At 69.8% G+C, this 47,398-nt stretch carries 54 protein-coding genes and 5 pseudogenes; 41 read left to right on the forward strand and 18 right to left on the reverse strand.

Annotated elements, in window-relative coordinates:
- Positions 1 to 70: 70 nt before the first annotated feature.
- A protein-coding gene (locus tag QFZ82_RS39080) for an IS3 family transposase (protein ID WP_307711216.1) occupies positions 71 to 1,230 on the reverse strand; the annotation gives its coding sequence in 2 pieces (ribosomal slippage) (positions 71 to 966 and positions 966 to 1,230; 1,161 coding nt in all).
- A gap of 367 nt (positions 1,231 to 1,597) precedes the next feature.
- Between QFZ82_RS39080 and QFZ82_RS39085 the strand changes: the two are divergent.
- The 3 genes and pseudogenes from QFZ82_RS39085 to QFZ82_RS39095 all read left to right on the forward strand — a co-directional run.
- Positions 1,598 to 2,280: pseudogene (locus QFZ82_RS39085) on the forward strand (IS5 family transposase); the annotation flags it as partial.
- 536 nt (positions 2,281 to 2,816) lie between these two features.
- Positions 2,817 to 4,598, forward strand: a complete 1,782-nt coding sequence (locus QFZ82_RS39090; RefSeq protein WP_307711302.1) for a reverse transcriptase/maturase family protein — start codon at positions 2,817 to 2,819, stop codon at positions 4,596 to 4,598.
- Positions 4,599 to 4,708: 110 nt separating this feature from the next.
- A pseudogene (locus tag QFZ82_RS39095) lies at positions 4,709 to 4,831 on the forward strand (IS5/IS1182 family transposase); the annotation flags it as partial.
- Positions 4,832 to 4,836: 5 nt separating this feature from the next.
- On the opposite strand, the gene QFZ82_RS39100 reads toward QFZ82_RS39095, so the two are convergent.
- From QFZ82_RS39100 to QFZ82_RS39115, 4 genes are all read right to left on the reverse strand, one after another.
- The gene (locus QFZ82_RS39100) at positions 4,837 to 5,238 is read right to left on the reverse strand and encodes a hypothetical protein (protein ID WP_307711318.1); all 402 of its coding nucleotides are present in this window, start codon (positions 5,236 to 5,238) and stop codon (positions 4,837 to 4,839) included.
- A gap of 148 nt (positions 5,239 to 5,386) precedes the next feature.
- On the reverse strand, positions 5,387 to 5,617 hold the full coding sequence (locus tag QFZ82_RS39105; RefSeq protein ID WP_307711335.1) for a DUF5988 family protein: 231 nt from the start codon (positions 5,615 to 5,617) through the stop codon (positions 5,387 to 5,389).
- 641 nt (positions 5,618 to 6,258) lie between these two features.
- Positions 6,259 to 6,522, reverse strand: a complete 264-nt coding sequence (locus QFZ82_RS39110) for a hypothetical protein (RefSeq protein WP_307711211.1) — start codon at positions 6,520 to 6,522, stop codon at positions 6,259 to 6,261.
- A 52-nt stretch (positions 6,523 to 6,574) separates the two neighbouring features.
- The gene (locus tag QFZ82_RS39115) at positions 6,575 to 6,778 is read right to left on the reverse strand and encodes a hypothetical protein (RefSeq protein ID WP_307711210.1); all 204 of its coding nucleotides are present in this window, start codon (positions 6,776 to 6,778) and stop codon (positions 6,575 to 6,577) included.
- Between the two features lie 257 nt (positions 6,779 to 7,035).
- Here QFZ82_RS39115 and QFZ82_RS39120 point away from each other — a divergent pair, with 257 nt between their 5' ends.
- Complete coding sequence (locus tag QFZ82_RS39120; RefSeq protein WP_307711334.1) at positions 7,036 to 8,010, forward strand: LuxR C-terminal-related transcriptional regulator; 975 nt, start codon at positions 7,036 to 7,038, stop codon at positions 8,008 to 8,010.
- 98 nt (positions 8,011 to 8,108) lie between these two features.
- Here QFZ82_RS39120 and QFZ82_RS39125 read toward each other — a convergent pair.
- Positions 8,109 to 8,273: pseudogene (locus QFZ82_RS39125) on the reverse strand (IS110 family transposase); the annotation flags it as partial.
- 147 nt (positions 8,274 to 8,420) lie between these two features.
- On the opposite strand from QFZ82_RS39125, the pseudogene QFZ82_RS39130 reads away from it, so the two are divergent.
- The 3 genes and pseudogenes from QFZ82_RS39130 to QFZ82_RS39140 form a co-directional block, all read left to right on the forward strand.
- Positions 8,421 to 9,050 (forward strand): annotated as a pseudogene (locus QFZ82_RS39130) (transposase); the annotation flags it as partial.
- 169 nt (positions 9,051 to 9,219) lie between these two features.
- The gene (locus QFZ82_RS39135) at positions 9,220 to 10,830 is read left to right on the forward strand and encodes an IS1182 family transposase (RefSeq protein ID WP_307711470.1); all 1,611 of its coding nucleotides are present in this window, start codon (positions 9,220 to 9,222) and stop codon (positions 10,828 to 10,830) included.
- 84 nt (positions 10,831 to 10,914) lie between these two features.
- A protein-coding gene (locus QFZ82_RS39140; protein WP_373429222.1) for an IS5 family transposase occupies positions 10,915 to 11,771 on the forward strand; the annotation gives its coding sequence in 2 pieces (ribosomal slippage) (positions 10,915 to 11,248 and positions 11,248 to 11,771; 858 coding nt in all).
- On the opposite strand, the gene QFZ82_RS39145 is transcribed toward QFZ82_RS39140, so the two are convergent.
- The 4 genes from QFZ82_RS39145 to QFZ82_RS39160 all read right to left on the reverse strand — a co-directional run bounded on the left by QFZ82_RS39145 (position 11,755) and on the right by QFZ82_RS39160 (position 15,668).
- Positions 11,755 to 13,007 (reverse strand): IS3 family transposase gene (locus QFZ82_RS39145; RefSeq protein WP_307711262.1). Its coding sequence is split into 2 segments (ribosomal slippage): positions 11,755 to 12,725 and positions 12,725 to 13,007, totalling 1,254 coding nucleotides; the frame shifts between segments, so codons are not numbered across the junction. The two genes, QFZ82_RS39140 and QFZ82_RS39145, sit on opposite strands and share 17 nt — an antisense overlap.
- Before the next feature lie 365 nt (positions 13,008 to 13,372).
- Positions 13,373 to 14,233, reverse strand: a complete 861-nt coding sequence (locus QFZ82_RS39150; protein WP_373429223.1) for an IS5 family transposase — start codon at positions 14,231 to 14,233, stop codon at positions 13,373 to 13,375.
- Positions 14,234 to 14,240: 7 nt separating this feature from the next.
- Entirely contained in the window at positions 14,241 to 14,654 is a 414-nt protein-coding gene (locus QFZ82_RS39155) for a hypothetical protein (RefSeq protein ID WP_307711471.1), read from the reverse strand.
- Between the two features lie 3 nt (positions 14,655 to 14,657).
- Positions 14,658 to 15,668 (reverse strand): DUF6192 family protein, encoded by a 1,011-nt coding sequence (locus QFZ82_RS39160; protein ID WP_307711472.1) that lies wholly within the window; start codon positions 15,666 to 15,668, stop codon positions 14,658 to 14,660.
- A gap of 573 nt (positions 15,669 to 16,241) precedes the next feature.
- Here QFZ82_RS39160 and QFZ82_RS39165 point away from each other — a divergent pair.
- The 3 genes from QFZ82_RS39165 (at position 16,242) to QFZ82_RS39175 (ending at position 17,184) form a co-directional block, all read left to right on the forward strand.
- Positions 16,242 to 16,376: a hypothetical protein gene (locus QFZ82_RS39165; protein WP_307711473.1), complete on the forward strand. Its 135-nt coding sequence runs from the start codon at positions 16,242 to 16,244 to the stop codon at positions 16,374 to 16,376.
- A 43-nt stretch (positions 16,377 to 16,419) separates the two neighbouring features.
- Positions 16,420 to 16,617 carry a hypothetical protein gene (locus QFZ82_RS39170; protein ID WP_307711474.1) on the forward strand — a complete coding sequence of 66 codons (198 nt, stop codon included), beginning with the start codon at positions 16,420 to 16,422 and terminating at the stop codon, positions 16,615 to 16,617.
- 81 nt (positions 16,618 to 16,698) lie between these two features.
- Entirely contained in the window at positions 16,699 to 17,184 is a 486-nt protein-coding gene (locus QFZ82_RS39175) for a hypothetical protein (protein WP_307718007.1), read from the forward strand.
- A gap of 81 nt (positions 17,185 to 17,265) precedes the next feature.
- On the opposite strand, the gene QFZ82_RS39180 is transcribed toward QFZ82_RS39175, so the two are convergent.
- Positions 17,266 to 17,484 (reverse strand): hypothetical protein, encoded by a 219-nt coding sequence (locus tag QFZ82_RS39180; RefSeq protein WP_217144802.1) that lies wholly within the window; start codon positions 17,482 to 17,484, stop codon positions 17,266 to 17,268.
- Positions 17,485 to 17,578: 94 nt separating this feature from the next.
- Here QFZ82_RS39180 and QFZ82_RS39185 point away from each other — a divergent pair, with 94 nt between their 5' ends.
- From QFZ82_RS39185 to QFZ82_RS39265, 17 genes are all read left to right on the forward strand, one after another.
- Positions 17,579 to 18,349 (forward strand): hypothetical protein, encoded by a 771-nt coding sequence (locus QFZ82_RS39185; protein WP_307718008.1) that lies wholly within the window; start codon positions 17,579 to 17,581, stop codon positions 18,347 to 18,349.
- A gap of 258 nt (positions 18,350 to 18,607) precedes the next feature.
- Complete coding sequence (locus tag QFZ82_RS39190) at positions 18,608 to 19,069, forward strand: RRQRL motif-containing zinc-binding protein (protein WP_307718009.1); 462 nt, start codon at positions 18,608 to 18,610, stop codon at positions 19,067 to 19,069.
- 64 nt (positions 19,070 to 19,133) lie between these two features.
- A complete protein-coding gene (locus QFZ82_RS39195) occupies positions 19,134 to 19,595 on the forward strand; it encodes a Pycsar system effector family protein (RefSeq protein ID WP_307718010.1) in 462 nt (153 codons plus the stop codon).
- Between the two features lie 11 nt (positions 19,596 to 19,606).
- Complete coding sequence (locus tag QFZ82_RS39200) at positions 19,607 to 19,945, forward strand: hypothetical protein (RefSeq protein ID WP_307718011.1); 339 nt, start codon at positions 19,607 to 19,609, stop codon at positions 19,943 to 19,945.
- A 1-nt stretch (position 19,946) separates the two neighbouring features.
- Complete coding sequence (locus tag QFZ82_RS39205; RefSeq protein WP_307718012.1) at positions 19,947 to 20,114, forward strand: pRL2-8; 168 nt, start codon at positions 19,947 to 19,949, stop codon at positions 20,112 to 20,114.
- A gap of 94 nt (positions 20,115 to 20,208) precedes the next feature.
- The gene (locus QFZ82_RS39210) at positions 20,209 to 21,165 is read left to right on the forward strand and encodes an ATP-binding protein (RefSeq protein ID WP_307718013.1); all 957 of its coding nucleotides are present in this window, start codon (positions 20,209 to 20,211) and stop codon (positions 21,163 to 21,165) included.
- Between the two features lie 95 nt (positions 21,166 to 21,260).
- Positions 21,261 to 21,566, forward strand: a complete 306-nt coding sequence (locus tag QFZ82_RS39215) for a hypothetical protein (protein WP_307718014.1) — start codon at positions 21,261 to 21,263, stop codon at positions 21,564 to 21,566.
- A 91-nt stretch (positions 21,567 to 21,657) separates the two neighbouring features.
- The gene (locus QFZ82_RS39220; RefSeq protein WP_307718015.1) at positions 21,658 to 22,335 is read left to right on the forward strand and encodes a GGDEF domain-containing protein; all 678 of its coding nucleotides are present in this window, start codon (positions 21,658 to 21,660) and stop codon (positions 22,333 to 22,335) included.
- Positions 22,332 to 22,778: a hypothetical protein gene (locus QFZ82_RS39225; RefSeq protein WP_307718016.1), complete on the forward strand. Its 447-nt coding sequence runs from the start codon at positions 22,332 to 22,334 to the stop codon at positions 22,776 to 22,778. The genes QFZ82_RS39220 and QFZ82_RS39225 overlap by 4 nt, the downstream gene beginning before the upstream one ends.
- The gene (locus tag QFZ82_RS39230; protein ID WP_307718017.1) at positions 22,775 to 23,041 is read left to right on the forward strand and encodes a hypothetical protein; all 267 of its coding nucleotides are present in this window, start codon (positions 22,775 to 22,777) and stop codon (positions 23,039 to 23,041) included. The genes QFZ82_RS39225 and QFZ82_RS39230 overlap by 4 nt, the downstream gene beginning before the upstream one ends.
- 25 nt (positions 23,042 to 23,066) lie before the next feature.
- Positions 23,067 to 23,270: a hypothetical protein gene (locus QFZ82_RS39235; RefSeq protein WP_307718018.1), complete on the forward strand. Its 204-nt coding sequence runs from the start codon at positions 23,067 to 23,069 to the stop codon at positions 23,268 to 23,270.
- Positions 23,270 to 23,752 carry a hypothetical protein gene (locus QFZ82_RS39240; RefSeq protein WP_307718019.1) on the forward strand — a complete coding sequence of 161 codons (483 nt, stop codon included), beginning with the start codon at positions 23,270 to 23,272 and terminating at the stop codon, positions 23,750 to 23,752. Before QFZ82_RS39235 ends, QFZ82_RS39240 begins: the two co-directional genes overlap by 1 nt.
- Positions 23,749 to 23,931, forward strand: coding sequence for a hypothetical protein (locus tag QFZ82_RS39245; protein WP_307718020.1), 183 nt, complete (start codon positions 23,749 to 23,751; stop codon positions 23,929 to 23,931). The genes QFZ82_RS39240 and QFZ82_RS39245 overlap by 4 nt, the downstream gene beginning before the upstream one ends.
- Positions 23,932 to 23,952: 21 nt before the next feature.
- Positions 23,953 to 24,375, forward strand: a complete 423-nt coding sequence (locus QFZ82_RS39250; RefSeq protein ID WP_307718021.1) for an NUDIX domain-containing protein — start codon at positions 23,953 to 23,955, stop codon at positions 24,373 to 24,375.
- 92 nt (positions 24,376 to 24,467) lie between these two features.
- Complete coding sequence (locus tag QFZ82_RS39255) at positions 24,468 to 24,983, forward strand: hypothetical protein (protein WP_307718022.1); 516 nt, start codon at positions 24,468 to 24,470, stop codon at positions 24,981 to 24,983.
- Entirely contained in the window at positions 24,980 to 25,189 is a 210-nt protein-coding gene (locus QFZ82_RS39260; protein WP_307718023.1) for a hypothetical protein, read from the forward strand. The genes QFZ82_RS39255 and QFZ82_RS39260 overlap by 4 nt, the downstream gene beginning before the upstream one ends.
- A complete protein-coding gene (locus tag QFZ82_RS39265) occupies positions 25,186 to 25,665 on the forward strand; it encodes a hypothetical protein (RefSeq protein ID WP_307718024.1) in 480 nt (159 codons plus the stop codon). The genes QFZ82_RS39260 and QFZ82_RS39265 overlap by 4 nt, the downstream gene beginning before the upstream one ends.
- Before the next feature lie 227 nt (positions 25,666 to 25,892).
- Here the strand turns inward: QFZ82_RS39265 and QFZ82_RS39270 are convergent, their stop codons facing one another.
- Positions 25,893 to 27,026: an IS30 family transposase gene (locus QFZ82_RS39270; RefSeq protein WP_373429430.1), complete on the reverse strand. Its 1,134-nt coding sequence runs from the start codon at positions 27,024 to 27,026 to the stop codon at positions 25,893 to 25,895.
- Between the two features lie 827 nt (positions 27,027 to 27,853).
- Between QFZ82_RS39270 and QFZ82_RS39275 the strand changes: the two genes are divergently transcribed.
- The gene (locus tag QFZ82_RS39275; protein WP_307718025.1) at positions 27,854 to 27,979 is read left to right on the forward strand and encodes a hypothetical protein; all 126 of its coding nucleotides are present in this window, start codon (positions 27,854 to 27,856) and stop codon (positions 27,977 to 27,979) included.
- A 112-nt stretch (positions 27,980 to 28,091) separates the two neighbouring features.
- The gene (locus QFZ82_RS39280) at positions 28,092 to 28,967 is read left to right on the forward strand and encodes a hypothetical protein (RefSeq protein WP_307718026.1); all 876 of its coding nucleotides are present in this window, start codon (positions 28,092 to 28,094) and stop codon (positions 28,965 to 28,967) included.
- Positions 28,968 to 29,037: 70 nt separating this feature from the next.
- Here the strand turns inward: QFZ82_RS39280 and QFZ82_RS39285 are convergent, their stop codons facing one another.
- The gene (locus tag QFZ82_RS39285) at positions 29,038 to 29,730 is read right to left on the reverse strand and encodes a hypothetical protein (RefSeq protein ID WP_307718027.1); all 693 of its coding nucleotides are present in this window, start codon (positions 29,728 to 29,730) and stop codon (positions 29,038 to 29,040) included.
- A 201-nt stretch (positions 29,731 to 29,931) separates the two neighbouring features.
- On the opposite strand from QFZ82_RS39285, the gene QFZ82_RS39290 reads away from it, so the two are divergent.
- Complete coding sequence (locus QFZ82_RS39290; RefSeq protein ID WP_307718044.1) at positions 29,932 to 30,921, forward strand: ATP-dependent DNA ligase; 990 nt, start codon at positions 29,932 to 29,934, stop codon at positions 30,919 to 30,921.
- Between the two features lie 37 nt (positions 30,922 to 30,958).
- On the opposite strand, the gene QFZ82_RS39295 is transcribed toward QFZ82_RS39290, so the two are convergent.
- A complete protein-coding gene (locus tag QFZ82_RS39295) occupies positions 30,959 to 31,255 on the reverse strand; it encodes a hypothetical protein (protein WP_307718028.1) in 297 nt (98 codons plus the stop codon).
- Between the two features lie 575 nt (positions 31,256 to 31,830).
- Between QFZ82_RS39295 and mobF the strand changes: the two genes are divergently transcribed.
- Both mobF and QFZ82_RS39305 read left to right on the forward strand, forming a co-directional pair.
- Positions 31,831 to 33,651 (forward strand): MobF family relaxase, encoded by a 1,821-nt coding sequence (gene mobF / locus QFZ82_RS39300; protein WP_307718029.1) that lies wholly within the window; start codon positions 31,831 to 31,833, stop codon positions 33,649 to 33,651.
- Positions 33,648 to 34,003, forward strand: a pseudogene (locus QFZ82_RS39305) (hypothetical protein). Before mobF ends, QFZ82_RS39305 begins: the two are co-directional and overlap by 4 nt.
- 570 nt (positions 34,004 to 34,573) lie before the next feature.
- On the opposite strand, the gene QFZ82_RS39310 reads toward QFZ82_RS39305, so the two are convergent.
- On the reverse strand, positions 34,574 to 35,017 hold the full coding sequence (locus QFZ82_RS39310; protein WP_307718031.1) for a hypothetical protein: 444 nt from the start codon (positions 35,015 to 35,017) through the stop codon (positions 34,574 to 34,576).
- Positions 35,018 to 35,295: 278 nt separating this feature from the next.
- Here QFZ82_RS39310 and QFZ82_RS39315 point away from each other — a divergent pair, with 278 nt between their 5' ends.
- The 9 genes from QFZ82_RS39315 (at position 35,296) to QFZ82_RS39355 (ending at position 42,470) form a co-directional block, all read left to right on the forward strand.
- Positions 35,296 to 36,531 (forward strand): replication-relaxation family protein, encoded by a 1,236-nt coding sequence (locus tag QFZ82_RS39315; protein WP_307718032.1) that lies wholly within the window; start codon positions 35,296 to 35,298, stop codon positions 36,529 to 36,531.
- A gap of 179 nt (positions 36,532 to 36,710) precedes the next feature.
- On the forward strand, positions 36,711 to 38,042 hold the full coding sequence (locus QFZ82_RS39320; RefSeq protein ID WP_307718033.1) for a hypothetical protein: 1,332 nt from the start codon (positions 36,711 to 36,713) through the stop codon (positions 38,040 to 38,042).
- Positions 38,043 to 38,296: 254 nt separating this feature from the next.
- Complete coding sequence (locus QFZ82_RS39325) at positions 38,297 to 38,761, forward strand: hypothetical protein (protein WP_307718034.1); 465 nt, start codon at positions 38,297 to 38,299, stop codon at positions 38,759 to 38,761.
- 254 nt (positions 38,762 to 39,015) lie between these two features.
- Positions 39,016 to 39,981 (forward strand): hypothetical protein, encoded by a 966-nt coding sequence (locus QFZ82_RS39330; protein WP_307718035.1) that lies wholly within the window; start codon positions 39,016 to 39,018, stop codon positions 39,979 to 39,981.
- A 133-nt stretch (positions 39,982 to 40,114) separates the two neighbouring features.
- Complete coding sequence (locus QFZ82_RS39335; protein ID WP_307718036.1) at positions 40,115 to 40,393, forward strand: hypothetical protein; 279 nt, start codon at positions 40,115 to 40,117, stop codon at positions 40,391 to 40,393.
- Positions 40,350 to 40,904 (forward strand): DUF6879 family protein, encoded by a 555-nt coding sequence (locus QFZ82_RS39340; RefSeq protein WP_307718037.1) that lies wholly within the window; start codon positions 40,350 to 40,352, stop codon positions 40,902 to 40,904. Before QFZ82_RS39335 ends, QFZ82_RS39340 begins: the two co-directional genes overlap by 44 nt.
- 7 nt (positions 40,905 to 40,911) lie before the next feature.
- Positions 40,912 to 41,760, forward strand: a complete 849-nt coding sequence (locus QFZ82_RS39345; protein ID WP_307718038.1) for a helix-turn-helix transcriptional regulator — start codon at positions 40,912 to 40,914, stop codon at positions 41,758 to 41,760.
- Between the two features lie 96 nt (positions 41,761 to 41,856).
- A complete protein-coding gene (locus tag QFZ82_RS39350) occupies positions 41,857 to 42,033 on the forward strand; it encodes a hypothetical protein (protein WP_307718039.1) in 177 nt (58 codons plus the stop codon).
- A gap of 44 nt (positions 42,034 to 42,077) precedes the next feature.
- Positions 42,078 to 42,470 (forward strand): DUF6415 family natural product biosynthesis protein, encoded by a 393-nt coding sequence (locus tag QFZ82_RS39355; protein WP_307718040.1) that lies wholly within the window; start codon positions 42,078 to 42,080, stop codon positions 42,468 to 42,470.
- A gap of 13 nt (positions 42,471 to 42,483) precedes the next feature.
- Here QFZ82_RS39355 and QFZ82_RS39360 read toward each other — a convergent pair whose 3' ends face one another.
- The 3 genes from QFZ82_RS39360 to QFZ82_RS39370 all read right to left on the reverse strand — a co-directional run bounded on the left by QFZ82_RS39360 (position 42,484) and on the right by QFZ82_RS39370 (position 46,878).
- Positions 42,484 to 43,206: a hypothetical protein gene (locus tag QFZ82_RS39360; protein WP_307718041.1), complete on the reverse strand. Its 723-nt coding sequence runs from the start codon at positions 43,204 to 43,206 to the stop codon at positions 42,484 to 42,486.
- Positions 43,207 to 43,494: 288 nt separating this feature from the next.
- Entirely contained in the window at positions 43,495 to 46,200 is a 2,706-nt protein-coding gene (locus tag QFZ82_RS39365) for a DEAD/DEAH box helicase (RefSeq protein ID WP_307718042.1), read from the reverse strand.
- Between the two features lie 36 nt (positions 46,201 to 46,236).
- Entirely contained in the window at positions 46,237 to 46,878 is a 642-nt protein-coding gene (locus QFZ82_RS39370; protein ID WP_307718043.1) for a hypothetical protein, read from the reverse strand.
- Between the last annotated feature and the right edge of the window lie 520 nt (positions 46,879 to 47,398).

The following is a 47,398-nucleotide window of genomic DNA, read 5'->3' on the forward strand; positions in this document are numbered from 1 at the left end:
AGCTGCCCCGAGTTTCGTAGAGTCCGGTGGTCTTGTTTCAGGCGGACTGCGGGGTGGCTTCCTGTTGTCGTCAGAAGTCGCGTTCGTACTCGGCGGGCGGTACGTAGTCGAGTGCGGAGTGCAGGCGTTCTTCGTTGTACCACGTGACCCACTGGAAGATCGCCCGTTCGACCTGGTCGACGTCCCGCCACGGCCCTTGCATCTCGATCAGCTCGGCCTTGAACGTGCCGTTCAGGGCCTCGGCCATCGCGTTATCGTACGAGTCGGCCACGGAGCCGACCGACGCGGAGGCGCCGATGTCAGCGAGCCGGTCGGTGTACCGAATTGACACGTATTGAGATCCGCGGTCGCTGTGATGAATGAGGCCGGAGCCTGCCTTGATCCGGCGTCTCCACAGACCCATCTCCAGTGCGTCCAGGGGCAGTTCGGTCCTCATGTGGTTCGCGACCTGCCAGCCGACGATCATCCGCGAGTACACGTCCAGGACAAACGCCACGTATGCCCAGCCCGACCACGTCCTCACATAAGTCATGTCGGCGACCCAGAGCTCGTCCGGGCGGGAGGCTGTGAAGTCCCGATCGACCAGGTCCGGCGGCCTCGGCGCCGACGGTTCGCAGATCGTGGTGCGGCGCCGCTGTCCGCGAATGACACCCTCCAGGTTCAGCTTGGCCATCAGGCGCTCGACGGTGCAGCGGGCGACGTCCACCCCCTTGCGCTTGAGGGCACGGGTCATCCGGCGGGCTCCATAGGTGCCGTCCGACTCGGCGTGGACCGACTCGATCACAGGCATGAGCTGTTCATCGCGGAGCCGGCGGGCCGACTTCGGCCGCTTCTTGCGGGCAAAGTACGTCGACGGCGACAGCTCCAGCACCCGGCAGACGGGATCGACCCCGAGACCCTTGTCACGCAGATGGTCGATCACCTGCTCGGCCTCGTCCGGGGACGGTCGATCTCCTGGGCAAAAAACACCGACGCGGCCTTGAGGATGTCGTTCGCCCGCCTCAACTCCGCCACCTCTTTGCGGAGTTGCCTGAGCTCGTCCTGCTCGGCGGTGGTCAGCCGGTCGTCGCGCTCGCCACGGTCGGCCTCCGCCTGGCGGACCCAGCCGCGCAGGGCCTCTTTATGGATGCCCAGGTCCTTCGCAACGTGCGCGATCGGGCGGCCGGTGGAACGGACCTCGCGGACCGCGCGCTCGCGGAGCTCGTCCGGGTATTTACGGGGTGCAGGCATAGTGTTGGTGGATCTCCTTCGCCAGGACCGTAACCCTGGCATCAGGGACTCCACAAATCTCAGTACAGCTCACCTGGACCGGTCACATCACCGCAGCCCGCGACCGGCTCAGCCAACTGCCCAACCCTGGCTGACCAGCGGATTCCCCGTCCCTTCGACAGCACCCCAACACCCGGAGCAGTGGAATCCGCCGCCACCCCGAGGCGACACTCGGGCCCTCAGCCTGCACAACCTCAGCCCACGGCACGGAAACGGTCCACCGACTCCGTCGGCGGACCGTCACGAAACTTCGAGGTTACTGGTCGTTTCAGAATGAGTTGAGCTGCGGGTCTTGTGCTCAACGATCTTGGTCGGCAGGGTGTCCGGGGTGCGCGCTGATCTTGTTCCTGACGACCTGTGGGAGCGGGTGGCCCCGCTGCTGCCGCCCGCTCCTGAGCGCCGCCGCCGCTATCCCGGGCGGCTGCGCGTTCCTGACCGGGCGGCGCTCGCCGGCGTCATGTACGTGCTGCGGACGGGTGTCGCGTGGCGCGACGTCCCCATGGAGACAGTGGGCTGCTCCGGAGTGACGGCCTGGCGTCGGCTGCGGGATTGGACTGAGGCCGGCGTGTGGCCGCGCCTGCACGCTGCCTTGTTGACCGAGCTTCGACGCGCCGACCTGCTGGACCTGGATGACTGCTCCGTGGACGGGTCGCACGTCCGGGCTCTCAAAGGGGGGATCACGTCGGCCCCTCACCTGTCGACCGCGCCCGCCCCGGCTCGAAGCACCACCTGATCGTCGACTGTCACGGAACCCCGCTCGCCGTCACCCTCGCTGGCGGCAACCGGCACGACGTCACCCAGCTCCTGCCGCTGCTGGAGGCCATCCCACCGATTGGGGGACTTCGGGGACGCCCCCGCCGCAGGCCCCGGCGTCTGTATGCGGACCGGGGCTATGACTTCGACAAGTACCGCCGCCTGCTGTGGAAGCGGGGCATCAAGCCGTTGATCGCGCGACGCGGTGTCGTCCACGGTTCCGGACTGGGCAAGGTGCGCTGGGTGGTCGAGCGTGCCTTGTGCGCCACGAGGCGCTCTGTTTGTATCCCCGGCTCAGCCGGGAGGAACTCGGAAGGAGGTTCCTGGGCCCGATGACTTACCTGGATCCGAAAGGCGAAGGGGACAAAAGCATGTCAGAAAACCAGTGACCGGGCTCAGTTGTCGGAGACGGTGTGCTGGGTGGCCCGCGCGATATGGCGAAGACTGGATTGTTTGAAGCCCAATCTCCAGAAGATGCAAGTTCCCATCCGCCGGAAAGACATCTGAAACCGGTGCCGTGCTCTGCTCTGGCTTCGATTGTGTGGCCGGAGCAACTTCCGGAGCACGGAGCGATGTTCAGCGAGGACATTCAAGGAGATGAGTGGGACGCCTGTGTCGCGCTAGAACGTACAGACAGAGACGAACGTGGGATCGCCTACGGGACGCGAGTCCTATGGCGACGGAGGCCCCGTAGTAGTCGCCGGAGTCACGCCCGGCCAGGGAGGACGGGAAAGCCGTTCACAGGGCGAAGGGGGCCAGGTGATTCGGACACTCGAATCCGGGAGGTATGCGGAATGCAAAGCGCCAAAACGGTGCTGGGTGTCCTGCGTGAACGCGGCAGGCGCGGCCTGCCGTGCAATGAACTGTATAGGCAACTGTTCAACCCGCAGTTGTATCTGCTGGCCTACGGGCGCATTTACGCCAACCACGGCGCGATGACGCCCGGGGTCACGTCGGAAACCGTGGACGGTATGTCACAGCGGAAGATCGGCCGGATCATTGAAGCGATGCGTCACGAGCGTTACCGCTTCAAGCCGGTCCGACGCATCCATATCCCGAAGAAGAACGGGAAGACGCGCCCGCTGGGGCTGCCGACCTGGTCGGACAAGCTCGTTGGAGAAGTGGTCCGCCTGTTATTAGAGGCGTACTACGAGCCAACGTTCTCCGACCGCTCACATGGATTTCGTCCCCGCCGAGGCTGCCACACCGCGTTGCGGGAGGTGGACCACACCTGGACCGGGACATCCTGGTTCATCGAAGGGGACATCGCCGACTGCTTCGGCAGCCTGGACCACCAGGTCCTGCTGTCGATCCTCGGCGAAAAGATCCATGACCAGCGGTTTCTACGGCTGGTGCGCAACATGCTGACAGCCGGATACCTGGAGGACTGGAGATGGGGCACCACGCTCTCCGGAGCGCCGCAAGGCGGAGTGGCCTCCCCAATCCTGTCCAACATCTACCTGCACAAGTTGGATGAGTTTGTAGAAACGGTTCTGATTCCGGAGTACACCCGAGGAGACCGCCGGGCCCGAAACCCGGCTTACCTGGAGTTGCAGAATCTGCTGGCGAAAGCCCGCCGGCGCGGCGATCGGGCCCAGGCCCGTGCGTTGCGTCAGCGGATGGTCAGCCTGCCGAGCGCGGATCCCAATGATCCGGCATATCGCAGGCTGCGCTACATACGCTACGCGGACGATCACCTCCTCGGTTTCACCGGACCGAAAGCCGAGGCCGAGCAGATCAAACAACGCCTGGCCCAGTTCCTGCGTGACAAACTCAAGCTGGAACTGTCCCAGGAAAAGACGCTGATCACCCATGCCCGCACCCGGGCAGCTAGGTTTCTCGGCTATGAGATCACGACCCAGCACAACGACACGAAGAAAACCGGCCGTTACCGTCGGGTCAACGGTCAGATAGCACTCCGTGTTCCACGGGACGTGATCAAAGCCAAGTGCGCCCCCTATATCGCCCGCGGGAAACCCGCGAAGAAGACGGCCCTGACCAACAGCAGCGATCACGCGATCGTGGCGACCTTCGGGACCATCTACCGGGGCGTCGTCCAGTACTACCTGCTCGCCGGAGACGTCTTCCGGCTGCACCGGCTGCAATGGGTCATGGAGACCTCCATGCTCAAAACTCTCGCAGCCAAGCACCGTTCGTCAGTGTCGAAGATGGCCGCCAAGCACAAGACCAGAATCGACACCCCCAACGGGCCCCGAGTGTGCTTCGAGGCCCGTATCGAGCGGAAGAACAGGAAACCACTGGTGGCACGGTTCGGCGGGATTCCCCTCCAACGGCAGCGGGCGGCAGAACTCGCCGATCGCGAGCCGGTACGGGTGGACTATCCGCAGAAGGAACTCATCGCGAGACTCCTCGCGGACACCTGCGAGATCTGCGGAAGCAAGGGCAACGTGCAAGTGCACCACGTCCGCGCTCTCGCCGACCTCGCACATTCCGGATGGCAGCCTTCCGACTGGGCGCGCGTCATGCTCCACCGGCGACGCAAAACCGTCGTGGCCTGCGACACCTGCCACGACCGTATCCACTCAGAACGGCCAGCCAGACCACTCACGCAGTAGTCACTGGAGAGCCGGATGACCGGGAAACCGTCATGTCCGGTTCGGCGGGAGGCCGCGCGGAACAGGACTCGCCCCCACGGCAAGCACCTCGCCGCGCGGCCGACCCAACCGCCTGGCTGCACCAGTTCAAACGGCTCCGCACCCGCTACGAGCGACGCGCCGATCTCCACCAGGGCCTGCTCGAACTGGCTTGCAGTCTCATATGCCTCCGCCGCCTACGAACCTCGCCCTGAAGCGATCAGTTGGCTACGCTGAACCACCCCGGCCGCACCTCGTTCAGAAGCGGTTGCAGCGACCGCACTGCGGACCGCATGTCCTGATCCGTGACCTCAAGAGGCTCCGGCAGGCTCAGCCCATACCCGCGTAGCCGCCAGGGGTCGAAGATTTCGCTCCCGTCGGCTGCAAAGTCCACATCGACCTCAGTGCCGTTGTCGCTCACGAAGCGGCACCCTGCCCCATGAACCTTGTACGAGTAGGTGCCGACGTGATCACTCCGGCTGATCCAGCGCGAACGGGCCAGGCCGACGATGTCCGCCAGTCGCTCAAGCGAGGGGATCGCCCCCTTCATGGCCTCATCAATCGCGTTCAGAGCGCGGACGTAACCGAGCACGAGGTCTCGCGCAGCCCCAACCCGTTCCATACGGCGTCATCTCCCCTGAGCCCGTGGCTGAAAGGATTGTTCCATGGGGCCGCCAGCGTCTCCGCAGGACGGCATTCTGAAACGATCAGTTAGTCAGCCAGTGGGTGGGTCAGACCCCGCCGGGGAACGCTCACTTACATCCTCACTGTCATTCGGCGATATGGGTGCGGTAGATCCACTCGTAGCATCGTACGACTGTCCCGTCGGCGGGATCGGCCGACTCGTCGCCGGTGTACTCGAAATGCTCCCACCCGGCCAGGAACCGGACTCTGACCCGGTCGTCCAGTTCCTCAAGACTCTCCGGTGTCACCGTCCTGTCCCGTTGTTCCTGCGGGAATGCGGCCGGGCCGCCAACCAGTCGAATGTGGATCGTGGGCATCAGGATTCCTCCATAGTCATGGCAGGCGCGCCACTTGGGCGGCGTACACGGTTCCGGAGCCGAAGCGGGTGAGCAGGGGCGATGTCGCTGCTGAGCACGGTCCGGCGAACTCAGCGCCAGCCGCTGTGCGATCGCGGGCGCCGCCTCGAGTGTCTGGGTGTAGGTGTGTCACGGTTGACCCGAGAATGACGTCGACCATGTCAGGCCACAGCTGGACGAGCTCAGTGCCGATCCCCAGCAGCGGGTTGTGCCCTTGCTCGGTGGCCGAGAAGCCGCCGAAACCGGTGCGTTCGGTGGCCTCGACCGCCTGGCTTGCGTGGGTCGCACAGTCGGTGTTCATGTCGGACGCGAGGTAGACGTCGACCGGGGTGGCGAGGCCGCGGGCGGGGGTGTTGAGAAGGGTTTGAGGACGGACGGTCGTATGTGAGTGAGAGTGCGGGGGCGGTGGGTGTCGGGCGGTGGGTCGGTACGGCGGGGGCGCCGGAAACGCCAAGCGGTCGCCCGCCGCTGCCACTACCTGCGTCGCTCTCGCACGATCGAGGGGTGGCCTCCCGAAGACCACCTCTGACCACTCCGAAGCCCGCTACACTCCAGCCGCCCAGCGAAACCCCCAGGTCAGACAGCAAAATCCTGCTGGAGTACTAGTGGTAGGTGTCGTGCATGCGCCACGCCGTCAGCTGGGGTGAGCGGTCGAGGGCCCGGCCGCAGGCGGCGTGAGCGGCGAGCAGGGCTTCGGCCTCGGATCCGGCGAGGATGAAGAGGACCATGTCGATCTGGCCTGCGCTGGTGCGTAGCCACAGGTGCTCGATCCGGTCCGCGGGGGCGAAGTGGGCCGTGAGCAGTTCTCTGAGGCGGGCCGGAGCAGCGGGGGTTCCACGGGAACCGACCAGCCGTATTGTGATCATGTACATCGGAGTTTCAGCGGGGGCTGGTGTGTGTCCCCGTCTGCCGTCGGTGTCAGAGCTGCCGGGGGGAGTTGGTGGTGTCCTTGGGGTGGCTCCAGCCGTATCCGTCGTCGAGGATCTGTCCGGTGCCCCAGCCGAATCCGTCACCCGCTACCACGCCTCGGGGCTCCGAAGCGCTGGGGGCGACGGCGCCGGAGGCGGTGACGCCGGCGATCGAAGCGGCGGACGTGAGCAGCACTGCGATGATCCGGGACATGACAGACTCCACCTTTTGAATAGCCGTCTATTGCGTCGTTTCTCTGCCTTCACCCTGTTTTGTAGGGTGTTGCGTTCGATGGGTTAAGCCTGTCCAACCGTCGAAGCGGTGTCACTAGCAGACGGCGGGCTTCAAGCTGCCTGGCACTTTGGAGCCACCTCCTCGCCGATCCAGGTTGTCTCCATTGACACTTGTTCACCTCCTGCCCCTCCGGAAGCCTGACCTTGCCGAAGGTGTAGATCTGGGGAGAGAGCGACGTGCTGCAACTGCTCGGACTGTCAGCTCATGCGGAAACCGTGTACCGGACGACGCTGCAGTACCCGGATCACGGGGTGGCCGCCTTGTCCAAGGACACGGGCCTCACCGAGGCCGAGATACGGGCCGCGTTCGACGAACTGGCGGCGTTGGCGCTGCTCAAGCCGTCCGACCAGTTCGGAGGAAGGCTCCGGCCGGTGAGTCCCGAGGTCGGGTTGTCGACGCTGCTCGCCTCGACGGAAGCCGAACTCGCCGGGCGGCAGGCCCAGGTGGAGACCACACGCGCGGCGATTGCCGCCATTGCCGCCGAGCACCGCAGCAACCGGCTGTCCGACAGCGCCATCAGACTTCAGGGGCTGGACGCCGTCCGCGCCCGGCTGGAGGAGCTGCAGCGCACGACGGAGTTCGAATGCCTGTCACTCAATCCGGGAGGCGCACACCGGCCCGACGCCCGTAGCGCCGCCACTCCGCTCAACGAGCAAGCACTGCGCCGCGGCGTCACCATCAGGGCAGTTTGCAGGGAAAGCTTCCGCAACGACCCCGACACACTCGCCTACGCCCACTGGCTCATCGAACACGGCGGCGAACTGCGCACCGTGCCGACCGTGCCCATACAGATGGTCATCGTCGACCGCCGCATCGCGATCCTGCCTCTGGACCCGTCTGCGCCCCGCTCAGGCGCGCTGGAGATCCAGAGCCCAGGCGTCATGGCCGCCCTGTGCGCGCTGTTCGAGCAGTGCTGGGCGACAGGGACCTCCTTCGGTGAGCAGCCGCCGGCGGACGACAACGGGTGCACGCCCGTGGAACGCACCCTGCTGCGCATCATCGCCTCCGGCGACACGGACGAGTCCGCGGCCCGAAAGCTCGGTGTCTCGCTGCGCACGGTCCGCCGCATGATGTCCCACCTGATGGAGAGGCTGGAGGCAGCCAGCAGATTCCAGGCAGGCGTGAACGCCGCCAGACGAGGGTGGCTGTGATCCTGGGGAGGGACTGACACGAAAATGACTCGTGGTTGAGCCGGTTACTGATTCCCAATGTGTTTGTCAACACAGCCTCGTGACTCACTGTGAGCGTGTCAGCTCAGCGGGATGGGGCTCGGCGGCGCGGTGATCTCGAAGGTGCGACCGTCGCGTATGAGGGCCCACAGGACGTTCAGACGACGTCGCGCGAGCGCGATGATTGCCTGCTTGTGGTTCTTTCCCTCGGCTCTCTTGCGTTCGTAGAAGGCTTTGGATACGGGGCAGGAGCGGGAGGGGCGACGAGCAATGCTCAGGACTTGTGGATCAGCTCCTGTGGAGGACGCGTGAAGGGCGTACCTTCCCGAGTGAGTGATCGTCAAGTCACCGAGTAGGCCCGCGCTGCGAACGCGGGTCGGGAAGGCACGCCCGTGCTCAGCGTAGTCAATGAAGACGGCACCACCGAGGCCGGTTCCCTGATCGACGAGATCGTCCGCGAGGGTGCTCGGCGGATGCTGGCCGCCGCTCTGGAGACGGAGGTGGACCAGTACATAGCCGAGCTCGCCGGGCAGCGTGACGAGGCCGGTCGCCGGCTGGTGGTCCGCAACGGCCGGCACCGGCCGCGGACGGTGACCACGGCTGCCGGCCCGGTCGAGGTGGCCGCCCCGCGCGTGAACGACAAGCGGGTCGACGAGACGACGGGTGAACGTCAGCGGTTCTCCTCGAAGATCCTGGCGCCGTGGTGCCGGAAGTCCCCGAAGATCAGCGAGGTGCTGCCGCTGCTCTGTCTCCACGGCCTGTCGTCAGGTGACTTCGTGCCTGCGATGGAGCAGTTCCTGGGCTCCTCAGCCGGGCTGCCGCCGGCCACGGTGACCCGGCTGACGCAGCAGTGGACCGCCGACCACGCCGCCTTCCAGCGCCGTGACCTGGCCGGATCGGACTACGTCTACGTCTGGGCCGACGGCGTCCATCCCAAGATCCGCTTGTCCCAGGCGCACTCCTGCCTCCTGGTCCTGATGGGCGTCCGCGTCGACGGCACTGAGCTTGACTCTGTCGGGGATCTTGGGGATCCCCGGCGGGGCAGCGTGATCAACGGGCATGCTCGGCTCTGTTCAAGGACCGATGCAGTTGTCGAGGTGCCCGTTGTCGCTCCACGCCCGCTCTGGTGAGCAAGTTCCTTCTCTGACCGTGCAGATGGCGCGGGCGAGCAACCCGGGCGGTACAACGGCGATGTGGGTCAGAGACCACCTGGGCGGGCTGTGGCGGGACGAGGACTTCGCCGACTGGTACCCGCGCGATGGCCGCCCGGGGCTTTCGCCCGCCCAGCTGGCCACCGTCTGCGTGCTGCAGTTCCTGCTCGGTCTGTCGGACCGGCAGGCGGCCGAGGCGGTCCGCTGCCGTATCGATTTCAAGTACGCGCTGGCCATGGAACTGGACGATCCCGGCTTCCACCACAGCGTGCTGGCCGACTTCCGTGAGCGTCTCACCGAGGGCGGCCGAGCCGACCGTCTCCTCGACCTCGCGCTCGAGCGCCTGAAGAAGGCCGGTCTCGTCCGCGAGCGCACCACCCAGCGCACGGACTCCACCCACGTCCTGGCCGCGGTGCGCGACCTGACCCGGCTGGAACTGGTCACCGAGGCCGTCCGCGCCGCGCTGGAAGAGCTGGCCGGCACAGCTCCGCACCTGCTGGCCGGCCTGGTGGACGAGGAGTGGGGGCGCCGCTACGGCCGTCCGGTCCGTCTGGGCAAGAACCCCACCCGCCCCAAGACCAGGATCCTTGCCACAGGCGGCGACGCCGTCCGCCTGCTGGAGCACGTCGGGGAGCATGAGGCGGATCGCCTGTCCGGTCCCCGGGTCCAGGCCCTGCGGCAGATCATGGTGCAGAACTACTACCGCGACGGGGCCGGCCGCCTGCGCTGGCGCACCGCCGAGGACGGCGGCCTGCCGCCCTCGGCCGTCGCGGTCGTCTCGCCCTGCGACCCGACGGCCCGCTACGCGCGCCGCGGACACGTCACCCGTTGGAAAGGGTTCGTCGCACATCTCACTGAGACCTGTGATCCCGACGGCGTCAACGTGATCACAGATGTGGCCACCACCGACGCCACCGGCTACGACGCGAAGGCGCTGCCCGGCATTCACACCCGGCTCAAGCACCGCGGGCTGCTGCCCGCCGAGCATCTGGTCGACGGCGGCTACACCTCCCTGGTCCATCTGGAACAGGCAGCCCGCGAACACCAGGTCACGGTCACCGGACCGCTACCGGTCAACTCCACCCGCCAGCACCGCAAGAACGACGGCTTCGGCCGCGACGACTTCCACATCGACTTCGACCGCCAGCAGGTCACCTGCCCGCAGGGCGAGACCAGCGCGGGATGGCACGGCCCCTATCCGACCTCCTCACCCACCGCGGCACCTCTGATCGTGGCACGGTTCACCAAGAGCCAGTGCCGTCCCTGCCCGGTCCGCACCCGCTGCACGACCACCACTGACAGCGCCCGAACCGTGGGCTTTCCTCCGCGAGAACTCCGTGACCTGCAACTCCGAGTCCGCGCCGAGCAACAGACACCCGAATGGCAGGCCCGCTATGCGGTCCGCTCCGGAGTGGAAGGCACGATCAACGAGCTCGCTCACGGACACGGCATGCGCCGCTGCCGCTACCGGGGACAGCAGAAAGCCCACCTACAACACGTGCTAACAGCCATCGCCGCAAACATCGAGCGCCTCAGCCGACGGCCGCCGACCGGAGAAGCACCTCCGTCCCGGCCGCCGACCGCCTTCCAGAACTTCCTGGACCAGCACGGGATCCCCCGGCCGAGGTCTTGGCGGTCCGCCAGAGACTGAGCAGACGACACCAAGATCCCCGACAGAGTCAAGCTTAGAGGGTGTCTCACGTGGCGTTAGGTGGATGCGGCATGATGCTTTGCCATGGTTGTTGGTTTGTCGCAGCGGTTGGTTCCTGACGAACTCTGGTCGCTCGTCGCACCGTTGTTGCCTTCGTTTACTTCCCGTCCGCAGGGTGGAGGCACGGCCCCGGTCGATGAGCGAGCAGCGTTCACGGCTGTGGTGTACGTGCTGACCAGCGGCTGTGCCTGGCGCCATCTGCCGGAGACTTTCGGTGTCTCGCCGGCCACCGCGCACCGCCGGTTCTCCGCTTGGACCAAGGACAGGCTGTGGCGGCGGCTGCATCGGGCCGTTCTGGACGAACTCGGGGCCCGTGGTGAGGTGGACTGGACCTCGGCGATCGTGGACGCGGCCTCGGTCCGTGCGAAAAAGGGGGATCGCTGACCGGGCGCAATCCGGTCGACCGGGGCAAGAAGGGCAGCAAGCTCCACGTACTGTCCGACGCGCAAGGCTTACCCCTCGCTCTTGGCGTCTCTGGCGCGAACGTTCATGACAGCCAGGCGCTGCTGCCGCTGGTCCTGGGCATACCCGCCATCCGCTCGAGGCGCGGTCCCCGTAGACGCCGCCCCGGCAGGCTCCGTGCCGACAAGGCGTACCACTCCGCCGAGAGGCTGAAGTGGCTGCGCGAGCGGGGCATCGTCCCGCGCATCGCCAGGCCCGGCATCGAGTCCAGCGAGCGTCTCGGCCGGCACCGCTGGAAGATCGAACGGTCGATCTCCTGGCTCTTCGGCTACCGCCGCCTGACCGTCCGATACGAGCGAAAGGGCAGCCACTTCCTGGCCTTCCTCGGACTCGCGGCGGCCCTGACCTGCTACAAGAAGCTCGCAAAACTCACCATGAACCGTTCCGGGTTCGGTAGAGATCTCAGTTGTTGGTTGTGACCTGGGGTTTTGTGGTTGCCCGGTAGTGGTTGTTCTCGTATTCAACGGGCGGGACGTGGCCTATCTCACCGTGGAGTCGTCGGTGGTTGTACCAGTCGACGTACTCGGCGGTGGCGAGCTCGACGTCGGACAGCGTCTTCCACGGCCGTCGGGGCTTGATCAGCTCGGTCTTGAACAGCCCGATCGTGCTCTCCATCAGGGCATTGTCGTAGGCGTCGCCGACCGAGCCGATCGAGGCGGCGATACCGGCGGCGTCCAGGTGCTCGGCGAGCCGGAAACTCGTGTATTGCGACCCGGCATCGGAGTGATGGATCAACTCACCTGGCTGGACTGGATGTTGATCACGGTCGCGCTGCCAGATCGCCATCTCCAGGGCGTCCAGCACGAAGACCGTCTCCTTCACGGTGGCGGCCGACCAGCCGACGATCCGGCGGGAGAAGGTGTCCACGACGAAGGCGACGTAGACGACGCCGGCCCACGTTCTGACATGGGTGAAGTCCGCGACCCAGCAGCGGTTCGGGGCGCCGGCGACGAAGTTGCGGTCCACGAGGTCGGGAGCCCGCCCGGCCTGGCCGCCGGGAAGCGTGGTGATCACGCGTTTGCCGCGGACCGCGCCGGTGATGCCGAGCTCGCGCATCAGGCGTTCGACGGTGCAGCGGGCCACGGCCTGGCCCTGCCGGTTCAGCTCCCGCCAGATCTTCCTCGCCCCGTAGACGCGGTAGTTGGCGTCGTAGACGTGCTGGATCAGTTCCTTCAGCTCGCCGTCCCGCACGGTCCTGGCGGACGGCGCGGTCCGGCGTCTGCGGTGGGCATAGTAGGTGGAGGAGGCGATCCTGCAGTCGTGCATCGTCAGCACGCGGCAGATCGGCTCGACGCCGCCGAAGCGGTCCTTGTGCTCGTCGATGAACGCTACGAGCGTGTGTGTGGCCGGTCGAGCTCGGCCGCGAAGAAAGACGCCGCGGCTTTGAGGATCTCGTTCGCCCGCTTGAGCTCGGCGTTCTCCTTCTTCAGCCGCTTCAGCTCGGCGGACTCCTCCGTCGTCGTCCCCGGCCGGGTCCCAGCGTCGATCTGGTCCTGCCGTACCCACTTCCGCAGGGTCTCGGTCGTGCCGATGCCCAGCTTCTGGGCGACCGCTTTCATAGCGGCCCACTCGGTGTCGTACTCCGGCCGCACCTCGGCGACCATCCGCACCGCCCGACGGCGCAGCTCAAGCGGGTACTGGGAAGGACGTGCCATGACTCGATCCTCTCAAATGATCGAGTCCCTACCGAACCCGGAACGGTTCACCACGTGAGACATCCTCTTAGTAGGTGTCTTTCAACCGCTGTTTGCAACTGGTCTGGGACGAGTAGCTTGTGGGCATGGTGAACGTCAGCGCGTCGGGGTCGGTGACGACGGAGGTTCGTAGGATCGTGTGGACTGTCCAGGCTGGTCACGAGGGTCAGTGGCATACCTTGGAGGCAAGGTTCCGCGAGCGGGACGCGGCTATTGAACGTCTTGAGTGGTGCCGCGTTCACGCGCCTCGTTCTGTCTCTCACCGGCTCATCCGGGAAACGACGACGGTGACGACCGAGATCGAGGACGTTTGATCGGGCTGTCTCTCAGGCTGGCTTTGTTTTCTTCGTCCAGCTGTCAGTGCGGGAGCCTTTTCGGGTCAGGCGCCGTGTCATGAGGGTGATGAATGCCCAGTTCAGGTGGGCTTCGGAGTGCTGGGGCAGTCGCTCGTAGTCCCGGCAGTTGCGGCGGGCGTTCATGATCCAGCCGAGGGACCGTTCGACCTTCCAGCGGCGGGGCAGCACGACGAATCCCTTCGCGCCCTTGGGCCGGAGGACGGGCCGCAGGGTCAACCACAGGTGGTCCGCGGTCCAGGCGGGCAGCAGGTCACGGGAGTATGCGGAGTCGGCCCAGATCTGGGTGATCTGGGGGTGCGTGAGCCTCAGGCGCCAGAGCAGGTCCCTGGCCATGACCTCGTCCCGGGCATCGCCGGGGGTCACCGTGATCATCACGGGCAGTCCGAGGGTGTCGACCACGATGTGTCTTTTGCGCCCGTTGATTTTCTTGCCGGCGTCGTAGCCGCGACTGTCCTTGCCGACGGTGGAGGCCGCTTTCACGGACTGGGAGTCGACGATCAGGGTGACCGGGAAGGGGCAGCGGCCCTTGTCCGTGCGGATCCGTCGGCGGAGCTGGTCGCGGATGAAGGTGACGACTCCGGCCCGGTTCCAGCGCCAGAAGAACCCGTAAACGGTCTGCCAGGGAGGGAAATCCGCAGGTAGAGCCCTCCATTTGGCGCCGTTGTCGACGATGAAGCGGATCGCGTCGACAACGTCCCGCCGCGGCCATTTCTCCGGATGTCCACCGGTCTTGGTCTGACAGGCCGGGGTCGGCAGCAGCGGCTCGATCAGGGCCCACTCGGCGACGGTGGTGTCGGAGGGATAGCGGTGGCGGCGGGTTGAGTCACGCATCACGGATCTATCGGGTGAGCTGGGCCAGGGTCGCGCGGACACCGGTGAGCTGGGCGGATGCCAGCTGGGCCCATTCGTCGTCGGGGTAGCGGGCTAGGTGCGGGTCCAGCGTGCCGGTGATCATCCGGGTGAGCCGGCCGAGGATGAGGCGGAACTGCTTCTTCTCGTATTCGATCCAGTCCGCCGGGTCGTCGGAGAACATGTATCCGTCCCGCCGACGCCAGATGATCGGAGTGAGGTGTTCGGCCGCCCCGACATCCCGAAGGTGCCGGATCCCTCGCTCGACCTGGTATTTCGTCAGGCGGGTGGCGGTGATGAGCTGTCGGCTCTGGAGGCCGGCGGGACGGGCTTCCATCAGGGCGACGCGCACGAGGTCGCCGTAGTGCTCCGCAAGAGGCCGGGCCTCCCGGCGTCGGGGCATGGCCTACTCGCCCTTGAGGAGTTTGGCCAGCTGCTCGTCCAGGGTGAACTCGCCGTTGTCGATCGCGGCTTCGAGCCAGTCGGCTGCGGCCCGGACCTTGGAGATGCCGCGGCGGACGGTCTCGCGCTCGTCGTCGGTGAACTCCTGGCCCCTCATCCTGGGGACGAGGCGGCCGAGGGTGGCGACGAACTGGTGGCAGGAGCCGACCAGGTCGAGGTATTCGATGGTGTGCTCGATCTTGCGGACGGCCGGGGTGCGTTCGCGGATCGTCTCGCGGGCCTTCGCGGAGTTGTCGAACTGGGCCCGGTTGACCAGAAAGCGGGCGGTGTCATCCCGCATAGTCTCCCTCGCGACGTCGGGGCGTTTCAGCATCTCGGTGGTCACCTGCTTGGCGACGTCGTCGTCCCGGGTGAGCTCGCGAACGACCCGGAGCCGTTCGTCGGGGGTGATCTGGGCCGCGGCGGCCGGCCGCGACAGAAGGTCGACGGTCACCCGGGAGGCGACTTCCTCATCGCGGGTCAGGTCGGTGACTGCCTGGATCTTCTCCTCGACCGTCACCGGCCGGTCAACCCGCTGCCCGACCAGGCGTTTCGCCGCGTCCGGTGCCCACTGCCGCTTGCCCGTGCGCGAGTTGAAAGGGGCATCCTCGATCGCTGCCCACCGCTCGTCCTCGTCCTGGATCGAGGCCAGGATCTTGTGGACGGTGAACGACACGCCGCCCTTGCGCTTGGCCTCCGGCCAGCGCGAGGCGGTCCACCGCCAGTCCTCGACCGTGGAGCGGGCCACCCCGATGTCGTCGGCGAACATCTGCAACGACTCCTCAACGGTGAACAGGTCGTCGGTGCCGTTCGGCATCGACCCGCCGACCGGCCGCATCGGCTCGATCTCCAGGGCCTTGTCACCCAGCGCGAACTGGGCCTTCGTCATCTGGTTGATCAGGTCGCGGGCCTCGGCGACGAGCTGTTCGTAACGAGTTCGAGTGACGTTGCCGATCCGGTCTGACACGATGATCACCGCCCTCGCCCCCGGCCGGATCAACCACCCGGTGGTGGTCGAATGAGTGGTTCCGGCCCAGGCCGACTTCCACCGTGACGCGGACCCGACATGACGGGGCAGAGCGTGAACCAGGGGCGCTCGAAGCACCGGTTGTCCGCCCCCGGAGATTGTGCAAAACGGCTGTGACCTGTGGTGTTTCCGTGCCGTTCGCCTACGGCGTTTCGGTAACACCGTTCCGCGACGCCTGTCTTTCGCGGCAGGCACGGACCCGGCACCGCGACGAACAGTAGACCGCCGACCGCGACCGCTCGACCCCCACCGTCCACGACCGGCCGCAAACCGGGCACTCGACCTGATCACCACGCTGCATCAACGCCACCCGCTGCCGTGCCCGCTGAAGCCTCCGCCACCGCCTCGACCTGCACCGACCCGAGCAGAACACCGCCTCCGCCGCCATCGACGACGCAAGCGGATCACCACACTCCCGGCAGTACCGCCGGCCCACCCCGCCAGACGCCACAACCCAGATCATCCAGCCGTACGCACCCCACGACCAGCCTTCAAAAACACCTACTCATCGTCTTCATCCTCGTGCGCACCGGCTACCAGCGGATCATGCCGGGCATCGCCGTCTGCCTGTTCGGCTTCTTCCTCGCCAACACCGGCATCGCCCCCACGATCACCGGCGCCGTCTCCTCCGTCGCCGGATGGATCAGCAGCTTCTGACCACCCCAGACCCCAACCGCCTAACGAAAGAGAGAACACGACGATGAATCACAGCCCCCTGACCCTCGTGGTCGACGACGCCGCCGCCGTCCTCGCGGCCAGCCCCGAGGCCCGCGCCCTGGTCGACGACCTGCTGCGCACCGGCCGCCGCAACGGCCTGGTGGTCCGCTCCGAGACCCGCCGGCCGCTCTGGCAGTACCCGACGCCGGGCGCGCTCGAGAACGCTGCCGAACAGCAGTAGCCCATCCCGCTCGCCCCCTGCGCCCTCCCCGCCACCACGGCGGGGAGGGCGCCCCCGCATCTGCCCCGAACGGAGCTCACCGTGGACTTCAACCACGTCACCCGCCCACTGTCCGACTCCGAAGCCAAGACCGAAGCCGAGCGGATCATCGCCGAAGCGATGCGCCCCGAGCGGCAGTTCCCGACGTCGTTCCGCGACGAATCCGAGGTCCCGCCGTACGGCGACACCCCGCCCGTCCATCAGGACGACAAGCGGATCGTGCCCGCCTGGGCGGCCGGGATCGCGGTGGCCTCCATCGGCGTCGGCGCCGGCATCACCGGAGTCGGCTGCGGAGCCTGGCTCGTGTTCCAGGGCCTGGCCTCCGTCACGCTCTACGGCGTCCTCATGGTCACCCTGCCGTTCGCGGGCGTCGCCATGGTCGCCACCGCGATCGGCGGCGCGATCAACAAGGCGCGCTCCACGGTCACGAAGAACGTGTACGAGGGCCCGGTCGTGCAGAACACGCAGATCAACAACACCAGCAACCAGCGCGGGATGTTCTCCCGTACCTGCAACGACGTCCGCTGAGCTCCGGGCGCCCTGCCTCGTATCCGACACCTCGCCCGCGGGCCGGGGCTCGGGTGCGGGACAGGCCGTCCGGCCTCGCGGTCAGTCGTAGTCGATCCAGATCCGGCCGTGGTCGTCGACCTCGGCACCCCGGATCTGCCCGTCGACGATCGCCCCGTTGATCGTCACCTCGACGTCGTAGTCCACGTCGATCCACAGCACACCGTCGTCGTCGGTGAACGCGGGCCAGATCTGCCCGTCCGTGTCCACGACCTCTTCGAAGACGACTTCCTCCGGCTCATCACGGGTGAACCACCCCATCCCAGCCGCCCCCCTTTCTCTTCGGTCCCGTCGCTCACAGCTTGGCCCACTCACACGCTCCGTGAACCCCGCATCGACAACAAGGAGTTGCCCCGTGCAGTCCAACAACCACACCCCCGGCCAGAACCACCAGGAGCTCACCCACCTCCCCGTGCCCTTCCCGAAGGCACCGCCCAAGGAGCCGCGGTTCGCCGCGCTGCGCACCTGGTGGCAGGAGGCGTGGGAGGAAGACGGCGTCCTGCACGCGATGTGGGAGGACGTCCTCAGCGCCCCCGAGGACGGCTTCCGGTACATGGCCCCCTGGCTCCGGGCCGTCCTGATGGTGGCCGGAGTGTCCTTCGTCGTGCTGATGGCCAAGGCCGCCGGCGAAGTCGTCCTCCAGGGGCTGCACACGCTGCTCACCGCCGTGCCCAAGGTGCAGGTCGGCGTCGACACCTCCAGCGGCGTGTTCGCCGTCGTCGACCAGCCGGTGCGCACGTACATCGCGCAGCACTCCGCCGGCCTCCCGGTCGAAGGCTCCACCGTCTACACGCTGTGGCTGCTCACCGGCATCGTCGGCCTGGTCCTCGGCTACCTCTCCCGGAACAACGGAGTGCGCGCGATGTGGTCGGGGTGGGGCGCGGCCTCCGTGTTCATGGTTTGGACGGCCACCCCGGACACCAGCCGCCCCGTCGCGGTCGGCCTCGCGGTCCTCGCCTGGACGTTCCTGTCCGCGTTCGCGATGCGCGGCCTGACCCTGCGCCGCCGCGTCGTCGCCGGGCGCCCGGCGAAGGTCTCCGTCAAGCCCGAGATCCACGTCCACGTGCCCGCCCCGGCCCCGGCCGCCGACCAGCACCCGCACAGCAGCTGCCCCTTCCGGGACTGACCTCCGGTCGCTCCGCCTGGTCCTCGCCCACCCCGACACCGGGGCGGGCGAGGGCTGGACAGGCCGACCGGCCGCCTCGCACCGCGCCCGCCAACGCACGCCGCTGGCGGGCGCGGTGCGTGCTGTCCACCGACATCAGGAGGAACCGCTCGTGCTCATCCCCCGCCCGCGTTGCCGGATCGGCCGGCCCCGCCCGCAGCGCCCCGGCCCCCGCTACCCGCAGCGCCCCGCCCGGCTCCCCGGCATCTGGAGCAGGTGATGCCCCGCCCTCGGAAGAAGCGCCGCCGCGAGATCACGAAGGTGCCGCGCAGCGACGCGATGCTGCCGGAGTTCGACCGGCGCGCTTGTCCCGAGGGCCTGGTCACCCGGCGGCAGTTACGGGAGAAGGGGCTGAGTCCCGGCGGACACGGCCCGGTCGCGGTCCTGCGCTGCAAGGCGTGCTCCTACCGGCCCGACCAGGCGTGCATCCATCCCACTCGGGCCTGGCTCTACAGCGTGGAGCTCGCCCGGCCCAAACGCACGCCGACGCTCGCGCAGGAATGGGCGCTGGACCGGGCCATGGCCGCGAGGTCCACGTGCCCGGAATGCAGGCGCCGGTACTACTTCTGCCTCCCGTTGCGCACCCAGGGCCGCTGCGACCCCTGCGACAAGGGCTACGAGCCCAGCCCTGACACCTACTTCGCTTCCACGACCCCGGTGACCCACCGGCTGGCCGCCTGACCAACGACTTTCGGCGGGCCGCGGCGTGCTGCCCGCCGGACAACGACAAGGAGAAGCACCGCCCATGACCTCCACGATCCCTGCTTCCGGCATCGACAAGAACATGGACGCCGCCTGCGCCTCGGTCGCAGGCGAGATCAGCCGCACGGACGGCAAGTCGTCCTTACTGCTCGCCTTCAACGGCGCCGTCCTCGCCGGACTCGCGTCCGTCACCGACAAGGACCTGCCCCTGCCGACCAAGGTGTTCGGCGCTGCGGCCGTCCTCGCCCTGGGCGCGGCCGCCGTGTTGCTGCTCCTGGTCGTCCGGCCCCGGCTCAGCGGCGCTGACCGGGCTTCCTTCCCGTACTGGGCGCAGCTCGACGAGGACGCGGTCCGCGACTGCATGCAGGGCGACACCCGCGCCGCCCGCATCCGGGTCCTGTCCGTCCTCGCGGTCCGCAAGTACCGGTACCTGCGACGCGCGGTCGATCTCAGCCTCGCTGCTCTGGCCCTGCTCGCACTGGCCGCCGCTGGCACCGCACTGTGACGGCGGCCGCGGTGACCCGTACGCGCCTTGACCGCGTCCGCGCCTCGGTCGGCATCGCCCAGCTCGCCCTCCAGCAGATCGAGGACGACCTCAGCGCCGACGACGTCGACCAGGAGGAGCTCGCCGCGATCCTGCGCGAGCTCATCGAGGACACCGACCCGCCCGGCGGGTTCATGGCGTCCGTCGCGCAGCTGCTCACCGTCGCCGCGCGCCGTGCCGAGCAGATCGAGCCCGACCGTGACGGCGACGCCTCGTGCCCCTTGCACGAGGCCGCCGCCCTGATCACCGACCACGCCGGGCAGTGCCTCATCTGGGCTGCCCGCGCCCTTCACCCGCAGGGAGACATCTGAGATGGCGAGCACGAAGGCGATGAATCCGCCCCGACGGGAGTGCCGACAGTGCTGGTACCACGCGTACGCCAGCCGTGAGGCCCACGCCGGGCTCGGTCCGCGCGAGGACTGCCCGCAGTGCGTGGACCACATGAAGAACGGCCACCCCGACCACATGATCGTCCGCTGACGCCGCTGCGCGAAGCCGCCGACCTGATCACCGCCCACGCCGGGCAGCGCCTCCTCTGGGCTGCCCGACGCCCTCACCCGCAAGGAGATCTCGCATGACCGAGCTGATCTACCCGCAGATGCCCGAGCACAGCCTGGTGGTCCTCATCGGCCCGTCCGGCGCCGGGAAGTCCACGATCGCGCGCACCTGGCCCGCCTCGCAGGTCCTGTCCCTGGACGCGCTGCGCGAGGTCGTCAGCGACGACGCGGGCGACCAGGACGCGACCGGTGACGCGGTCGCCGCCCTGCACCTGCTCCTGGAGGCGAGGATGCGCCGCCGGCTGTTCACTGTCGTCGACGCGACCAACGTCACCAGGTCCGCCAGGGAGCCGTTGGTCGCCGCCGCCAAGCGGCACGACATGCTGCCCATCGCGGTCATGGTCGCCACGCCCGGCAGCGTCTGCATCGAGCGGCAGGGCCCGCGGCCGGCCAACCGCACGGTGCCGGAGGACGTGGTCGTCAAGCAGCACCAGGCCATGGTCGCTTCGCACCGCACCCTCAAGGCCGAAGGGTTCCCGGAGGTCGTCTTCTCCGACAGCATCTACCGGCTGCTGCCGTTCCTGGAGCGCCTGAGCGAGACGCGGCAGGCCGACCTCGGACTGGACGGCAGCGACGGCCTCGGTGAGCTGAACCTCGTACGCCGGATGTTCGGTGAGGAGATCCTGCCGCTGTGGCGGTGGAAGCCCGGCTCCAACGTCGCTGGCGGCGACCGCGTCGCGGAGATCCGCCTAGGGCAGCAGTACCTCACCCTCGCCCTGCGCACCGACGTGGACGGCGAGGGCGACTACGGGTTCGACGTGATGGTGCCGTGCCCGCACGACGACGAATGCACCGGCCGGGCGTGGGTGCCCGCCTACAGCGTCACCTGCCTGTACCGCGCGCTGAACGGCGACCTGGACGACGACGAGGACATCGTCTGCACCGTCCACGGCCCGAACAACGACGACGTCCAGGGCGACGAGGTCGACGGCCCCGACCTCGAGGAGCAGGACCTCGAAGCGATCCACGGCTGACGGACCTCCGTGCCGCCCCGGACCCGGCTCACCGCCGGGGCCGGGGCGGTCGCGGTGGTCCCTCAACCACCGCGATCACGAGAGGAGTGGACGTCATGACCCAGCCCCCGTACTACGAGGTCGACGTCCCCATACGAAGCACCGAGACGCCCGGCCTGGAAGGCGTGCACGTCTTCACCGGCTGGGCGGACAATCCCGCCGCCGCCGTGCAGGCCGCGCACGAGGTCTACGACGCGGCCCGCGCCGCTGCGGAGGCCGGACGCGAGATCCCCCACGGAGGCCCGGACGGCTGGTGCGCCTGCGGATACCGGCCCGGCTGGGAGCTCGACTGGCCCGCCGCGAAGGCCGGCCCCTGGAGGAACCCGTACAGCTGGCTCAACTCCAAGCCCTTCGAGATGTAGCTCTGCCCCGGGACAGCCGCACGTGCTTGGCGGCTTCGACGGCTGCCCCGGGCCCACCCAACCCGTACGAGACGAGAGGGAGATCCTCAGTATGGACTCCGTTCTGCGCGTGCAGGGCCGGATCGGCCCGCGCGCCCTTCTGATCACCACCGCTGCCCTGCCGCTGACCGGTTGGACCGTGCACGCCCTGGCGCTGCACCGCAAGCTCGCGGCGACCCGGAAGGACCCGCTGACCGGTCTGCTGCGCCGCGACGCCTACACCGCCCGCGCCCGCCGGCTCCTGGCCCGCCACGGCGACAGCGGGGCCGTGGTCATGGTCGACGCCGACAGGTTCAAGGAGATCAACGACGGCTTCGGGCACGCGGCGGGCGACACCGTCCTCGCGTCGATCGCGGCCCGGCTCACGGCCTGGGCGGGCCCGCGCGCTGCGGTCGGCAGGCTCGGAGGCGATGAGTTCGCCGTGGTCCTGGAGTTGCCCGCCGCCCGCCGCGCGCTCCGCCTGGAGCAGCTGGTCCGGATGCTGCACACGCCGGTCACCCTGGACGACGGCAGCTCCGTCGACGTCGCCGCGTCGGTCGGCGCCGCGACCCCGGACGTGATCGGCGCACGCGACCTGACGCGGCTGCAGAGGGCGGCTGACGCTGCCCTGTACGACGGCAAGCACTCGGGCCGGGCGGTCCTGGCGAGTGCCGCGCACGCCACCGTGCCGTCCGTCAACGGGCGCCGCGCGGGCAGGCCGGGCACGGCCGCGTGGGGGCGAGCGGCATGAGCACAGCGACCCTTCCGCCGGCGGGCGACTGGATCCGCGGCATCAGCGTCAAGCAGCCGCACGCCGCCTGCCTCCTCGCCGGGACCAAGACGATCGAGAACAGGCCCCGGGCGTGGTCGTGGCGCGGCTGGCTGCTGCTGCACACGAGCCAGCAGATCGACCGGCCCGCCCTGCGCGTGCCGCTGATCGCCCGCACGGTTCGCGGCCGCGAGCTGCCGACCGGCGCCGTGATCGGCGTCGCCCGGCTGACCGGCTGCCACCAGGACCCGGACGGCTCCTCGCCCTGCACCGAGTTCGCGAACCCCGGGGCGTGGCATCTGGAGGTCAGCCACGTCCAGGCCCTCGCCCTGCCGATCCCGGCGCGCGGGCAGCTCGGTCCCTGGCGGCCCGCCGAGGATCTGGTCGACCAGGTCCTCCAGCAGCTGCCGCACCTGCGGCCGTGACCGCCCGGCGCCGCCATCTGCACGCGGTGCCCACGCCGCCCGATCAGCCTGTGGCGCCGGTCCAGCTCCTGAACTGGCGCCACTATTCGCACTTCGGGCCGCCCGCCCCGTGCGTGCTGTGCGGCACCACCACCCCGCTGAGGTCCCGCGCCAAGGAGCCCGCGCACAAGGTCTGCGCGGAGTTCTGGAACGCGGCGCACCCCGGCGAGACCCGGTTCGTCTCCGACCCGCCCAAGGGCGGCGGGACGACCGACCACGCCTGACCTCTCCTCCAGCTGGAGGCCCCCCATGAGCAGCACCCAGCCCGACGTCGACCGCACCCTCGCCTACCCGGAGCCGCCAGCCTCGCCGCTCTGGCACCGCCACAGCCCGCCGGTCCGACCCCTCACCCCCGAGCAGCAGCGCCGCAACCGCGAGCTGCTCGACATCGCGCAGCGCTCCCCCCGACCCCGCTCCCCCCGCTCCACCAAGACCCTGGCGGAGGCCAGCTGATGAACCCCCAGACGCACCTGGCCATAGACGGCTACGTCGACGCGATCCCGGCCCCCGGCACCGGCTCGGGCACCGCCCGCTTCGACCTGATCCACTCCCCCGCCGACGCGGACCGGATCGCCCCCGACGCCCCGGACACCGTGTACGCCTGCACCACCGGAGACCCGCGCATCGCCGATGTGCTGCTGCGCGAGATCCAGCCCGGCGACCTTCTGCGCGTCACCGGCACCCTGGTCCAGCCCGACGACCCCCAGGCCCCGGCCCACTTCACCGTCGACGGCCTGGAGGTCCTCGAGGCCGCCCCGGCCTCCGTGCTCTTCGACCTCGTACTGGAGCGGTTCGGGAACTACGTCGTCGTCTTCGACGCCGACCGCGACCAGGTCCCGGTGTTCACCGCGTCCGGCCGCTGGGTCGGCGAGGCTGCCAACGCCGACGCGATCGGCGACCTCATCGACGCCTACGAGGAAGGCGACCTCCGATGACGACCGCACTCCCCGCGCAGCGCACCGTCCTCGAACGGTTCCCCGCCGGCCACCCCCGCGGTTCCTGGCCCGCCGACGAATACGCCGCCACCCAGCGAGCCCAGGGCATCGACGCCCGGGTCGTCATGGACCTCGGCAGCGACCAGTTCCTCGTGGTCACCAACACCACCACCCGCTAGCCCACCCACCGAGAGGCGAACATGACCGAGACCGAAACGTTCGAGACGATCCGCTACACCGCCGACGTGGTGGCCCTGACCCCCGGCGGCGACGTCCTGCTGATCGAGCGTGGCTGGCCGCCGCACGAGGGCGCCTGGGCCCTGCCCGGTGGTCACGTCGACCCCGGCGAGACGAGCCTCGCGGCCGCCGCCCGGGAACTGGCTGAGGAGACCGGCGTCCACGTCACCGCCGACAGCCTGCGCCCGATCGGCGTCTGGGACGCGCCCGACCGCGACCCGCGCGGCCGGTACGTCACCGTCGCGTACGTGGCCGTCGTCCCCGCTGGCACCCAGATCGTCGCCGGAGACGACGCGCGAACCGCCCGCTGGTGGCCCCTGGACAACCTGCCGGAGCGCCTGGCGTTCGACCACGCCGACATCCTCCGCGCGGTCACGGCCTCCTGACACACCAGCACGACACACCACAGCGCCGCGCCCCGACCAGAAGGCCGGGGTGCGGCGCTTCCTGTTCTCCCCCTTCACCGAGGAGCCTTCGCGTGTTAGCCACCGTCGTCACCGCCGGCCTCGCCGTCGTCGCCACCCTTTTGGGCGCGATCGTGTCCGGCCGCTTCCAGGAACGCGCCGCCGAACGGCAGGTGCGCGCCACCCACGGCGAGGCGATCCGCCGCGACCGACTGGAAGCCGTCACCGCGCTGGCCTGCGCCGGCAGCGACCACCGCACGGCGATGTGGATGCGCGGCGACGCCATCCTCAAGGGCGCCGGCACCGAACGGATCGAGGCCCTGCGCAGCCAGAGCCACATGACCCGCAGCGCCGTCACCCGTCCCCTGGTCGCCCTTCGCGTCCTCATCGAGGACCAGGCCGTGCGCGCCGCCGCCGACCGCATGATCACGCTCACCTACGCGATCCGGGATGCGTACGCGACCACCGAGGACCTGACCACCGCCCGCGAGGCCGCGAAGGCTGCCCACGACGACTTCGTGAACGCCGCCGCCTGCTACCTGCGCCCGGCGAGCACCCACCCCACTCGCGAACAGGAGCCCACCCGATGAAGCGACTCTTCCGCCGCTGCGGCCACACTCCCGGCACCCTCACACCCGAGGACCAGGCCGTCGTCGACCAGTTCCGCGCGATGCTCGCAGCCGTACGCAACCCGCAACCCTGGACACCCGGCCACGCGCAGGACGTCGCCGTACGGATCGGGCCCTTCGTGGAACGCGCCCACCCCCGCCCGGCGACGACCACGGCCCCGAGATGATCGCCGTGGCCCTGGTCCACCCCGACACCCCGCACGCCGCGGCCTACCTCCACGGCCGCCAGCTCGGCTACACCGACCGAGGCTGGCTGTGCTGCGAGACGACCGCGATCCTCGGCACCTGGCAGCCCGGCTACGCGATGCTCACCCACGCCGCCGCCGGCCTGCCCCTGCCCGACGACATCGGCATGGAGCCCGCGCACTACGCCCTCTACATTGAGGCCCGCAAACGCGACGACAGCCTCGACGGCTACCCCCTGCTGCGCCTCGGCCCCTACACCCAGACCCGGCACGCCCAGCAAGACCACGACCGGATCACCGCCGCGCTGGACGGCCGGGAGACCACCCTCGTGCCCGGACACCGCGTCTCCGCGCGGTACGCACCGTTCGACGTCAGCGACCACCACCTGTTCGCCGACCCGTACGAGGCCGACGCCGTGGCGCTCCTGGACGCCGCTGTCGCGGGAACGAGCGCGTGACCGCCTCGACCCTGCACGAGGGCGACGACGGCACCAAGCACCCCGCCGAACAGCTCTGGACGGCGTAAGCGTCGGCATCCGGCCGCCCCGGTAACTGCCGCCAGCATCCTCAACCCGGATGAAGGCACGCCCGCGAGCCGGGCGCCTGATGCCAGCCACCGCACGGAGAAGGCCCGGGCCACCGCTCGGCGCTTTCTAGGGGTCGTCGCAACACGTGGTCGTGTTGATCAGGCCGCGAGCAGTTTATGCAGGCGCTCGGCTGGGGTTTCCCAGCCGAGCGTTTTGCGTGGCCGACCGTTCAGTTCAGCGGCGACGGCGGCCAGGTGCTCACGACTGTGGACGGACAGGTCGGTGCCCTTGGGAAAGTACTGCCGCAGCAGGCCGTTCGTGTTCTCGTTCGAACCGCGCTGCCAAGGGCTGGCCGGGTCGCAGAAGTAGACCGGGATGTCGGTGGCGACGGTGAACTCCCGGTGCCGGCCCATCTCGCTGCCCTGGTCCCAGGTCAACGACCGCTTCAGGTGAGCCGGCAGCGTCTGGACCGTCTCGACCAGGGCGTCGCGGACCAGCTCGGTGCCCCGGCCGTTCGGCAGGTGCACCAGCAGCACATAGCGGGTGGAGCGTTCGACCAAAGTGCCGATGGCTGAGGCGCCGTCCTTGCCGATGATCAGGTCGCCTTCCCAGTGGCCGGGCACCGCCCGGTCCTCGGCCTCTGCGGGACGGTCGCTGATCATCACCATGGGATCGCGGAAGCGGGGCTGGCGCTGCTGGGCCTGGCGACGGGGCTTGCGCCGGACGCGGCCGGTGCGCAGCGCTTTGGCCAGCTCTCGGCGCAGCTCACCCCGGCCCTGGACGTAGAGGGCCTGGTAGACGGTCTCGTGGACCACGTGCATCTCCGGCCGGTCGGGGAACTGGGCGCGCAGGGCCTGGCAGATCTGCTCAGGGCTCCACCGTAGGTCCAGGCGGTCCTGGACGAAGGCGCGCAGTTCGGGGCTCTGTTTGATCTTCCCTGGCTTTGGGCGAGGCCGGCGCGCGTCGGCGCGGGCCTGAGCGGCGAAGGGCCGGTACTGGCCATTGGTGGGGTGCCGGTTGCGGCGGACCTCGCGGCTGATGGTCGACGGGCTCCTGCCCAGCTCACCGGCTATCGCACGGACCGTGGCCTTCTCCCGGAGCCGGTCGGCGATGTAGACCCGTTCGTCCTCGCGCAGGTACCTGGACGTGTCAGAAGGCGGCACCACCGGTCGAACCGGAGGTGCCGCCTTCTGCTTGCGGTCGGCACTGCGACCGTTACGCCATCGGCGGCCCGTCTTCGGGTTGATGCCGACGATCAGGCACGCCTGGTTGTTGCTCAAGCCCTGCTGCATGAGCCGGAAGTATGTCTCCCGCTCACGCAGCAGCTTCTTCGGCCCCTGAGCCGTCCGGATCTCCCGGATCTTGAAGTCCATCGCCACCCCTGAACTGGGGTGTTGCGACGACCACTAGAACGGAAGCGATCTGGCGGGGCACGGGCCTTTTTTGTTTCCGGCTCGATCCTCTACGGCGGTCACCCTCGTACCAGTTGGCGATCGCCGTATCACCCGGCAGCACTTTGTGACGTGGTGCCGGTCACTGTGCCGGGGGAGACGTGGCAGCATCTTGCGGAACGTAGCCACTGCATGAGGAGAGAGCCGCGCCGTGCTCATCGCCAACATCAGCCCACGAAGTATGGGCAAGACGACCGACACCGGCATGATGGGACACGCATTCCACGAGGCTGGATACCGCGTGCAGCTGTGGGACGCGGACGAATCTGAGCACCTCACTCAGTGGTCCGAGCTCGCGGCCTTTCCCTTCCCTGTGAAGCACAACGCCTCCGCGAAGTTCGCTGAGGAGTACACGCCGCTCGGGGAAGCCGGGATCGACATCGTCGACGTCGGACACACCGAGAACCACCCGCACATCGCAGACAGCGTGCTCAAGGTGGCCGACCTGGTCCTCATCCACATGGAACCTTCGATGGCCGACTACCAGCGTGTCCATCAGCCGCGTACTTCCACGCCGGTCAAGACGATGGTCGGCCGCTCCGCGTTCGACAGGCCCTCACGCACGGCCCCGCCGATGTGGGTGCTCCTCAACCGAGTACGCCCCCAACGTTCGGAGCGAGAAGGAGATCCGGGGCCTGCTCACCGACGCCGACTACAACGTGCTCACGGTGAAGATCCCGGTCCTGGACGACATCAAGCAGGCCACCGGCTTCCCGGTGGAGCACGCGGCTCGGGGGCCCTTCGGTGAGCTGATCACCGAGCTGCAGGACCGGGGGTTGATCAAGAGTGCCTAAGCGTCGTGACTTCCGCGCGGCGGCCAGCAAGGGAGCCCAGCAGCCTCCCGCCAGCGCGAGTCCCACGTCGGAGAGCCTGGCTGTGCCTGACCGGCCCGCCGAACCTCCGCAGATGCGCGCTCAGCCCTTCACGATGGAGCACTGGGGACTGACCCTCCCCGACGTTGACGCCACGCCAGAGACCGCATATGGCCCGCTCGACGAGCACGAGCAGCGCCTCCTTGCCGAGGCCCACCGCGCCGTCGACAACGCCCGCACAGCCCGCTGGATGCTCGGCTACTCCCTGGAAGTGGTCCGCAGGCGCCGGCTGTACCGCGGCGACGGCACCCGCACCTGGGAGCAGTACCTGCAGCAGGAGCACGACGGTCTGTCGACCAGCGAGGCGGATCGTCTCCAGAAGACCTGGCGCCTGGCGCAGACCGTGCAGAAGGAACTCGGCCGGCCCCTGCCCGACAGCCACCTGCGAAAGCTGCAACCGTACGCGGAGCGCACCAGCGACCAAGAGGCCGCGCGCGCCTACGCCGAGCTGTACTGGGCCCACCAGGAAGGCGGCGTCCGGCTTGTCGCCAACCAGGTCCAGCAGCGAGTGAAGAAGGCGGTGGCAGCCGGCAAGGGTGTCTCCGACCCGGCGGAGCGCAGCCAGGCCGTCAGCGCCGCCTGGACTACCGCACCTGAAGCGGTGATGCCCACGCAACGTGTCGAAGCGGAGCGGCAGAGCGGCACGCCCAGCCGGAGCTCGGACCCCGTAGACGGCGCACTAGAGCTGCTGAACGTGGCGCGACAGACAATCGAGAACGCCACGGAGGACAAGGCCGCACGTAAGGCCCGTAGCCCCGAAGAGGCCCAGCGGCAGCAGGACGCCATCCGCCGCATCGGCCGCATCCTCAGCAAGGTGAAGGTCGACGCCGACGCCACCCCCAATGTCAACGTCGATGCTGGCGCCGTCGACGAGGACGGCATCGTCGATGCAGAGCTGGTTGAGGACTGACCCCTGCTGTTGAGCGGGACTTCCCCAATTGGGGAAGTCCCGCGATTTTTGGCGGCACTGCTCCGGGCAGTCAGCGTGAGACGACACCCTTGAAGCCGGGACCGAGCCCGCGCCGCTTGCCGGGTGACGCGGCGCCGGGCCGTGCGGTGAGGGCCGCGACCACCGCCTGGGCAGTCTGCGGGGTAAGGCCGGCGCTCACCGGCCCGGAGGCCAGGACCCGTGCGTACGCGCCCGTGCCGTGGGCGCGGAGAGCGTCAGCGAGCGCGGCCGCCGCAGTCTCCGCTGGCCCGGCCCCCCAACCGCCCACGTCCCCCTGCTGCGCCTGTCGGGGGAGGGCGTCGCGTCGGCTGAGGAGCACGGCCAGGGCCTGCGCCTCGGATGCGTCCAGCGTGACCGTGACCAGCGCGGCCCCGAGCTGGTGGACGCGGTTCCGGGTCAAGCCGTGAGCGGCGAGTGCCTGGCGCAGCGCCGCACTCGTTCCAGCCGCAGCTCTGCCGCCGACGGCCTCGCTCGCCCCGGCTCCGGCCTGTTCGGCGCGCTCGACGACGGCGGCCGCGGTGATCGGCACGACGGAGAGGATCTCTGCGCACTCCGGATCGAGCTGGGCGAGCGCACCGGCCAGGACCTCGAGGGCGGCGGCCACGTCCTCCACCGCGGCCGCGCTCCAGTGCAACGGGTCGGCGGCGTCGGCCAGCGTGCACGCCGCGACGACGGCCTCCTCCGCCAACGCCTCCACCCGGCCCGGCCCGGTAGTCAGCTTCATGTCCCGCCCAACGAGATGTGACCGCGCAAGGTCGTGCGCGCTGATCACATGATGACGTCCGCGATCTCCTCCATCGGCACGAAGCTCGCGGCCGCCTGGTCACCGGCCGCGGGCCCTCGACACCGGTGGCCGCGCCCGGTCGCGTGGACACCGGGCAGCCCGTAGACCGGACGTATGGTCCTTCGGCCGCCGGTGGAACCGATGCTGGCGCAGGCCCGCGACACGGTGCCCGCGCCGGGCGCGCTGCCCGGGGAGCTTCGGTTCCAGCCGAAGTTCGACGGCTACCGGGCGATCGTCTTCACCCCGTGGCCGGCGCCCGGCCCGCTGCTCGTGCAGTCCCGCCGCGGCGGTCTCCTGCAGAGCCGTTTCCCTGATCTCGTGGACGCGGCCGCCCACCTGCCCGACGGCCTGGTCCTCGACGGCGAACTGGTCGTGTGGGTGGAGGGCCAGATGTCGTTCGAGGCGCTCCAGCGGCGAGCGGTCTCCGGCGGCCGGACCGCCGCCCGCCTCGCCCAGGAGATGCCGGCGCACTTCATCGCCTTCGACGTCCTCCAGATCGACGGCCAGGAGCGGCTGCTCGTCCCGTACGGCGAGCGGCGCGCCCAGCTGGAGCGGCTGTTCACCGACCGCGGCCTGAGCGCCCCGTGGACGCTCTGCCCCGAGACCACGGACGTGGCGACGGCGCAGGAGTGGCTGACGTCCTGGACGCAGGTGCCCGGCGTCGAAGGGCTGGTGATCCGGGGGAGCGGGCAGCGGTATCTGCCGGGAGCCCGCGCGCTCTACAAGGTGCGCCGCCGCGATACCACCGAAGCCGTGGTGGGTGCGATCACCGGCACCGTACGGCGGCCGCAGACGCTCGTGCTGGGACGCCTCGACCAGACCGGCACGCTCCGGCTGGTCGGGCGCAGTACGCCGCTGCGGCCGGATGCGGCGCGGGACCTGGCCGAGCGGCTGACGCCCGCAGGACCCGGCCACTCATGGGAGGGCGTCCGGTTCACGACCTCCTGGGGGTCGCGCACGCCGCTCGACGTCGTGCTGGTCGAACCGGAGCTGGTCGCCGAGATCACGGTGGACACGGCGCAGGAGCGCGGCGCGTGGAGACACCCGGTGCGCTTCGCACGGCTCCGGCTGGACGTCGCGGTCACGGACGTCCCGCCCTTCGGGGCGGGCGCCGAGCCCGCCAGCAGCTGACCCCCTCCCCTCCGCTCCCGATGCGGTCCGAGCAGCGTCACGGGCCGGTGAGGATGTCGTGGGTGCCGATGCGACGCCAGATGACGTGCTGTACGCCGGGGCGTATTGCTGGCCCGTATTGCCAGGTCGCCCGCCCATTGCCGTCCCAAGTCAACTCGAAGACACCGGGCGCGCTGCGGACGCCCTTCACGCGAAGACCGGCACGGAAACGCCCGCGTCCGGCGTGCAGGTCGTCGACGAAGGCAGCCACGGCCTGGCGGAAGCGGCGGCGCTGGGCGGGGGTGAGGCGGTCCAGATCGGCGGTGAAGCGGGGCAGGGCCTCGTAGGTGGGCACGGCGAACTCCTCCAGGACGCACGAAGCCCCCGGCCGGTGGCCGGGGGCGGTGGTGGCTGTTCGTGTTGAAGGGCGTCGGTGACGTGGTGCTCAGTCGTGGCGGGTTGTCGGTGGAGTGGTGCGTTGGTGTGCGGTCGATGACGGTGGAGTCGGTTGGTGTGCGTTCTCGTGGTGGGTGGGGCTCGTGTGGTCGTGGCGCAGTATTCGCACGGCACGGTCAGCTCTCGTGGAGAGCGCGCATGGCGGTCCCAGAACTGCTGGGGCCGGGTGGCCTCGCAGCTGGAGCATCGGCGCCCTGTGATCCAGCTACGGGCCGGGTGGTCCTGCTGGGCGGAGCGCTCGGTGTGGCCGTACTCGATCCGGAGCGGTCGGCGGCAGAGCGGGCAGAGGTCGTCGTGACCGAGGTTCGGGTTCATGGGCGGCAGGGTGCACACGTCGGTGGCTTACCGTCTCGGGCTGATTGGACGGCCCGCCTGACGGGCGCTCCGGCAAAGACTTGGCGATGCCCTCCCGCCCGGCGGGAAGGACCTCGGATCGCGCTTCTTCGCACGTCAGCACCGGGGTTCCATGGCCCGATGATCAGCCAAACGAAGATCCGTCCGGGAGACGGGCGCTATCTCTTCCGCGGTGTGATGGTCGGCGACGGCCACCGCGGGGCGGGCACGTCGCTGCGCGCCGCACAGGACGAAGCTGGCGTCCCGCCCGGGATCTGGAAGGGCCGGGGCCTGGCCGCGCTCGGTCTCAGGGCCGGGGACGTGGTGAGCGAGCGGCAGGCCGAGCTGCTCCTGGGGGAGGGCCGGCACCCGGACGCCGACCGGATCGAGCGCGAGCTCCTGGCGCACGGCAAGAGCCCGGAGCAGGCGAGGCGGGCGACCGTGCTGGGTAGGCCCATCGAGCACAACCGCTCGCCCAAGACCGACAAGGCCAAGGAGCGCATTCCCTGGCTCGGCATGCACCTGGTGTTCCGGCCCCCGCCGACGGCCCACATCGCGTGGGCGCTGGCTGACTACGAGACCCGCCTGGTGCTGGAGCTGTGCCAGGACATCGCCCGGGACAAGACGCTGGCGTGGCTGGAGGATGCGGTCGCCCAGATCCGTTGGAAAGGCGGCGGCAAGCAGCGCGCCCGGGTCAAGGACGGGCTGATCGTCGCCGTCTTCCGGCATTACGAGTCCAGAGCTGCGGAATCGAAGCCCCTTCTCCACGATCATGCGCTGGTCTCGATCCGTGCCCGGCGGCCGGACACCAAGGGGACGTGGGGCAACCTGTCGGCGGACTCGACACTGGCCCACATTGTTGCCGCCGACACCCTCTACATCCTGTACTTCATGGAGGAGGTGTCCGCCCGGCTTGGGTGGGCGTGGGAGCCGCGCGAGGTGACGCCTGGTCGCCGGCCGGTCATGGAGATCGCGGGCATTGACCGGCGGCTGATCGGCTGGCAGTCGACCCGCCGCCAGCAGATCGAGGACGCGCTGCCCGTCCTGACGGCCAGGTACGAGGAACGGCAGGGGCACGCGCCGGGGGAGCGGGCCGCCTACGCGCTGGCCTGCCAGGCCGCTGACCAGACCCGCCCGCCCAAGCGCACTGAGCTGCTGTCGCTGACCGAGCTGCGGACGCGATGGCGGGACTCCGCGATCCGGGCGTTCGGCGCCTGCACCGTCTACCGGCTGGCGGAGCGGGCCCGGGCGGCGGCCGCGGCGGTGTGGGCGCGGGTGCGGCCAGCGGTCGATATCGCCCTGGCCGCCGTCGACGTCGTCGCCGTGGTGTACGTGATGCGCGGCGCGTTCAAGCGCCACCACCTGCTCGCCGAAGCCCGCCGCCACCTCTCCTACGTCCTGCGCGGCCAACCCCACGAGCCCGGCCTGGATGAAGAGGTCGTGCAGGCGGTCGTCGATGACTACACCCGCCCGGCGAGCCGACGGATGATGACCGCCGACCTGCGCGCCCTGTACCCGCGCGACACCGAGGACCAGGCCGTGCTGCGCCCGCTGACCCGCAAGCGGTCTGCCTCGCCGTACGAGCGGGCCCGCCTCGCCGCCGACGCCCTGGCCGCCCGGGTCCATGCGGTGCGCCGTGCAGATCGACTGGGCTCCCGTACCCGGCCGCGCACCGTTGCCGTGCCCGCCGCCTCGAGGTCGTACCCGCGGCCGTTCCGCTCCGGCCGGAAGGACGGCCGCCTCCTGGAGCCGGAGACCGGCGTCGACACGGTGGAACAGACGCGCCAGACCTTGGAAGCCGCCGCCGCGCAGGTGGCCGCCACGCTCCAGGACAGCCGGCGGGCGCGCGAAGTCGCCCACGGCCCCCGCCCGCAGCCCACCCCGGCGACGGCCCCGCCGCCGTACACCCAGCAGCCCGGCGTTCAGCACACGCCGGGCCGGAGCACAGGAGGAGTCGCATGAGCACCCCGGAAGAACGCCCCAACCCCGACGACGCACTCGCCCGCGCCCGTGCCGCCCGCGAGCAGATGGCCGCCGCGCTCACCGAGGACCAGGAGCCCGACGCCGACGAGCCCCTGGGGTGGCAGCCGATCTGGAAGCGGCCCCGGAAGCCGAAGTCGAAGGCGGCGAAGAAGGCAGAACTGCGCAAGCAGCGGAAGCGACTCCAGGAAGCCGGGAAGCGCCGCCTCGCCGCCTCGCCGCCGCGCAGTCGCGCCGGCCTCGCTCCCGGCAGAGCCGGATCGGCAACGCGGCCGCGCGCCGCGATGCCCGCGCTCTGTCCCGGGTGCGGCACTCCACCGCCTGGCTGTGGTGACGATGCCGGGCATCGTCCACTGAGTGGAGACCACGATGTTCTGCATCCAGTGGCGATGCACGACATCGGGTGGGCTCCACTCAGTGGACTCCACTCCGATGCGCCGGGGTGACGATGGACGCCACCGTGGTGCGCACCGCGATGGTGCGCCACTGCACCCGGTGCGCCGCACCGCCCGGCGATGTCCGGCACTCGCGCGCGCCGGTGCGCCGCACCCGATGTCCCGCACCGCACTGGTGCGCCTACCGCCGACTGCCCCCTCGATCAGGTGCGGCCGGAGGCGTGCGACCTCTTGTCCAGCTCCGCTACACCCCCTTGTCCAGGTCTGCTACCGAGGACGTTTCCCCTTGACACAAGCGGTTTCGGCTGGCGAACAGGTCGCGGTCAAGGGGGTGGGTGATAGAGGGGCCCCGCCCGGCTGTGACGCGCGCCTCGGTGCGGCGCGGTGCGGTGCGGCGATGTCGACGGAGCGCACCACGATGGCGCGGTGCGGTGGGGCGCCCGGCAGCGGTGTGGATGGCAGTGGTGCGGTCCCGATGCGCGCCGCACCACTGCCATCCCGGATGCGCTTTACGCGGTGGTCCGGCGCACCGGGTGCGCCTCCATCGCTTGCTTCATCCCCGCGGCCTCCAGCTGGCGGAGGACATCGGCGACGTCGCCGTGGTCCTCGGTGAGGATGTTCTCGGTGAAGCGGATGATGGTCTGGGCGATGCCCGGCGCACCGGCCAGGCACTCACCGTCGCAGAGGAGCTCCAGCAGAAGCCGTCCGAGCGCCGCCGCCAGGAACGAATGCGCGCAGGGCTCCCCGTCGTGGTCGTCCACTGCGGTGATCGGGATGACGATGCGCGCGGCGACGTCCAGGAGCATCCGGAGCACCTCCGGGCCCATGCCGTCGATGACCGCGCAGGCGGTGTCGATGTCGCCGGCCTGCATCGCCCGGATGTAGGCGAAGGCGTCGGCGACATCCTCCGGCTCCATCGGAGCGAGCGGCGCGGTGACGGTGTTCTCGGGCATGACAGCTCCTCGCGTACGGGCCGCCCCGCTGATCGCGGCGGCCTCAAGAGGAGCCTCTATTGGCGGCCCTGTGGACAGAGATCACGCTCGGGAGGGAGAAATCTCCCTCCCCGCCGGCCCCCTCCACGGGCCCCTCCATTGCCCCCTCCACGGCTACTTCGCCCGCCAGGCGCGTATCCCCTGCTCAGCCCCGGCAGAACAAGCCCCGCGACACGTTCGACAACCCTTCTAAGTCTCTGAAGCAGACATGGAAGCCAACCCACATCCGGAAGAAGGAAGTGCTGAAGGCTCTCGGGATCTTCCAGAGGGCTACCGCAGAACACCTGTGGCGGATGCTGCGCCCCACCGACTCGCACGACCGGTGCACGAGGGACACCCTCAACGCCCTCAAGGGCGAGGGAAAGGTCCGGGTGGAGACGCGGCTGGAGTCGAACCACCAGCTGTGGGTGCTCACCGAGCGAGGACACAAGGAAGCCAAGCAGCTGCTGCCGGAGAACGTTCGGGTCTCTGCGCTGCGCAAGCTCGAGTTCGACGACGACGGCGAGCCGGTGGTCGGCGAGGGCTTCGACGAACACGCGGCCGCCGTCACGATGACCGCCGCGGTCCTCACCGGAGCCGGCTTCGGCACGCCACTGTCCTGGCAGACCGAGATCGGCCACAAGCTCCCCTACGGGTACACCCAGTACGCCGACCTGACGATGCGGGCCCCGGACGCTGGCGTGCCCGCGATGCTCCTGGAGGTCGACCGGGTGAATGAGCCCGTCGATGTCCTGGTGGACAAGGTGCGCCGCTATACCGAGTGGTTCGAGCTCCTGGCGCCGAAGGCCGACAAGGACCGCGAGAGGGTGGCTCGCTCCTACGGGGGAGCGAGGGTGCACGACTTCCGGCTGTGGTCGCGGATCTACCCGGCGACCGGCCGCGAGGGCTACGTGCCCCTCGCGTTTGTGTTCACGGGCAAGACGAAGGCGCAGCGGGCCAGCAGGATGCGGCGGCTGGAGCAGGCCGCCCGTTCCTACTTCGCCGGCACCCAGTACGCGGGCGGTGGCATCACGGCCGTCGACTACCACCAGGCGGTGCCCGTGGTCGTCACCGAGCTGGAGCGGATCACGGCCGATCCGGATGGGGCGGCGGGGAAGGTGTGGCGCAGGCTCGGGCGCGATGAGTGGCAGACGCTGACCGACGCCCTGGACAACCCCGACGGTGACCGGCTGTACGTGGTGCAGGCGGAGCAGGCCCGCAAGCGCCAGAAGGAGCGCGAAGCCGCGGTTCGCGAGGCGCAGCGGCCCGTGTGCAGGCGCTGCGGAGCGAAGTTCACCGACGACCGCTGGGACACGGTGCGGCACTACCCGGGGATGCAGCACCGCGAGCTGTGCGATCCGTGCCTGAACGAACACTGGGAACAGGTGAGGGCGGAGAAGGCCGCGCGCCGCTTGGCGGAGGAAGCCGAACGCGCGGCGGCTGAAGCACCGGCCGCCAGGCCCCGCGGCCGGTTCGGCATCACGCGCCGCCGGTAGCCGGGCGGCTTGTGCCTTCGGCCGGACAGGCGGCCCGGGCCGGAGGTGAGGATGAGCAGCGCGAACAACGACGTGTTCGCGCTGTCCGCTGATCGGTTTAGCAGAGCCGGTGCTGCCGCAGAGATGTGAGGACTACCCCCGTGCTGTACGGGGGTTCACGCCGCAAGGGGGAGACGATCTTGGGTGAGTTCCGTCCGGTGGCCAACGGACTTCGCACCGATCATCCCGTTCCGGGTCTGCCGTTCATCAACGACGAACGGTTGCCGCTCGGCAATCCGGACGCGATCGAGCGCACCGGCCGGGACCAGGGCGAGGGACTGTGGGGCCGCACCGATCCGTTACCGGGAGGCGGCTGGGTGGCGTTCACGACCGAGCCGAAGAACCGCGCGTACGCGTGGGCCGTCCACTACCACCCCGAGCACGGCCGCACGGTGGTGCTGGTCACGGACGGCAGCTGGAGTGGGCTCCACCACGACTGGGTGTACGGGCACACCGGCTTCCTCTATCGGCACGGCGGCTACTGGTGGGATGGCACCGCCTGGCACCGGCCCGGAGTGGTCTTCGACGGCGCCTACGAGCGCTACGACGCCCGCCGCGTCCAGGACGCGCTCACCGTCACGGCCGCGGACCTCCTGGTTCACCCCGCCGACCCGGGCAAGGCGAGTATCGCCACCATCGCCGGGTTCACGGCGTCCAAGTCGGCCCTGCCCAACTGGCGTGATCATCTGGCGTTGTGGGCGGAGCACCGCCGGCGCGTGCCGGACGCACGGCCGCTTGACGAGTGCGTCGTCGACCTGAAGGCCCCCGAGCTGGACCCGGGCCTCCTGGTGGATCGGGCGGGGCTGGCGAAGATTGCGAACATTGCTGAGGACGACCTACCGGTCCCCGAGTACGAGGACCACAAGATGCCCGAGCCCCAGGCTCACGGCGCCAACGGGCCGTTGTGGTCGCAGCCCGTTGCCCGGGACTGGGCTGAACAGCATCGCCGCGACCACGGTCCCGGCGCTCTCCTCTCCGCCACCACCTCTTTCGATACCCCGCAGCCCCAGGGGCTCGTGGCCGACCACAACCGCCTCACCAAGGTCATCCACGGGGACGGGAAGCAGACCGAGGAAGCGGCCAAGACCCTCGCCTGGTGGCCCGCGGTCTCGCTCACGGTGGGAACCGACAGCCTCGTCCCCATGTCGGCGCTGCGCACGACGCTGATTGAGGCCGTGCTCTCCCATCTAGCCACAGGCGTCAAGAAGGGGAGGAGTGGAATCTGGCTCGGCACCCTCCGCCGTGACGTGGTCAAGGTCTTCGACTGGTACGTCCAGCGAAAGCCGGACCACACCGCGGGACTCCTGAGCGAGATCTGTCTGGACGCCCACACACGGCTGGACGTGGACCCGCAGACCGTGGGGCAACTCATCCGCCGATCCCTCCACCACGACAGCACGCTCGGCAAGGAGACCATCGACGCGCTTCTCGATATGGCCCTGCCGCCGTCCGCGAAATCCTCCGAGAGCTAGACAGGAGATCCCAGCCAGCGAGTGGTCCGACGCGGACCCGGTGGCCTCCAGGCCGCCGCACCGCTGGAAGGCGACCAGGAGCCGGACAGGTGCCGCGGCTGGTTCCGCCGGCGGACCTGACCGCACAAGCCCGCTGTGCGGTCGGCAGCCGCCAGGCCGCACAGCGGGACCGATCCCGAAGTCACCGCACCACCGGGCGGGACGGACGGGACCATCCGAGGGCACCAGCCCACCGCAGGCCCTACACAGGCTGCATGAGACGCAGCCGAGAAGAGACCGCACCCCAGGATCTGCCGGGCGACCTGTGGCACGCCCTGTCCGAGCTCCAGCACACCCATCCCGCCCCCGTGGGCCGCGTCGGGCCGCTCGCCCGCCCGGTCGGACTGCTGTCCTTCGCCGCAGCCACCGACACCGTCCTCGCGGCCCGCGTGCAGTTGTCCGGCGCGGAGACGATGCACGAACTGAACGAGACGCTCCGTGCGATCACCGGGGGCATGCACGCCCACTTCACCGGCCCCGGCGTCGCGCTGGAGGTCACGCTCGGCAGACGGCAGGAACTCCCGATCCACGAGGCCCACACTGCGGGCCTCACCCGGCTCTTCCGCCACGCCGCCGGCACCATCGGTGCCCGCAACACGCCGGGAGGCGGCCGGTGCTTCCACTGCGACGGGACCGGGCTCGCCCGACCGCTGTGGGAGCCGGCGGCCGGGCAAGCCTGAGCCAGCCGCCGGAGAGCTCGCCCGTTCGAGGGAACCGGCGGCTCGTGGCTTCGGCCGGTGCTGCCGTGCCGGTTAGCATCCTGCCCGGCTAGTGGCGTACTGCCGATCACCGCCCGCTTCCGGAGCCACGCCGCCGGATGCGGAGGTCAAGGTCCTGCGGGGCCCGCTCCCAACCGTTCTGCGTTCCGTCGTGTCCACGGCAGTCGTACGAGCCGGTGCCGGGGGCGTGGCCCGGTCCGGCCAAGGAGTACGTCATGCCGAAGAACCAGTCCACCGCCGCGCAGACCGCCCGCCGGGCGAGCCGGAGCGGGGGCAAGTACACCGAGGCCCTGCGCCGCGCGACGACCAGCGAGGCGCCGCGCACGCCGCACGTCCTGCGGTTTCTGGCTGAGCACGCGGGCAACCTCTACCACCTGGTCGGCGGGATCGCGGCGGCCTGGGCACACAGCGGACAGCGGGTCCTGCTCCTCGAGGAAGCCGAGGACTACTGGCGCTGGACCATGAGCGGCGTGTTCGAGCGCCGCCCTCGGAACCGCCGCAAGAAGGAGACCGAGCCGGCCGCCCCGCCGGAGCCGACCACCAGCACGCTGTGGGCCTCGCCTGACGGCCCCGGCGTCCTGGTGCACCACACCTGCATGTGGGAGGTGCGCCACCCCTCGCGGGAGAGTGACCGCGGCTTGCCCCGCACGGACCGCAGCCCGCTCGCCGATGCGGTGGTCGGCGCCCTCGACGCCTACGACGTGATCCTCCTCCTGCCGAAATCAGCGTGGAGCTACCCGGACCGGGAGAACGCGACGGCGCACGTGGTCCTGGGTGAGATCAACGTCTTCCCGGACGCCGACTGCAGGACCGCGCTCCCCGGGCCCGGAGGCGAGGAAAAGGGCGTTCCCCTGAGTCCCGAGCAGAGCGCGGCAGTTCTGCGGGAGCGCTGCCTGGGCTTCCTCTTCGGCTTCCCCAGCCTGCCCATCCGGCTGGACGGGGTGATCTGGCAGTCGAACGGCGAGCTGCCGGTCGACGCGGACTACCTGGCGGGCATCGACCGGGACATGAATCGCGCCGGACTGCGCCCCCTGGGCTGGACGCTCTGCGAACGGTGGCCCGACCAGCACAGGCAACTCCCCCTGGACCAGATGAAGGACCCCAGCTTCGTCCAGCGGTACCAGCCCGTCGCGGAGCGCCTGCGCATGGCGCTGGACAGCCGCCCCGCCGGCAGGAACTGACCTGCGCGGGCTGACCCGCGCGGCGACCCGTGGGTCAGCCCCGACGTTCTCGGTCCTCTTGACCGGCTCTCCGCCCGTGCGGGACGGTCGGTGCGCGCAACTATGCGCAACCGACTCGACACGGGAGTACGCGATGACGTTACGGTTCGTCGGGATCGACCCGAATACCGGAGGCGAGGGATCGCCCACGGTGTGGGTGGAAGAAGAGAGCGCGGACCTGATTCTCCAGGGTGAGGAGGCCGACGAACTCCTCAAGACCGAGGTCGGCTCCACCCAGTGGGTGCCGGGCCACAAGACGGGGATCCCGCCGCACGAGCGGGTGATCCGGATTCCGGCCCGCATGGTGTCGATTCTGAGGGAGGCGTGCGATGCCGCTGAACGCGCAGCAGCTGAACACCGCGACGTTCGCTGAGCTGCTCGCCGACACCCACCGCACAGCGGTCCACCTGGAGATGCGCGACGTCTACGCGGTCGGCGACGAAGCCGAGGACTTTGAGACCTTCCTGCGCACCGGCACGCCGAACCTGGACCCGGCCCGCTCGTTCTGGCCGCAGTGGATGCCGCTCGTCAAGGACGCGGTCGCCCGCGGTGTGGTGATGCGCCGCGCGCGGATCGTCTCCGAGCCGGTTACCGACTACATCCGCTACGAGCACGCCATCACCCCGCTCAACCTCCAGGCCGGGGAAGACGTGCGCTGGCTCCCCCGCCGCCATGCTTCCGACATCGCGCTGCCTGGTAACGACTTCTGGCTCCTGGACGGCCGCATCGTGCAGTTCCACCACTTCACCGGAACCGGCGACTGGGCACCGGACGGCAAGGAACGCACCACCGACCCGGCCGCCGTCGCGCTGTGCGCTACCGCGTTCGAGGCGGTGTGGGAGCGCGGCATCCCGCACGAGAAGTACACCGTCCAGGCCCTCTGAGCAGCCCGTGCCCGTCTCCCCGTCGTCCAGCGCCCAAGCGGCCCGCGAGGCGCTCGCCGTGCGGTTGCAGCACCTGCGCAAGGACGCCGGCCTCACCGGGAAGGAACTGTCCGCCCGGTGCGGCTGGCATCCTGCCAAGACCACCCGCATCCAGAAGGGCGACGCCGCGCCCTCCGACAGCGACATCCGCACCTGGTGCGCGGCGTGCGGCGCCGACGACCAGGCCGACGACCTCATCGCCACCGCCCGCGCGGTCGACTCCATGTATCTGGAGTGGCGCCGCCTGCACCGCACGGGCATGCGCAAGGTCCAGCAGGACTGGAACACCCTGCACGAGCGCACCCGCGTCTGCCGGGTCTACGTCTCCAACGTCCCGGCCGGGTTCTTCCAGACGCCGGCGTTCGCCACGGCCCTGATGGAGCAGATCACCGCCTTCCAGGGCACCCCGAACGACGTCGCCGAAGCGGTCGCCGCCCGCATCGCCCGCTCCCGGTTCCTCTACGAGGGCGGCCACCGTTACGTCGTGCTCATGGAGGAGTCCGTCCTGCGCTTCCGCACCGCCGACCCGGAGGCGATGCGGGGGCAGCTGCGTCACCTCCTGGCCGTGATGCCGCTCGCCTCCGTCTCGCTCGGGATCATCCCGTTCACCGCGCAGCGCACCGTGTGGCCACTGGAGGCGTTCTACGTCCACGACGACACCATGGCCGTGGTGGAGACGCTGACGGCGGAGATCAAAGTGACGCAGCCCCGCGAGCTCGCCGACTACTTGAAGGCGTTCGCCGGCCTCGCGGAGATGGCCGTGTACGGCGACGCCGCCCGCGCCCTCATCCAGGCCGCGATCGACGCCCTGGAGTGAAGTCCCGCAATTCTCCGCAACTTCGTTGGGAGCGCGGACCGTAGGTGCGTAGCGTCGACGGCACCGACGGACCACCAGCCGGAGAGGCGGGGCCTCATGCGCGCACACACCGACAGCACCGCCCCGGAGGGCCGCGGCCTCCAGTCGCCCGCCTACGGCGTCCCCTCCCCGGCCCTGCTCGCCCGCGCGGACGGCGGCTTCGCCCGGTTCCTCGGCCAGCACGACGAGGGCCAGGGCGACGGAGCCGACGACGGCGAGGACCCCCAGCGGTGACCGCCGGCCACCCGCACACGACGCTCTCGGCAGCGAGGCCCGCCATGCACACCAGCTCCCACACGGTCCTGTACGACCCCGACGGCCTGATCGAAGCCGGGCTCCCGCTCGATCGCGAACCGTACGAGTGCCTCGTCAAGGCCGTCCTCGCGTGGACCGGCGAGGACACCCTCACCACCCGCGACTTGGAGCAGATCGCCCTCCAGCTGACCGGCCACGCCCGCGCGGTCGCCTCCGACGTCCGCCGCCGCGCCGACCAGCTACCCAAGGACAGCGGCCCCAAGGCGCTCGCCGACGTCGTCCTGCGCGAGGCAGAAGGCCGGCTGTCCACGACGATCGAGGGCACCGTGCGCTGCGTCCAGAACCGCGCCCGCCTAGTCCGCGCCCTCTACGAACGCCTGGACCGCCTGGACGCCGCGGTCACTCAGGCCGTGTGAGTCGCCCCCTCCGCTACGCCAGGACGGCGGACACGCTCTCCAACACGGCGCGCTGTCGCGGGTCGATGGGCACGTCGGCCTGGCGCAGGGAGCGCAGCGTCGTGCCGTTGACGCACAGCCTGCACAGGCCGATCACCGGGAGCGGCCCGGCGCCGATGAGCGTGCCGGAAGAGGAGCTCTCGTAGACGGGGCGGTAGCAGCCGGGGCACGGAGTGCTCTCCTCGGGCTCGTCGGCCGGCGGCGCGTCCGGGCCCAGGAGCGAGACGATCCGGCGCAGGTTCTGACCGGCCTCGGCCCACAGCGCCATCGGCCGCTCAGCACGCCGCTCGAAGACGATGGCACCCTCGGGGCCGTCCTCGGTGCGGATCCGGCCCAGGGTGCCGACGCCTTCCTCGGGATGGTTCGGGATGAACATCAGCACCCGCTCGTACCCGGGCCCCTTTTCCGCGACCATGCCGTGCGGCTGCCCGGAGGCGAGCGCCGTCCCCAGCTCGGTCAGCCCCTGGCCGTCGTCGTCGTTGCGGATCCGCAGCGGCCACCCGGCCAGCACGCCGTCGACCTCGGCCGGGGCGCTGGTGATCAGGATGCCGTTGCCGGACTGCCTCACGTCCAGGTGCTGCATGCCAGCGGTGGAGTGGAAAGCGGTGCCGAACCACTCCGTGGCCGACTCACCCGTGACCGGCTGCTCGCTCCCACCGCGCGAGCGGCGCGGCTTGTGCTGCTTATGACGTCCCATGATGTGCCTCGCAGAAGTGGCCCCGTGCACGGGCCGAATGGTCCGCTCAACCCACAACCGAAAGCCCGACCGCCCGGGTACGTCCAGAGAGCCGGCGTTCATCCATCCGGCCCACGGCGACTGCAACACCCCCGTGCAACAGCAGAGGTGCAACAGAGCCGTGTTGCACCCCTGATCTGCGGAAACACCCGATCTGAGCTGGGCTGGGGGAGCGCGTTGCACTCTCGGAACAGCACCGGACCCCGGGCCTCCAAGAAGCCCGGGGTCCGGTCACGGCGCTGGGAGCGGTCAGGGGCTGTCCGGGGCGGCCTGGGGGATCGTCACCGGCTTCGCCCAGTCCATGCCCAGCTTCGCGAGGGCGGCGAGCTGGTCGGCATCCAGCCGGTCCCTCCTCGATTTCGTGTTCGAAATCCATACGCCCAGCTTCACGGTCACCGGCTCTGCCTCGCCGTCGACCGTGATCTCTTCGCTGTGGCCGCGCGGCACCGGCCGGTCCGCGCCTTCCCGCTCCACCCACTGGGTGAGGGCCGCCAGGCCCCGCTGGAACGCCTGCTGCGCCTTGCTCGGGTCCTTCGTCGCACGCGCGACTGCCGGGGCGGGAGACGGGGCCTCAGCGGGCTGCACGCCCAGCTTCGACAGCCGCTCCTGCTGCTCGGTCGACAGCTGCGCCCAGGTGCCCGGGTTCTTCTGCCGCTCCAGCCACTTGCCCAGGTCATCGCCCTCGAACAGCACCCCGGGTTCGATGGCCGGCAGGACGCCGTCGGCGTCGACCAGGTCCGCGAGCACTCGGTAGTGCCGCTGCCAGTCCAGCGGCCAGGGGCAGTTCCAGTCCTCATCGACCGCGGCCAGCTGCTTCGCGCGCTCCACCGCCCGCACCGGGTCCTTACCCAGGCCGCCCTTCCGGCGCAGGTTGGCCATGTGCTGGCCGACCGGCACCATCGCCTCGCCCTCGCCCCACACCGCGTCCTGACGCGGCGCGAGGTGCCCCATGGCCCGCCGGTAGGACCGCAGCGCGGCGAGCTTGTTCTCCCACGCCTCCTCACCCGGCTCCCACACCATCCCAGCCTCCGGCGCGTCCAGCAGCGTCTTGCGCCGCTCCTCCAACTCACCCGCCCGCAGCGCCTTCCTCTGCTGGTGGACCCATCGGCCAAGCGGAAAGTCCTTCGTGACCCCCACTTCGACCTCGATGTCGTAGGGCACGGCGTAGAGGCCAGTGATCTCGTTCTCCTTCCGCCAGCGCAGCAGGGCCTGGTAGCCCTCCAGCCACACCAGGGACTCCGGCCGGTACACCCGCGTCCGCAGGAAGGCCGCGATCGTGGCGGCGTCGCGCGGGCTGGAGAAGTGCAGCAGCGCCGCCTCGGCGGCGGCGTCGGTGTCGTCCTGCTCCTGATCCTCGCCGTCGCCCGCGCCGCCGGCCCCGACGATCCGCCCGTCATCGTCGCGCCGGACGTGGACCTTGCGCTTCCCGCTGGTGAGGGCGCGGGAGGCGAGCTGCTCGACGAGTCGTTCATCATGACTGCGGAGGCCCTGGAGGACCGCTACAAGGGGGCGAAACGAGGCGCTGGCGACCATGTCGGTCGGGTCCTCGTTCGGCTCCAGAAAGACCGGCACGATGATCCTGGCGACCTTCGTGCTGCCGTCCTTGTTGAGCCGGAGCGCGCGGCCGATGTTCTGCACGATCTCCACCTGCGAGCCGCGGGTGTCCGCGAAGCAGACGGCCTCGACTCCCCGCTCGCCGGTGATGTCCACGCCCTCCCCGAGCACGCGAACGCTCGCGAGGAACGCCCGGTGCACGCGCCGGTTGTTCGCGTCGATGCCGTTGGCGAACTGCCGCAGCACCTCACGCCGCTCGGACACGAGGTGGTCGCCGCACAGCCACGCCGACCACACCCGGTCCGGCGGGACGTGACGGCCGGCCTCCAGCTCGTAGAACTCCGCGTCGATCGACGATTTCGGCAGCTTCTCCGCCTTCGCCAGGTCCTCATCCGAGGCATCGTTCACGTACAGCTCGGCCGCCGTCTCGGGCAGCTTCTCCGCGAACGCGGCCGCTTCCTCAACCTTCTGGTGGAACGTCATGACCGTGCGCAGATTCCGGGCGGCGGCGTGCTCCAGGAGCGCGGTCTGCAACAGGGCAAGACGCCGGCCGCGCCGCGCCTCCTCCGACTCCCCGAGAACCGGCGAGGGATCGCGGATCTCCAGCACGTCGATCTCAAATCCCGCAAGGATTTCGCGCTCGATCGCCTCGCTCAGACCGAGCTCCGCGAGCCACGCGCCGTAGGTGCCCTCCGGGTCATCGGCCATGGTCGCGAGTTCCGCCTCCTGGCCCTCCGCGCCCTTCTGGGGCCGGGCCGCGGCGAGGATGCGCGGGGTCGCGGTCAGGTAGAGCCGGAAGTCCGCCGGGATGCGGGCGTTGTCGTGGATCGCCGCCCACGGCCGACCAAGATCACCGGCAGTTCCGTGGGCCTCATCAACGATCGCGAGGTCGAAGCCCGCCATCTGCTGGCCGTAGAGCCGCTCTCCGCCCGCCAGAGCGGCCTCCAGCGGCCCGCGAACCTTCCGCTGGCCCTCGGGTGCGTCGATGTCCTCGCGGTCCACCAGGGAGGCGTACGTGGCGAAGACGACGACCGGCCCGGACCCGGCCCACACGGCGAGCTGGATCGGGTTGGTGGTGGTGCGTACCCCCAGCGAGTTCAGGACCGCGTCGTTCTCCAGTGAGCACACCGCGACCATCGGCGCCCGGTGGCCCACCAGGCGCCACGCCTGGGCGGTCTGCGCGAGCAGGTCCAGGGTCGGGACGGTCACGAGGATCCGGCCGTTCGCGAACGACTCCAGCGCGCACGCGGCGGCTGTGATCGTCTTGCCCGATCCGGTCGCGGACACGATCGTGCCCCGGGCACCCTGCGGGGGCACAGATGACCTTGCAGGAAATCCCACCCACTTCCGAAACGCCGACCGCTGATCTACCTGGTGTTCCTTGAGCTGAATCGCTGACATTTCCACGCCTCCCCGATGCCTAATTCCTGCGATTTTTCAGACGGCCGCGTGCGGCGTGCAGGCCGCTCCGGCGTCGCTCCAGATCGCCCCGCCCGCGAGATGCCAGCCGCCGGGCGTCCCGTCCGACTTCCCGCGCTTGAACCCCGGCAGGTCGTCCGGGTCGTAGTGCCCGGCCTCGCGCGTGCAGAGGATGACGTCACCACTGGACATCTCCACCGTCCGCGCCGTGCACAGACCGCCGGCCTCGCCCAGCGCCTCCAGCACCCGGCGCCGCGCCGTGGTGTTCGGGTGCGTGCGCGGCAGCACGGTCTTCCGGACGTACGCCTCCAGCCGCACCAGGTCGGCCCGTTCACGCTGCCTGATGTCCGCGATATGTACGGCCAGCTCAGCAGCCCCGGCCGACCGTCCGCCGCGCCGCATCCAGTCCCGGTCCGCGATGCCCACCAGGGCCTCGCTCACGGCCATCACGCCTTCGTCCCAGCCGTCCGCGAACAGCGCGCCCCGAGAAGCCGGCGCCATCCCGTCCAGCTCGACTACCTCGCTCTGCGCCCCGGCGACCGCACCGGCCTCCAGCGCGGCCACCAGGTCGTCCGCCTCGCTCGCAGGCACGCCCTGGGCGGCCAGGAGCGCGAACAGCCTCAACCGGGCGTTGGTGCCCGCCGTCTGATACTGACTCACCCGGCGTACAGAATCGCTGCTCAGCGCGGGATCGGGCCCGGTAGATTCGTGGTGACCGGTCATCTGCGGCCGTGCCTCTCGGAATTGAGGGAGGTTCTCGGGTGGTTGGGGGGTGTCCCGTGTTTCCGCCAACGGTACATGCTGCATCTACCGGATGCACGCGGTACACTAGAACCCACACGAACGAGCGACCCCCACCCCTCGTACCCAGCCCGGCCCGCGCAGCGGGCCCCAACGGTTCTGGAGGCGCAGCCGGAAGGACCGTCAGGCGGGGGAGCGCAGCGGACCCGCCGGGAGCGCCCCGCGCTCCCCCAACTCCCCTACTGGAGGCCCCACTAGCCGCACCGTCAGACCCGAGTGGCCCGGCCGCGCATCGCGCGGCCAGCCGGGCGCGCAGCGGCCGGCCCCACTGCCTCCTGGAGCGCAGCGGAAGGAGGCGCCCTCGCATCGCGAGGGCCAGCGGGAGCGCAGCGACCGCCCCCCTTGCACATCGCGCAGCGATGTGGTACCCGCTCCGCGG

The sequence above is a fragment of the Streptomyces sp. V4I23 genome (assembly GCF_030817975.1).
Lineage (GTDB): Bacteria > Actinomycetota > Actinomycetes > Streptomycetales > Streptomycetaceae > Streptomyces.

Excerpts from the sequence above, each read along its gene's own strand:
- QFZ82_RS39325 (WP_307718034.1), top strand. The coding sequence starts at position 38,297 with ATGAGACGCAGCCGAGAAGAGACCGCACCCCAGGATCTGCCGGGCGAC.
- QFZ82_RS39235 (WP_307718018.1), top strand. The coding sequence starts at position 23,067 with ATGAGCAGCACCCAGCCCGACGTCGACCGCACCCTCGCCTACCCGGAG.
- QFZ82_RS39180 (WP_217144802.1), bottom strand. The coding sequence starts at position 17,484 with ATGGGGTGGTTCACCCGTGATGAGCCGGAGGAAGTCGTCTTCGAAGAG.
- QFZ82_RS39190 (WP_307718009.1), top strand. The coding sequence starts at position 18,608 with ATGCCCCGCCCTCGGAAGAAGCGCCGCCGCGAGATCACGAAGGTGCCG.
- mobF (WP_307718029.1), top strand. The coding sequence starts at position 31,831 with ATGATCAGCCAAACGAAGATCCGTCCGGGAGACGGGCGCTATCTCTTC.
- QFZ82_RS39310 (WP_307718031.1), bottom strand. The coding sequence starts at position 35,017 with ATGCCCGAGAACACCGTCACCGCGCCGCTCGCTCCGATGGAGCCGGAG.
- QFZ82_RS39280 (WP_307718026.1), top strand. The coding sequence starts at position 28,092 with ATGCGCGCTCAGCCCTTCACGATGGAGCACTGGGGACTGACCCTCCCC.
- QFZ82_RS39090 (WP_307711302.1), top strand. The coding sequence starts at position 2,817 with ATGCAAAGCGCCAAAACGGTGCTGGGTGTCCTGCGTGAACGCGGCAGG.
- QFZ82_RS39360 (WP_307718041.1), bottom strand. The coding sequence starts at position 43,206 with ATGGGACGTCATAAGCAGCACAAGCCGCGCCGCTCGCGCGGTGGGAGC.
- QFZ82_RS39155 (WP_307711471.1), bottom strand. The coding sequence starts at position 14,654 with ATGCCCCGACGCCGGGAGGCCCGGCCTCTTGCGGAGCACTACGGCGAC.
- QFZ82_RS39350 (WP_307718039.1), top strand. The coding sequence starts at position 41,857 with ATGCGCGCACACACCGACAGCACCGCCCCGGAGGGCCGCGGCCTCCAG.
- QFZ82_RS39265 (WP_307718024.1), top strand. The coding sequence starts at position 25,186 with ATGATCGCCGTGGCCCTGGTCCACCCCGACACCCCGCACGCCGCGGCC.
- QFZ82_RS39205 (WP_307718012.1), top strand. The coding sequence starts at position 19,947 with ATGGCGAGCACGAAGGCGATGAATCCGCCCCGACGGGAGTGCCGACAG.
- QFZ82_RS39210 (WP_307718013.1), top strand. The coding sequence starts at position 20,209 with ATGACCGAGCTGATCTACCCGCAGATGCCCGAGCACAGCCTGGTGGTC.
- QFZ82_RS39330 (WP_307718035.1), top strand. The coding sequence starts at position 39,016 with ATGCCGAAGAACCAGTCCACCGCCGCGCAGACCGCCCGCCGGGCGAGC.
- QFZ82_RS39245 (WP_307718020.1), top strand. The coding sequence starts at position 23,749 with ATGACGACCGCACTCCCCGCGCAGCGCACCGTCCTCGAACGGTTCCCC.
- QFZ82_RS39270 (WP_373429430.1), bottom strand. The coding sequence starts at position 27,026 with ATGCAGCAGGGCTTGAGCAACAACCAGGCGTGCCTGATCGTCGGCATC.
- QFZ82_RS39135 (WP_307711470.1), top strand. The coding sequence starts at position 9,220 with ATGTGGGTCAGAGACCACCTGGGCGGGCTGTGGCGGGACGAGGACTTC.
- QFZ82_RS39355 (WP_307718040.1), top strand. The coding sequence starts at position 42,078 with ATGCACACCAGCTCCCACACGGTCCTGTACGACCCCGACGGCCTGATC.
- QFZ82_RS39240 (WP_307718019.1), top strand. The coding sequence starts at position 23,270 with ATGAACCCCCAGACGCACCTGGCCATAGACGGCTACGTCGACGCGATC.
- QFZ82_RS39220 (WP_307718015.1), top strand. The coding sequence starts at position 21,658 with ATGGACTCCGTTCTGCGCGTGCAGGGCCGGATCGGCCCGCGCGCCCTT.
- QFZ82_RS39365 (WP_307718042.1), bottom strand. The coding sequence starts at position 46,200 with ATGTCAGCGATTCAGCTCAAGGAACACCAGGTAGATCAGCGGTCGGCG.
- QFZ82_RS39290 (WP_307718044.1), top strand. The coding sequence starts at position 29,932 with ATGCTGGCGCAGGCCCGCGACACGGTGCCCGCGCCGGGCGCGCTGCCC.
- QFZ82_RS39250 (WP_307718021.1), top strand. The coding sequence starts at position 23,953 with ATGACCGAGACCGAAACGTTCGAGACGATCCGCTACACCGCCGACGTG.
- QFZ82_RS39340 (WP_307718037.1), top strand. The coding sequence starts at position 40,350 with ATGCCGCTGAACGCGCAGCAGCTGAACACCGCGACGTTCGCTGAGCTG.
- QFZ82_RS39115 (WP_307711210.1), bottom strand. The coding sequence starts at position 6,778 with ATGTCCCGGATCATCGCAGTGCTGCTCACGTCCGCCGCTTCGATCGCC.
- QFZ82_RS39225 (WP_307718016.1), top strand. The coding sequence starts at position 22,332 with ATGAGCACAGCGACCCTTCCGCCGGCGGGCGACTGGATCCGCGGCATC.
- QFZ82_RS39285 (WP_307718027.1), bottom strand. The coding sequence starts at position 29,730 with ATGAAGCTGACTACCGGGCCGGGCCGGGTGGAGGCGTTGGCGGAGGAG.
- QFZ82_RS39335 (WP_307718036.1), top strand. The coding sequence starts at position 40,115 with ATGACGTTACGGTTCGTCGGGATCGACCCGAATACCGGAGGCGAGGGA.
- QFZ82_RS39150 (WP_373429223.1), bottom strand. The coding sequence starts at position 14,233 with ATGCGTGACTCAACCCGCCGCCACCGCTATCCCTCCGACACCACCGTC.
- QFZ82_RS39110 (WP_307711211.1), bottom strand. The coding sequence starts at position 6,522 with ATGATCACAATACGGCTGGTCGGTTCCCGTGGAACCCCCGCTGCTCCG.
- QFZ82_RS39260 (WP_307718023.1), top strand. The coding sequence starts at position 24,980 with ATGAAGCGACTCTTCCGCCGCTGCGGCCACACTCCCGGCACCCTCACA.
- QFZ82_RS39215 (WP_307718014.1), top strand. The coding sequence starts at position 21,261 with ATGACCCAGCCCCCGTACTACGAGGTCGACGTCCCCATACGAAGCACC.
- QFZ82_RS39170 (WP_307711474.1), top strand. The coding sequence starts at position 16,420 with ATGAATCACAGCCCCCTGACCCTCGTGGTCGACGACGCCGCCGCCGTC.
- QFZ82_RS39195 (WP_307718010.1), top strand. The coding sequence starts at position 19,134 with ATGACCTCCACGATCCCTGCTTCCGGCATCGACAAGAACATGGACGCC.
- QFZ82_RS39100 (WP_307711318.1), bottom strand. The coding sequence starts at position 5,238 with ATGGAACGGGTTGGGGCTGCGCGAGACCTCGTGCTCGGTTACGTCCGC.
- QFZ82_RS39105 (WP_307711335.1), bottom strand. The coding sequence starts at position 5,617 with ATGCCCACGATCCACATTCGACTGGTTGGCGGCCCGGCCGCATTCCCG.